The organism is Candidatus Cloacimonadota bacterium (genome assembly GCA_016932035.1).
In the GTDB taxonomy this organism is placed as follows: Bacteria; Cloacimonadota; Cloacimonadia; order JGIOTU-2; family JGIOTU-2; genus Celaenobacter.
Genome location: JAFGDR010000011.1, coordinates 1 through 57,671, shown reverse-complemented (window position 1 = coordinate 57,671; position 57,671 = coordinate 1). Strand labels below are relative to the sequence as shown.

Sequence of the window (57,671 nt, the reverse complement as noted above, 5' to 3'; positions counted from 1 at the left end):
GCGCAGGTGCAGTTAAAATCAGCACGTCTTAATCATTTACAAGCATTATATGACGCAATTATTTCCTATGAACAGCTCAAAAAGGCTATAGGGATCCAATTATAGATCAAGGAGAATACATGAAAAAAAACAAATCCATAATCATCTTTGCAATTATCCTGATTCTTGTATATTCAGGTTGCAGCAGAAAAGAACAAATAGCATCCAAAAATATTGAACAGATACATAAAGAGGAGGGTGTTCCAATAAAGATACTCATCCTTGAACCTTCGTCGTTCGAACTATGGCTTTCATACAATGCACCCCTTAAAGGTATACGTCAGACAAATGTTGCAAGTATGGTACAAGCTGAAGTTGAAAAAGTAAATGCTGTAGTTGGGTCACAGGTTACAGAAGGAGATGTGCTGGTGGAATTTCCAGAAGATACTCCTTCGGCACAATTTCTTCAAGCAAAATCCGCCTACGAAAATGCACAAACAACATATGATCGCTTGATAAATCTTTTTGAGATCGGTGGAATTTCTAAGCAGGATCTTGATGGTGCAGAAACTGCATACAAAGTGAGCAAAGCGAACTGGGATGCAGTACGCAAAATGATCAAAGCGGAAGCTCCCATATCAGGCATTGTAACGACAGTTGATGTGAAGGTTTCTGATAATGTGTTTCCCGGAGATATTTTGTTCATTGTATCTGATACAGAAAAGATGAAAGCACGGGTTTGGGTTACGGAGCAGGAGGTCTGTGATATTAAAAAAGGAATGAAAGCGGAAGCATCATGGCTGAGAAACACCCTTTCCGGTAGCGTAACTCAGATCGGTCTCGCTCTGGATAGTAACCTGCAGGCATTTCCTGTTGATATAGTGTTTGATAATCCTGATAATATACACGCCTGTGGGGTGACTGCGAGGATCAAAATTCTCGTATACAACAATGCCGAAGCACTCAAGGTAGCCCGGAAGAATATTCGCGAAGATGAAAACGGATATTATGTTTATATACTCAAAGATGGGCAGGCAGTGAAACGAGCAATTACTCTGGGACAACAAAACGGAACAGAAGTGGAAGTACTTACCGGTTTGAAATCAGGTGATAAGATCATTACCGAAGGCTTGAACATGATAAAAGACGGCGTCAAAGTCAAAGTGATACAATAAGGAAGCTGAGGTTATCATGATTTTATCAAAACTATCAATCAATCGTCCGGTTATGATCACAATGATTATACTTGTCTTCATCGTGTTCGGGCTTCTTGCTTATTTCAGCTTACCCTTGAATCTCATGCCAGATGTCGAATTTCCCTTTGTGACGGTTCAGGTGATATATCCTGGTGCAGGACCGCTTGAGATTGAATCTCAGGTAGTAAAAAAGATCGAAGATGCGATCTCGACCATCAGCAGGATTGATTATATTGAATCTTACGCGGTTGAGAACTTCGGATTTGTACTCATACGTTTCGAGCTTGGAAAAGATGTGAACATTGCTAGCCAGGAGGTGAAGGACAAGATTGAAGCAATAAAAAACAATCTGCCATCAGACGCAGAAAGTCCTGTGATTTCACGTTTTGATGTTAATGCATCACCCATCATGAACCTTGTGTTCACGGGGAATATACCTGGAACTGAATTATATGAAATCGCAGATAAGCTACTCAAAGACAGGTTGTCACAGATTGAAGGTGTTGCTCAGGTCGAATTAAGCGGGGGACGAGAACGGGAAATACACATAGAACTGGATGAGAAAGTAGTGTTTCAGAATGAAATATCATTACCACAACTCGCACAGATCCTCGCAGCTCATAATATTGATATGCCTGGTGGTTCATTTACAAAAGCAGATCAGGAATATTCCGTTCGTCTTAATGGGCGGTTTGAAGATATTAAAACTCTTGAGGAACTTGAAATACCAACACATTATGGGGTGAAACAACTTAGGCAGATCGCAGAGATCAAGGATACTGGATCTGATGTTCGTCAGCGTACAACTTATTTCAATAATCTTGAAAACTACAAGCAAGAAAATGTGATCAAGATCGATATTATAAAGAGTGTTGACGGTAATCCGGTTGAGATATCAGATCAGGTTCGGAAAGAGCTGCCAGGTATCCGAGCTTTGATTCCTGATAATACTGAGTTATCAATAATCGATGATGATGCAGACTTTATTCAAGCTGCAGTGGACGATACCCTTGGAAACATTATTCTAGGAATCGTTCTCACGGGTATTATACTTTTCTTCTTCCTGCATGATCTCCGTTCAACGATCATTGTTGCACTCGCAATGCCTACATCGATCATCTCAACATTCCTGCTGCTTCAGATCTCAGGTTTTACTATAAATGTGCTGACACTTATGGGGCTCTCAACAGCAGTGGGAATACTTGTGACGAACTCGGTTGTAGTAATCGAGAATATTTTCAGGCATATCAGAATGGGAAATCGAAGAAAAGAAGCTGCGAATAAAGGAACTTCAGAGATAGCAGTTGCAGTATTTGCTTCGACCCTGACGAATATTGTCGTATTTCTTCCTCTGGCAACAATGGGTTCGATCGCAGGTCAGTTCTTCAAAGAATTTGCTCTCACCGTTACATTTGCTACAGTTTTCTCACTTTTGATATCCTTTACTCTCACTCCAATGCTGGCATCATTGATACTTCCTGAGGATCATGATAAAAAGAAAGGCAAAGTTGCTCATTGTTTTGATCGCATGTTCGATCAGCTTGATAATTTCTATAAGAATGTTCTTAGAATATTACTTCGTAGAAAGCTTATAAGTGGTGGTGCAATAGTTATAGCATTTATTCTCTTTGTGTTGAGTTTCGGGGTCGCCAGCAGAATAGGATTTGAGTTTATGCCTAATCTTGATGAAGGAAATCTGTCAATTGATGTTGAGTTACCTCAGGGGTACAGTCTGCAGGAAACAGCAGAGGTCTTCCAGGCAATTGAAGAAAGAATAACTACTCATCCTGAAGTGAAACATATGATCGCGAATATTGGTTCTCAGGGATGGGTGGATAAAGCCACAAATCTCGGTAGTGCAGAAGTTAAACTCGTTGATGTAGATAAAAGAGATTTTTCTACAAATGATATGATAGCTCTTCTGATGCAGGATGTAGCGGATATTCCGAACGCAAAGATCAATGTACATGCGGAATCTGGAATTGGTGGAGGAGGTATAGAGTTCTTTCTGCAGGGTCAGGTTATCGAAATACTTGAAGAACTAAAGAATGAGATCGTCGAAAAATGTGCTGACGTATATGGACTGGAAAATTTTGATAACAGTTCTCGCGCTGGTAAACCTGAGATCACACTATATCCGAAGCGTGATAAATTTGCCCAGGTAGGTGCTACAATTTTTGACCTTGCCTTTACATTGAGAACAGCGATAGAAGGAACCGTTGCTTCGCAATACAAAACGGAAGGTGAAGAATATGATATTAAAGTGAAGCTGTCTGAAGAATCTGTTGATTCGCCAGAAGAGATTGGTAATATTCCTGTTGTAACACCTTATGGTACCTATAGGATTTCACAACTTGCTGATGTAGAATTTACTTCAGGATTGAATAAGATCATTCACCGGGATAAATATACTACTATAAGGTTTAGCGGTTCTTCTGCAAAAGATGTACCCGAAGGTACAGTGGCAGCTGGCATACGACAAAAACTTGCTGAAGTAAAGTTGCCGGAAGGTTACCGAATAAGCTGGGGTGGAAGTATTAGCGAACTTCAGGATACCACAATTGAAATGCTTCGTGTCTTCATCATTGCAGTACTCCTTACCTATATGCTTCTTGCTGCAATCCTTGAGAGCTTTGTACAGCCACTGTATATTCTGTTAACCTTACCATTGGCTTTGATCGGTGTGTTCCTAGCAGTTTATATCTCAGGACAGACCATGAATATCTTTTCGATGATGGCAATCATCATGCTGGTGGGTATTGTGGTGAACAATGCAATCCTGCTGCTGGATTATACAAACCAGCTTCGGAAAAAGGGCATGAAAGCGACAGAAGCACTTATCGAAGCATGTCCCACCAAGTTACGTCCAATCCTCATGGCGAGTTTTGCTATTATGCTGGGTATGCTTCCAATGGCGCTGGGAATCGGTTCGGCAGGTAAGGAATTCAGGCAAGCAATCGGAATTGTGAGTATCGGTGGTATCTTTGTCTCAATGTTTCTCACTCTAATTGTGATACCCTCAGTATATAACATCTTTACCCGTCGAAAACATGGATAAATACGAGCAAGATCTTAATTTAAAGGCAGGATTTCGGTCCTGTCTTTTTATTTATTCAAAAAATCAATAATATTCATTTGAAAATAAATAAATATAAAAAATATTCAAATTTACTTGACATAATTAATAAATATATTAAAATAATTGATATTGAAAGTGAGGTCATATGAATAATAGATTAAAACAGTGTCCGGTTTGCAATTCCACATTGGAGATTAAAGAATATCATTGCCCGAAATGTGATACCACGATCAGAGGAAACTTCGCAGTAGGTGATCTTGCGTCACTCTCTGCACCTCAGCAGGAATTCGTAAAAGTGTTCATCTGCGCACAGGGGAGTATTAAGGAAGTAGAAAAAGCACTCGGTATTTCGTATCCGACGGTGAAGAACCGGCTGGCAGAAGTCATTGGTGTACTCTGCCCATCGCAACAAAGTAAAACACAGAATTTGTCAGAGTCAATTTTAGATGAAATCGAACGAGGGGAGATTTCTGTGGATGATGCAATTAAAAAATTAAAAAAAAGGAGTTAACATGATTAAAAATTTTCTTGAAACACGAACAATCGATACAAAAAGCAATCTGCGGCTTAATCTGGAATCCGAGAATGTTGGTTTTAACATTCAAGGTTATGACAAAGAAGAAACAGCACTCGATGTGTCATTAGAACTAAAAGGAGACATTCCTGATAACCTTACACTTGAAGATCTGCTTAAAACAGATTACAATAGAAAGAAGAATGAACTGAGCATCACGCTTGAACTGCCAAATAATATTCACACAATAAAAGCTCATATTGAAATATTAGTTCCCAGGAAGACGACGCTTGTCTCAAAATTATCAAATGGTGGCTTGCGCCTGGAAGAACTTGTGGGAAACCATGATCTTGAATCAAGAAATGGCTCGATCAGAGTGGAAAACAATCAGGGAAGTCTGGCTTGCAAAACCCGGAATGGGGCTTTAAAGATCGAAAAGTGCAATGGCGATATCGAAGCATCTTCAAAAAATGGAAGTATCACAATTAGAATTAGTGAAGGAAGGATGAACATCGATGGGGAGAATGGTTCCTGCAAGATAAGCAGGTGCAAAGGTACGCTTGCCCTCAATCTTGAGAATGGTCCGATCCGTGTTATTGAAGGTGGTTTCGAAAGTGCTGATCTCAAAAATAATAATGGTAGTATGTATTATGAATTCCTTCCAACAGAAAAAGGAAAATATTCATTTATGAATAAGAATGGAAAAATACTTCTTATTATACCCGAGGAAATTGAATTTGCGATCAGGGCAGAGAATCATCTTGGCAATTTCCGAATAGGTTTGGATGGTGACTATGACCGACAGAAAACTACTGACGGACAGACAATCGAGATGGTGAATGGATCTGGAAATGTGAAGATCGATATTAAGAATAAACTCGGCAGTATTCAATTGATGAAAGAGCCAATACAAAAAGATACTCATATGGATTTTACGAGTTTTGGTGATTACATCTCTGACGTATTTGATAATATTCCATTCGAAGAAGGAATCGAGCAAGCAAAAAAAGCATTCAGTAAAGCAAAAGATCACATCAAAAATATGAATTATGATTTTTCTCAAACCTTTGAAAAAACGATGGAAACGCTCGAAAAGAATAAGGATAAGATCAAAGCAAAGATCGATGAAGAGATCAAAGATAAAAAACATGCTGAAGAGCTGAAAAAGAAGTTTAAAGAAACAATGGAATCGGTCAAAGAAGCATTTCATAAACATGGAGAACAAAAAGAATCTATGAGTGAGAGCAGAATGAAAATTCTTGATATGCTCGAAAAAGGTACGATCTCTTCTGATGAAGCTGAACGCCTACTCAAAGCTCTGGGAGAAGATGATGAGTGAGAAAAAAAAGATTATCGATATGCTTGCTGCCGGAACGATCAATGCTTCCCAGGCAGAAGAACTCATCAAAGCAATTTCATCAAAGAAAAAAAGACCCACTCAAAATGAATCAAAAAGAATGGTATTCGATGTCATTAAAAGGGATACTGAAAAAAGGATTATTCATATTTCTATTCCAGTTGCATTTATCAATGCCGGGCTGAAGATCATACCTAAAGAAGCAACCATCAAAACAAAGATAGGAGAATCATCCTTTGATATCTCATCGATCAATTGGGAAGATATATTTTCTCAAGCTGTTGGTGGTGAGATCGGAGATCTTTTCTACATGGAAATTGAAGACGAGAATAATCCTTTGATCATTCATATTTACATCGAATGATCCATTATACCATATTTCTTCTTAAGATGTGCATAATAAATTGACAGTATATTTCGTATTTGCATCTTCTTTCAATGAGATATTTTCATCATTCCATATTCGGGAGATCGCATGAAAAATAAGAATATAATTATCTGGTTATTACTAATGTTTGCAATGCTCTCATGCTCGAGAGTCTATGTGCCATACACACTACAACTACAGCAGGAATATAATCTGACCCAACAAGAGATCATGAAGCTACAGTTTTATGTGTCCGATGAAGTCATTCTGGAACGCGAGATTATCGATATTGATAAGCGTGTTTCAAAAAAGCATCGGCTGGAAAAGGTAGAGGATAAATTGCTTGATCAGGTTGTATTCAGAACTCTCACTCCCGGCATTGCGGTTGACGTACTTCCCAATATGCTGCAAGTAGCATTTGAACAACAGGGGTATCTTACGTTTAAAACCGAGGGAGAACCGGAGGATAATTATTACTTCAGAAGCGATCGTTACGGGGATGAGATCAAAGAAAAAGATATGAGCTATTGTTACTGGTTTCAGAGAGTAGAAAATGAAATGTTCAGCAATGGTCTTGTAACGTATAATGTGAATGAATACTGGGTATTTTTCCCAGAAAATCGACCTTATCTTCTTGTTGATGAAGAGAGTCTCGAAAAAATAAAAGAAGAGCGAAGAATCGTCAAAGGACTCAAGCAGAATAAGTAGTATTTCTTAATCGGGATTCTGAGCTACTAATGATAGGGATTTAATACTCTCTTATAACGCCTACTTTTTCTCCTTTATTTGTCTTACTCGAACCGGATTTCGTAAATACTCCTACCAAGAAACCTACCACAAAAAGCAGGGGGTAGAAGATGATTTTTGACATGCTGATGTTCCAGAATAGAATGGTCAGCGAAACCTGTTCTGAATTCTGGATAACAATAATAATGACTGCAATGATCAATACGATCATTAAGATGTGTTTAATCTTCATATTATAACCACTTTCGTTTTCTAAAGAATCTTAACATTCCTAACATAACAATAAGCATTACACCGAGTGTAACAAAATAACCCCATTTCCATTGAAGCTCGGGCATAAAAGCAAAGTTCATACCGTAGATACCTGCAATGAATGTCAGCGGAATAAAGATCGTCGCAATGATCGTTAAGACTTTCATAACTTCATTCATTTTGTTGCTGATGCTTGAAAGATAGATATCCAACAAACCTGAAACCATGTCACGGTAAGATTCAATCGTGTCGATCACCTGTATTGTATGATCATAAACGTCCCTTAAGTACACGTTGATACTTTCGTCGATAAGGTCGCTTTCTGAATGGTGCATAGCATTGATTACTTCACGTAGTGGCCATACAGATTTTCTCAAGTACATCATCATTCGCTTCATTCGGTGTATAAGTTGCAGCGTATTTGGGGTCGGAGTTTTAACCACTTCATCTTCAAGTTTTTCAATAGATTCACCAACAGTTTCAAGAATAATAAAATAATGATCTATGATTGAATCGATCAAAGCATACATCAGATAATCTGCATGAAAATTTCTTATACGTCCTTTTTTATTTCTGATGCGTTGACGTATTAGATCAAAAACATCACCAGTCCGCTCCTGAAATGAGATCACATAATCCTTGCCAAGAATGATGCTCACTTGCTCAGCACAGATGCTGTCATCGTCATTACGATAGAGCATTTTCAGTACGAAATACATGTATTCACCAAAATCTTCAACCTTTGGTCGCTGTTCAGTGTTCATAATATCTTCAAGTAAAAGAGGATGAAGATTAAAGACCTTACCGAAGTCTTCCATCACAGCAGGATCGTGAACTCCATCAACATTTATCCATGTAACAGATGATGTATTTACATATTTTTTACATTCTGATACGCTATTGAGAGTTTTCTCCGTATAATTGTCAGCATCATAATCCATGACAGTAATATGGACTTTTTCCATCTTTTTCTTACCAACATGAATGAGTGAACCTGAAGGAGTGCCGTGTTTTGAAATTATATTATTCATATTTCTCCTAATTAATCAATATCGCCGAGGAGATATCTATCTTCATACGTAACGAATCCAAGAATAATTTTTTGGTCAAGAACATTCGTGATTTCAAGTCCGTACCAAAGCACGTCATCTTCCTCGGTTCCAAGATAGGAAATACTGTAATTATGTGCCATTAAAAAACTGCTGATCTCCATTTGAATATCAAGTGCTTCCTCAAGATGATCATCAATTTGCGGGTCAAGGGGCTGAATGATGTTCTCGTCATAAGCCTTACGGAAATCCAGCACATGGTCACATAGCAGATCAATTCTGTTAAACACGCAAACATTTATTATTTCCTTTAGACATGGAAGTATTTTTTTCGCATCAGACTCAATTGGTTCTCTATTGTTTAACTGAGGTATGAGCGGACCATCCAGATGAACACTTCTCATGATAGCAGATACAAGAGCAGCTTCGGTTTCATCAGGCTCAATATGCAAATCCAGTGTGTCCAGCGTGATATCCAAAGAAACGGTGTAATAGAAATTTTGATAGTTATGCTCGGGATATCTGGTTTTTTCAAGCATGAGCATATAGGTGCGTTTTTCACCTTGAGCAACAGACTGAGAAATATAACCCTGGTTTGCATTGAAATGTGTTAGAATATCCTGATCCAGCCATCGATCCTTCTCAGGAATAAAATTTTCTTCTACGAAAATTGCTTCTTCCAAAAAAACATAGCTCTCAAAGGTGAAATTTCGGTCCTCATAAGCTTTTGAGATCAAAAGTGAAGCAGTTTTATCGGGACTGTCATATCCGGCAATGACATTTTCCTGTTTGATTGTTTCTTGCCATGCTGAAGGGATTTGAATCTGCATCTCAAGGAAATTATATGAAGTCAATTTATCTTCATATTGTATTGGTTCAAGCCATTTTGGTAGTTCCGATTTTGGAACTCGAAAAACTAAGATCTCTTCGATCTTATTTTGCTCATCGACAAAAAACCCGATACCCAGTGAATGATATACAATTCCATCAGTGTACTCGTTGTAATCATCTCCATATGCTTCTATTGCTTTGTCACGAGCGTCTCCCAGTTTGATGCCCTTTTCAGTCTGTAATAATCCTTCAGGATCATATGTGAGATTGACCATATCAAGACGGAAATCCATATCTTTTCTCGTGAATTCAGCAATGAAAGTGATATTAAAAGAACCGTCTTCATAAAAATAGTTAAATGGAAACTCAATATCTTCATAAGGTGTGCCGAGTAGATCGTACATATCAGCTGGAGTATCGAACACAGTAATAAGATCGACAAATCCCAATCCAGCTTGAAGTTTCTTACCCGAAAGCACTTGTTCATACTGTGGCTTTTCATCTTTATGCTGGGATTGTGATGGGTCAATGTTCTGTTTATTTTTCGAAGCACACATTGAGAGAGCGAGAATCATAAAGACGAAAATAATTATTTTAATTGACTTCATGTTTTTTTTCCTCTGCTAATCGAAATGGGACTTTACATTTTGGGCATTGTCTGTAATACAAGCCTCTTCCAAGATATGTATTGCAATTTGGACAACGCCAGCTTCTAAGCGTAATTATTAAACATCCAAGAATTATAAAAAATCCAAAAATTATGGAGATAGGATTGATGAGCATGATCAGGAAAAATCCTAAGATAGCAATAGGTATGACAAGAATCTGGATCTTCTGTCTTTTCTTGAAACTCCGAACGATCTCCTCATTGGTCATTGATTCTAAGTTTTATAGTCATATTGAGGTAGATCAGGATACACCGCACAACAATTTTTGAATGTCCATAAAGCACTGAAAATTCCGATATAAGCACCAAAAATGATATCACTCGGGTAATGAGCTGTTACGATGACCCTACTCAAACACACCAAAACAGCAATCGTAACAAAAACAACAACCCACTTTCTGAAAAGAAGAGAAAGAGCAGTAAGTATAGAAAAGATCCTGAGAGAATGTCCTGATGGTGTTGAGTTCATTTCCCATTGCTTGGTAAAAAAGTGAAGGCCATATTTTTCTTGTTCATAAAGCATGACAGGTCTGTGACGTCCAAGGAATATCTTCAAGCCTTCTCCAACAACAAGAGCAATGGCAGCACTCAGGGCAACGTAGAGAAGCATCCTCGTCCAATGATGCTTTATTGTTGGATCAAAGACCAAAATGACAATAAAACATAGCGCAACTGCTATTCGTATGAACGATCCATCAGCCAGGTAGGAAAGAAAAGTTCCTGCATCAAAGATCCATGTCGATTGGAGATGATTATTTATCCAAAGACTTATTGGTCTATCCAGTAAAAAAAAGAAGAGAAGATAAAGAACAAGAACAATGCTGCTGTAAAGCACTGTTTTCTTGGCTAAGTTATCCATAAACTATACTCCTCTTATTTTACTTATTCTGCAGGATGAGCAAAATCACCTTTGCAGCATCAATCTTAACATACCAGTCTTCGAGCTGAAGTAAGGGTTGAATTGCATATACACCATTTTTATCTCCAAGCTCGTTGAGCGAAAGTGCAGCTTCGATTTTGATATCTGGATTAGGATCATTCAGAAGGTTTATCAGTGCTTCTTTAACTTCTTTTTCATCATAGAATTGGAGAAAACGGGTTGCTGTTTCGCGTACTTCGTCATCGGGATCTTGAGTAGCTTTGAGGATTAATTGCCAAGCCCATTCTTCGTCAATTTCACTGACAAGCTCAACTACTGAACTCCTGATATCTACCTCCCAATAGTCCGAAAACTCACTAAACTTTTGAATCGCATTTTCATCTCCCCAACTTGCAAGGAAGAACGTAGCAGCCAAACTCGTTGGACTTGTTAGATCCACAGGCAGGTCATATAAATAGCTTATATACGTTGTATCTTGAAGTTCTAAGAGGAGTGTACTAGCAAGGAGGAGTTTATAAGCATCAAGCTGATACTCATTAAACTCGATTACATTATCAAGATTTCCATTTTCCATTTTTTCAATTTCCTGTTGTGTGATATCCAGAGCTTCTCTTAATTGTGCTTCATCTCCAAGCTTAGAGATCGCCACAATTGCATGAAGTCGAATAAGTAGGTATGGATCTGTCAAAGCTTCCATAAGATGAGGAACTGCTTGCTTTGCATTACGCAGAGAAATCGCATTGATGGCATCATCCCGCACAGAACCTACTGAATCGTTCAGCATATCAATATACATTGGAATGAAATCATCACTGCGAGCAAAAGTAAGCTCGTTGAGCATGATGTCTCGATTGTAACCAGATTCGTCAGCAAGCCCGGCTCTGATGAATTCCAATGCTTCTTCCTTCCTACCGAGTCTGTACAATGCAACTGCTGAAGCTTTCTGGGCGGTGAAGTTAGGATCAACTGCAAGGGTAAATTCAAGATCTGGTATAGCAGTAGTATCTCCAATAGTACCAAGTGCTCTTGCAGCTTTCATAACTACAATGTCATCTGGATCATACAATGCATCAATCAGAGCTGGTACAAATGATGGGTCTGCTATATCTCGCATTGCATCAATAGCTCTGCTTCGAACGAAATAGTCGCTATCCTGAATTGCTTCATCAAGTACGGAGAAGGCTTCTGTTTCAAGCATCTCCCGATCCTTTTTCGATATACTTGCAGATGAGCAACTAAGAATGATCAGAACAACACTCATAATCCCGAGTATGTTTCGGAATTTCATATCCAAACCTCCACGTGCTATTATTTTTTCATTACTTTATCATACAGCTTTTTCAGGAATAGAAGTCCCTTTTTTGAGATTTTTCGGGAATAAAGGTTTCTGTCGAACATATACACAATATGCTCACAACCAGGTTCGATACTGAACTTCATGCGTTCTTTGAGCACGCTCTGTGAATCCTGAATGAAAATCATCTCACCTGTATATCCACACTTATAGAACTCAGCTGGTTTCTTTGTTATGAATGAAAGCACTCTATCAAGATTTTCTCTGTCCATAAAGGTTTGAGCCAGAATCGGCTGCATACCTTTTGTGCCTTCAACCGTATAAAAAAGGATTTCGATCCGATCAATATTCTCCTTCATATACAGCTTCATTGCTTCATCGATAGAAGAACTGCATCCTATGAGAACAAGAAGCGCGAATCCCAAAATAATACTAACCCTTTTCATAGTGCCCCCTTTCATGGCATCCACATAATTTATCCTCTATTTATATGCTTATAGTTGATATATTCTGTCAACATTTAATCCCTCACTCGATAAAAATATGTTTGAAATCCTCTTTCATGCTGATTATAAGCCAATTATTCTTTCTGCACAGATCAAGAAGATCCTGATATGTGTATTCATACTCTTCTTGGGCATCGTCATGATTGATAACAAGTGCGATGGTTTGGTGCTTGGGGCTATCTGTAAAGCGAAGCATCTCGTAGTCGCCCATCGAATTTCCGGCTGCAAAAACAGGCGGTTTGCCAATATGCGTGTATATGCCCTCTGCTTTTCCATTTGCATTATTGTTATGAATTATATTTTCTTGTCGTATGAACGATGTTACAGAATCATCATACGAATACTTCAGCTCTATACGCGAACCAATAATATTGGAAGGTTCGAAAGGAAGTCGATCCTTTAAAGCACCTCGTAAAAAACCTGTCATTGAGCCAGATGTTATATAGACCTGGAAATCTTGTATAAGGAGATACTCAATAAGCTCAACCATAGGAATGTAATAGAGATATTTATATGGGATTCTCAATTCTGCATGAATGGTCGTATCCATAAAAGCAGAGACAGAACTGATATATTCTTCCTGTGATTTACCGAGATAATCAGTGGTGAGGAAAGTTACAAGATGGTGATTCATATAATTTTCATCATTTTCTACCGCAGCTTTGTATGGCTGAACTGTCCGTAATGCAGAATCTCTTTGTACAGCATGACGATAGTGGTCAATGCAGACCTGGAAATTTGCATAGGTTGGTTTTTCGCAAAAGATTGTGCCGTCGAAGTCAAATGTGGCAATCCTATCCTGAGGAGGAATATAATCATGGCTTTGAGGATCAGAAGCGTTGAGTACAAAAGAAATTATTCGTGATTTGTTTTCTCCATCATTCCACGAGGGAAGTGGATCAAAACTCCTGCTTGTCTTGTTTACTGCACAGCTTGCAACAATACTTACAGCTATGAATAATATTACAAATTTTCTCAGAGTGGTGTCCTCCTATTTTTTTCTTAAGACTTTACCTTCCGCCATGACCATAATAGGGAATGCACCAAGATGAAGCGGATTTTTATCCCATACCACAATACTTGCGAGTTTTCCTTGCTCAATAGTTCCAAGCTTATCGTCGATACCAAGGATTTTTGCATTTTTATACGTGATCAACGAGATGGCATCCTCCTCATTCATGCCCTGTATCATGAAGAATTTCAAGCTATCCCGAAGTGCGATCGTATGGATGACCGGATGATCGGTCATGAGTCCGAAAAATGCTCTTGAATCCATAAGAAGCTTTGTGTTTTGATAATAGGCATGCTTCAACTCGACTTTGTATCCTACTGAGCCAAGTGGACCATACACAACCGGGATATTGTTTTTTGCGAGTTCATTAAAGATATCTTTATGAAAGACATCCCCGGTATGATCTGCTGTGCATTTTATCTTATACTTATCTGCAAGATGGATGAGGTAGAGGACATCATCATCTTTGTGAACGTGCACTTTTGAGGTATATTGTCCGGACAACAAGGTAAGAAGAGCTTTATCTTCAGGTGAGAATCCGAGTTCATACTCACGTTCGAGGATTTTTTTATCGATCTCAAAATCCTCTTTGCTGATATCTTTCTTTTTGAATTTTGCCTTAAGTTCGTTTATTTTCTTATCCTTTGAAACGTCAGCTTTTTCTTTTTTGATAAGAACTTCGTCGAGTTTTTTCTCAAGTAGCGAATATACGCCCATACGCGTATTCGATCGTTCACCTTTCCAGTCTGTTGTTGAACGCGGATTGTATCCGAGTGCCATTTTGAAGCCGTATGCTTTCATAAAAGCATCATCACGGTTTTTGCCGAAATTTTTGATGATCATAGCCTGACCTCCGATGAGATTTCCGCTACCTGGCACAACACAGCTATACAGTACACCAAAATCCACGGCATCTTTAAAAGCTCTGTCATCAAAATAAATGCTATCGATCGGATTGTTCAAAGGAAGTATCTGGTTTATGATGTCATTGGTCTCAGATTCTGTCCATGGCTCACCTTCCCTATCCATACCAATATGAGAATGTGCATCGATAAGAGCTGGCGTGACCCAACCTTCGAAATCAGCTTTCAATTTTTTATCTGTGACATCAATAATTTTGCGACCTTCGACAACAATATATTTTTGCTCGTACTTTTTCTTCCCATCAAAAAGAACATTTGCTTTTATTACTTTCTGTTTAGCCATAGTACTCCTTCTTTTTTTTCCTATTTTGCTGAAACGCTAATATCATTACACAGAATGGCAGGCATTATACCACCCCAGCAGGAATGAAGTTTATTTTCGATTGCAATTACCTTCTTCAATGTATCATATACATTTCCAGCTACCATAACATCTTTGACCCGTCCGACGATCTCACCTTTTTCAACGTACAAACCGGGACTGACGCCGACTGAGTAATCACCATTTGGGATATTTCCGCTATGAGCTCCCATGACACCATCGAGAATGATGCCCGTGTCCATCATTGCAACGAGTTCTTCAAAGGATTTATTACCGAGTTCAAAACGGGGATGACCAAGATGGGGTGATGGAGTCATCGTAATGGGGTCACCTCCCCACATGGATGAGCGGTAACCGTGACCTGTCGATTGAACGCCGAGTTTCTTTCCATAGTTCAGATCATAGAAGAATGAGCGTAAGACCCCCTTCTCTATGATATTCATTCTTTTCGTTTGAACACCCTCATCGTCGAAGCTGCGAGCTCCTGTCACAGAATCATCGAGTGGATCATCATAGAAGGTGATTAATTCACTCACGATTTTTTTACCGATGTCTTTTTTGATCGGAGACACATCTTCAAAAATACTCTGTGCATTTGTCCCACTGCTCAAACGCCAGAGAAGCGTATACATACTTCCCGGCATGTAGAGCACCTTCATTTTACCACTTTGTATATTCACTTCTTTGGATGATTTATTATACAACTCGATAAGTTTCGATACTTCATCTTGAGAGAGCGAGAATGGTGTTTTTTCATCATACACCCTTTCGAGACCTGCACCACCGCCCGGATAGATAACATTTATCCAGTAGCCATTTGTTCCAGATTTACCTTGAAGATCTGTGCCGATGCTATTGAGAATTTTGATGTTGTTAATCTCTTTGTATCCCACAATTTCTAATTCAGCATTGGTTTTGGCGAGTATTGCATCAGCGATCTTCTGGCATTCATCAACCATTTTTGATGATGACACTTCTTCAATACGGGGATTATATGTGCTGAGTTTCGGGAGGTCTTTTGTCAGAGGGAATGAATATTCTGCTTTTACGCCACCCTTAAGAGAATCCAGGGCATTTTGCAGGAATTCTTCTCGGTCGATAAGATTCTTTGTATAGGAGAAACCGAGTTTCCCGTCCTTGATAATACGAAGTGCCATGCCCGACTGCAACTGACTTTCGATGTCATGAAGTTCACCTTTTTGGAATATTACTTCCGATGAATTCGGTTCGTTGTAATAAATCTCTGCCTGGTCGCAGACTTTTTTTGCCATTTCCAGTAACTTTTCCATTAGACACCTCCTATTACGACATTTTTTACAAGGATGTGCGGTGCTCCATGGCAGGATCGGATATTGGTCTGCCCTTTGCCGCATCCGCCAGTTTGTTTTAATTCAAGATCATTTCCGATCGACGTGATATCCTTGAGTGTTTGATAGAGATTGCCTGACATGTTGATGTCTCGGATCATCTTATCCTTTTTCCCATTTTTCACAAAGTAACCGTACTGAGCGCCAAAGGTGAAGTTCTCCCCTGAGGTCTGTCCACCTTTAGGATCGAGTATATACAGACCGTCACCAAGTTTTGCCATGAGTTGTTCGAATGTGTTCTCTTTTGGTTCGATGAAGATATTTCCCATTCTTATAATTGGAGCATAGCGATAATCCTCAGCAACGCAGTGTCCGGAAATTGGTTCTCCAAATTCTGCTGCAGTTCTTCGAGAATGCAGTCTGCCGGTCAGCACACCATTTGTAAGAAGGTTCACTTTTCGAACAGCGACTCCTTCATCATCATATTTATAAAAACCAAGCTGGTTCGGAAGGGTCGCATTATCAGTGATCGAGAGTACATCACTTCCAAGTTTATTCCCGATCTGCATTTTTTCTCTCATTGCAGGTAAAGACTCAACAATATCGGCTTCTGAGAAATGACCAAATGCTTCATGTGCAAAAACGCCTGCCAGTCCCTGGTTCAGAATACAATTATATGAACCTGCTTTGACCGGTTCAGCTTTGAGCAAGTCAACCACGATTTTCGTTCTATCTTCAAATTTGCTTTCAAGGTCTCGAAGTGTATAGAAACCGTCACTACCGCCGGCACCGATGCGCAAGTTTTGTACAAGATTTCCTTCTTTGCTTGTAATACCTCCCCCAATGCCGGTTGTTATGAGATCTTCGTGGATTTCAGCTCCTTCTGAAGACAAGAAATATTTCTCCCTTGTCACTTCAAAATAACGCATATTGGTCATTGCTACTTTTTCGTTAGATAAGGGAATGTCATTATAATGTCGCAGAAGTGAAAGCTTCTCTTCGATAGAAATGTCTCTTGGATCGTCTTTTAACTCAGGGATGAATGTGTCTTTGATGATTGGTACTTGGGCAAGTTTAACAGGTTTCTCAATTGTGTTGCCAATGAGTTCTGCGTTTTCTTCTGCTGTTTTGAGTGCTTTTTCCGCATCGGCTTCCCGTGTGAACGCAACAGATGTAAATCCGCCGTTTTTCAGAACACGAATGACATAACCATCCGTTGTTGTTGATCCGATATTTGAGAGTTCCTTCCCGTTGATCGTAATGAGAGTGTTCTTTTTGATCTCGTATCGAATGTCAGCATAATCTGCATCTGCTTTTTGTAAAATATGCTTTAACTTAGATAGCATAGGACCTCCTAACTTTGTCTGTATTGTAAGTATTTTTTGTAAATATAGTCAATTTTTTATCATAAAAAAACCCGGTAGCAGAAACCACCGGGTTGAAAATTTTACATTACTTGAATTATTTTGGTGAATGTGCAGATGAATTATCAGATTGCACAGGAGTATGATGTATTGAAGTACCTTTTACAGTTTCAGGTGCAGCTACAGAGTAGTACTGCCACCAGATTTCATTGTCTCCATCAACTGAATCCCAGGTGGTAAGTGTAACATAGCCAGTTGGGAATGTCGCATCAGAGAAGCTGTCAGTCCAGACATCATTGAAATAGATATCAAAGTTTGATCCATTTGCAACAATCTTAACCTTACTGAAAGCATTGAGACCATAGCCAAGATTTACTGTATATGTCCAAGGGATGATTTCTGTTTCAACACCACTTTCTATACGCCATACACTATATTCACCCCATGCATCAATACTGAGGAGATAACCGTCGGCGGATTTTGTATCATAACTCATAAATCCATTTGATCTAAAGAACAAACCAAAAGTATATCCTTGGGTTATAACGCTTTCAATTCTAGCAACACGGGTTTCGAACGTGTAATCTGAAAACTGCTGATTATAATAAGCGCTTGCCCAGGAATCATTTTCAGCTCCTTCCATAACCAAGTTGCCACCAAAGGTGTACCATCTTCCATCTTCGGCAACGAAGTTATAAGCAACATCGTTAAATTCTTCAGTAAAACCAGTTGTTGTGAATTCCCATATTGGTCCGGCTTGTGTGCTTTTTGAATCATCGTCAGCAACGATCTTCCAGAAATATTTTGTTACATAATTAAGCGCACCCGGGTCGAAAAGCGTTGCAGCTATATTCTGGGCAACAAGTTCAGCTGCACCGGGATTTGGGTCGATTCCAAGATACACATCATAGGTGAGTGGATCACCTTCGGGGTCTGTGCATTCCCATTCTAAATCAGTATTTACTGCGACATTTGTTGATCCATCTGCTGGAGTTGGATTTGAGGGAGGGTTTGGCTTGTCATTAGAATTGCTTGTTGTCTTACAAAAAGAAAGCAAAGCAACCATAATGACAATGAGCGCGATTTTAATAATCTTCATTTTTTTTTGCTCCTTGTGTTTTTTCACTTTAAAAAGTTATTTGGATTTTAAAACCTTGATGTGGTTGTCAACCTTTTAAAAAAATATAAAATAGTACTTTTTATGTTGGAATTAATCCGATTACTTATCAGTCATTAACTCCTTTTCTGCTTTTCTAATATGATCAACCGCAATAAAATGAGAGATAATTCCTGCAACACAATAAGAAACAGCAATGCCGATGAATGCTCCCTGAATGTTCATGATGAGTGAACCAACATAAGCAAGGGGAATATAAAGCACAAACATCTGTATGGTAACAAGCCCGGCAGCATGAAAGGGTTTTTGCAGAACATTAAGAGATACATTGGAAAGCAGAAGAACTCCCTGTAAGCCGTAACCAAGGGGAACGATCGAGAGATATTTCACGATCGTTTCAATGATCATTGGATCTTTGTTGAATATTCCTGCGATTGGTCTGGCAAATACAAAAAGTATGATAAAAGAACCAAATCCCCAGATGAGAGAAAATATCTCAGCCAGTCGAAGTCCCCTTTTTACACGATTAAACAAACGGGCGCCAAGATTCTGTCCGATAAAAGGTCCGAATACAGAAGAGAGAGCTCGTATAACTGCGAGTGCAAAGAATTCAATCCTCGATGCCACACCAAATCCTGCTACAGCTTTGGATCCGTATGAAGATATGATACGGGTCATTACACCAACAGAAAGAGGGAGGATCATACGGGCACCGGCTATAGGTATACCAATATAGAGAACTGATTTCCAAGATGCCAAGATTTCTTTAACGGATACTTTTTCAAAGGTTACCATTCGATCCCGGCGAACCAGAACCCATGTGGCAGCTACCGAAGCGCTGAAACGAGCGATTACAGTTGAGATTGCTGCACCACGGATTCCTAACTTAGGAAAGGGTCCTAAGCCAAAAATCAGCATCGGGTCCATGATAAAGTTCATGATCACTGCCACAACCATGATCGCACTGGGTGTTTTCGTGTCGCCAGTTGCTCTGATCGCATTATTGCCAACCATCGGGATCAGCACGAAGAACATACCGTAATACCAAATCCCCATGTATTGTTTGATATAGGGGAGTGTCTGCGCAGTGGCACCCAGAAGCCGGAAAAGCGGACCGATGGTCGAAAGACCGATACTGACAAAAATAAAAACGAGTACAACTGCAAGCAAAAGACTGTCTGTGGTAATCCTACGCACCTTATACGTATCTCCTTCACCAATGGCTCGTGAAATGATAGCTGATGCACCCATACCAATACCAAGGGCTATGCTGTTTACTATTAGTACTACGGGAAATGTAAAACTCAGCGCTGCGAGCTGTGTTGCACCCAATCTGCCAACAAAAAAGGTGTCAACCAGATTAAATGCAACCATACCGAGCATGCCGATTATCATAGGAGCTGTGAGTTTGATCAGCAGCTTACCAATTGGACCGTCAATGAGTTTTGCTTTCGTGTTCTTCATCAAATTCAACTTTCCACAGAGAGTGAAATGTGCTGATATTTTTCGTCAAGGTAATGAGAAAAACTTGAAAAGAATTTCATCGTAAAAATTTCTTATGCAAAGAAAGCAGGTATTATGCGAGAAATTTTAAATCCTTATAAAAAATATGATGGTTATAACTGTTTTGGATGTGCTCCCAATAATGAGTGCGGACTACAGTTGACTTTTTTTGAAGACGAGGATGAAATTGTTTCCTTCTGGGAACCAAAGGATTTTTTTCAGGGTTATTTAGATGTGCTCCATGGTGGCATCCAATCAGCCCTCATCGATGAGATCGGAAGCTGGGTGGTTTTGATCAAGGGAAGAACAGCCGGTGTTACATCAAAACTTGAAGTTAAGTACAAAAAAGCAGCATATGTGAATAGAGGAACCATCACCCTTCGTGCGAAAATGCATCAAATAAGAAGGAATCTCTATACAGTTTATGTCCGGTTACTCGATGCTGATGATACCCTTTGCGCAGAAGGATACGTAACCTATTTCACGTTCTCAAAGAAGCGAGCATCGAAGGATTTCTATTTTCCTGAATATGAAGAATTTTTCAAAGATTAATCTAACTCTTCTTCGCTGAACTTCTCTACCTGATAAATGTAAATTTCTGTACTCGGATCTTTGTATGCATCTCGGGGCAGACCGGCTTTATGAGCGCACAGATTTTCAAGGAATGTCACTCTGTCCCAACCGGTTTCAGTGGCAACCTGGGGCAGGAAAACACCGCTTTGCCATCCTTTTCTGATCCAAACCCCATCGATACCCATGCGTATCTGCTTCCAGTCCGTTATCTTTTCCATAGGTGACAGCACTGAAATTTCTATGGTAATATTTTGAAGTTCTTTTTCTTTTACTTTCGTAAAGCGAGGATCTTCGACAGCAGCAGAAACAGCCATTTTTGAAACAGCTTGATAAAGCGGCATCTGCGCATCCATGTGCCCGATGCAACCACGCAGGTCTCCAAATTCATTCAATGTGACAAATACTGCCCGATCTTCGGTCAATTTTGAATTATCTGGTTTTTCTGGCTGCATACGTTTCCCATTTTTAAGATAATATACAATGCTTTTTCGCGCAAGATCGAGGAGATATTTTTTTTCTTCAGTCGTATACACGTCACCTTCTTCTTCAGTTATTTTGTTCTGAATACCAGTCTCCGGTTCAGGAAAAATGATCGAGGAATATCCAACGATATGTCCCGAGTACTGATCACCAGTAATGTCAGCTGAGTTCTGGTAAGCGAGCATGATCGGTTTGTCAGCACCGAAGTATTTCATAACTTTCATAAATGGATAGATCGAGTGGAATCCGCAGATCTCACATTTTCCCCGAGCAACTTCTTTTTTCAGTTCTTCTTCATCCATGCTCAGGATCACATCGATCGTGTGACGATCCATATCTACAGTTTGCTTGTAAGGATGGAAATGTGCCATATCCGAACTTGCAACCAGCGCGATCTTCTTGTCGGAATATTCAATAATTGAAATGAGCGCATGTGCAAGATTATTGAGGAGCGAATAATCATTTGTCGCTGTCATAATAGGAACGATCTCAGCGTTTGGGAGCTGGTATTGTACAAAGGGAAGTTGTGTTTCGAAGCTGTTCTCGCCATCAGTAAAGACCTGCGGTATATATTCGAAATCAGTATGCGATGCAAGAATTTTTTGAGCGATCTCTTTATCTACTTTTGATGAACCGAGCGGTGATTTTACGTTATCTCCGCTGTATATACTGATCTTTCCTGCATTGTATCGATGGCTTGTTGCAATAATGATTACCGTATCGAAATTTCCATTTTTCAGGAGTGTGTATCCATACGCAGCGATCGGACCGGAATAAACAAGCCCGGCATGAGGTGATATGATTCCAAAAGGGATAATATTCTTGTTCTTACCCAACTCAACATTATCAAAGAACTTTGTAAGCATACTTTCTAGTTCTTTTTTTGAACCAGGATACCATGTGCCTGCAAGAGATGGTTCAAGCGTTTCAGCCCAGAGGTTTGTCGAAAAAAGCATAAGACATAAAAAAATTCCAATTTTTTCTAACATATAAACCGCCTTTGTATTCTCTTTCTATGTACACTAAAAAAATATGCAAGGAAAAAATGAAATCGTTCTGAATTTTTTAAGAAATTAGAGACTGAAATACCTAGTTTGGATAGATCATGATTTATAGTGAAATCTATGTAATAAATTAAGAAGTGTGTTCTTGATTATTTTTTCTTATTACTTTTTTCAATATAACAAAGAATTTCGCCCTTTTTCACGGATTCACCGGCTTTGAACCTGATCTCTTTGACAATACCGTCACAGGGAGCTGCAAGGTTGTTGAACATCTTCATTGCTTCGAGTACAACAACTGTCTCACCAGCTTTAACGACATCGCCAACTTTTTTCCTGTATTCGAATATCATGCTTGGAATCGGTGCGCGGAGTAAGCCGGATTCATCAACATGAAGAGGCTTTTTCTCGTTTCTTGGTTTTGGTTTTGGGGCTGGAGTGCTTGTTCTAACCTGAGGAGCTCTTGGATCTGCTACTTCAACGTTGAAATATTCCCCATCAACATACACGTCAAAGGAACGCAGATTTGCGGGTTTTTCTTTTTCGGTTTTATGTACCACTTCACCGGAAAGGGCTTTTTGAATGATCTCATTCTCTTTTTCAATGTCTTCGAGAGTCTTCGGTTTTACATTGTCAGGAACTTCTTCAAGTCCATATTTCCAGCGGAGGAAGCGTTTTCCTGTGACAGGATAGATCGCACAGAGGATTTCGTCATCGATGTCTTTCGCAAGCCATTTCACATCTTCTTTTACTTTTGGCAGTTCCGGCTCGAGTAAATCACCGGGACGTGTTGTAATCGGCTTTTTGCCACGGGGATATTTCTTGAGAGCTTTCTTCTGAACTTTTTTATCAATTGGAAGAGGAGTTTGTCCATACAGACCAAAGCAGAGGTCTTTGACCTGTTCAGTGATACGAGAGAATTTACCTTCTCGTTTGTCAAAAAGCACATTATTAACCGTTTGAATACCGATGATCTGGCTAGTTGGTGTCACAAGCGGAACCTGACCAAGTTTTTTTCTTACTTTTGGCAGCGCTTCAAACACATCCTCGAGTCTGTCCAGCGCATCCATTTCGCGGAGCTGGTTTACAAGGTTAGACAGCATACCGCCTGGGGTCTGATGTAAGATCACATTGATATCGATGATCGCATTTTTGGTATTGTCGAGTAGATGCTTGTATTTGGGAATATGTTTCTCCATCTCCCTGTCGATTTCGACCAGTTTATTGATGTCAAAACCGGTATCACGATTCGTTCCCCAGAGAGAGACAACCAGCGGTTCGATGGCAGGGTGTGAAGTTCTGTATGCATAGGGAGCCATGCATGTGTCGATGATATCAACCCCAGCTTCGATAGCTTTGAATAGTGAGAGGTCTCCCATACCAGAGGTGAAATGTGTGTGAAGATGGATAGGAATGTTCGTCTGTTTCTTCAATGCTTTTACAAGATTATATGCATCATATGGAGAAATAAGACCAGCCATATCTTTGATGCAGATCGTGTCTGCTCCAAATTCTTCAAGCTGACGGGCTTTTTCTGTATAATATTGGAGATTATATGTCTCTCCGCCAAGACGCGGTTCGGTCAGTGTGTAACAAATTGAACCCTCAAAATGCCGGTTGTTCCTTTTGATGACCCTGACTGCTGTTTCAAAGTTTCTGAAATCGTTCAGTGCATCGAAAACACGGAAAATATCGATCCCATTATCACATGCGCGCTGTACGAATGCTTCGACCACATCATCGGCATAGTTTCTATATCCAACGAGGTTTTGCCCCCGAAGAAGCATGGAGAAAGGAGTTTTCCTAATATATTTTTTCAGCGTCCTGATCCGTTCCCATGGATCTTCATTCAGGAATCTGTGCATGGTATCAAAGGTTGCTCCACCCCACACTTCCATGGAATAGAATCCAACCTCATCCATCATCTCTGCAACAGGGAGCATGTCTTCGGTCCTGCCGCGAGTTGCAAAAAGACTCTGGTGTCCGTCTCGAAAACTCAGATCCTGCACTTTAACCGGATTAGCAGCTTTGGAACGCTTTGCTGAATAATCCATCTTCGTCACTTCAAGTATGCCGTGTTTATCAAAGTCCATAGTATCTCCGTTATAAATAAAAGCGCAGAAGCGTTGAAGCGAAAATACGTTTATGCGCTATATCGTCTTAAGATTAAATTATTATTCTTTAAAAATTTGATGAAATTCAATAAGGAGCGATGAAGTTTTTCAACATCTTCAAACACCGAAGCTTCTTGCGTCTGAGATCTCAAACAAAATTGTTCAGATGTAGGGAATTGAGAAGTAACTTCATATATCTTTATAAGGAGTTCAATTCCTAACTTCCAAGCTTCAAGATCCTTATGCATCAGACATCCTTGAGCAATAGCTCAATTTACTCTTGAAGTTATTGTATCTTCTCTTTGCCGCTTTCACGCTTTTGCACATACGCACTGCTACCTTTTCACATTTCTACTTTGAAAACTTCTCCGCTGAACGTGCATCTGATTCTGCATGATCGTTTTTCTCCCGATGAGAGACCACGAACTTTTTTTAGTGACGACGGAGCTGCTCTCTTCTTCTTGTTTAAGAAATTGCAGGACACCAGCTATTGCAGCACGGAGCTTTTTTGATTTATCCACAGTTAGTTTCTTCAGGGAAGTTATAAAGGAATGTTGCCGTGTTTTCTGGGAGGAACGTTTTCCCGTTTTGTATGAAGGACTTCCAGGGCATCGATAAGGCGTGCGCGTGTTTCACTTGGTTGAATGACTGCATCGATATAGCCATGTTCTGCTGCTTTATATGGGTTATTGAAAAGTGTTTCGTATTCTTCAATTTTTTCCTGTTGGGTTTTTTCAGGATTTTTAGATTCCTTGATCTCTTTTTTGTAGCTGCCAACAATATTTACTGCTCCCGGTGCACCCATCACTGCTATCTCTGCTGTCGGCCATGCAAACAGACCATCCACACCAAGATGCTGGGAACTCATGGCAATGTACCCGCCGCCATAACTTTTACGCGTTGTAACAGTGAATTTGGGTACAGTTGCTTCGCAGTAACTCCATAAGATCTTTGCGCCATGACGGATGATGCCGCCCCATTCCTGGTCACTGCCGGGCAGATAACCTGGCACATCAACGAAGGTGATAAGCGGGATATTAAATGCATCGCAGAATCTAATAAACCGAGCGATCTTGTCTGAAGCATTGATATCTAGACATCCTGCAAGAACAAGCGGTTGATTTGCAATGATACCGACTGTCCTGTTGTTTAAGCGTCCAAATCCAATAACAGCATTTTCTGCATAATGTTCATGAATTTCAACAAATTCTCCGTGATCAACAATCGCATGGATGACATCTTTCATATCATAACTTGCCTTGGGATTATCAGGAATAATGGTATCAAGTTCAGGGCACATACGCTTGGGATCATCACCCATGAGAACGGATGGTGGATCTTCAAGATTATTATTCGGAATGTAGCTTAAGAGAATTTTCACCTGCTCAATTGCATCTTCATCACTTTCACAGGCAAAATGAGCATTGCCGCTCTTGGTTGAATTTGCAACAGCACCACCGAGGTCTTCGAAGTTTGTATCTTCTCCTGTTACCGATTTAATGACGCTCGGTCCGGTGATGAACATATAACTGCTGCCCTTGACCATGAATACAAAGTCTGTCATTGCGGGAGAATACACCGAGCCGCCTGCCGTTGGTCCCATGATTAAAGAAATCTGGGGGATAACACCTGATGCGCGTGAATTTCTAAAGAAGATATCTCCGTAACCTCGCAGGGAATCGATGCCTTCTTCCACTCGAGCACCACCTGAATCACTGATCCCGATGACCGGCACACCTGCTTTCATAGCGAGGTCCATGATTTTCACGATCTTATGGGCGTGCATCTCTCCTAATGAACCTCCACGACACGTGAAGTCCTGCGAATAGGCAAATACCGGGCGTCCATGAACGAGCCCATGACCCGTTATAACACCGTCTGCTGGAATATCTGTATCGAGCATATTAAAATTGGTGCATCGGTGTTTTACCATCATATCGATCTCACGGAATGTGCCTTCATCGAAGAGCAGGTTGATACGCTCACGGGCAGTCAACTTGTTTTTTTTATGTTGCGTTTCAATTCTTTCAGTTCCACCCATCTCTTTTATCTTAGCTTCTTTCAACTTTAATTCATCTATTTTTTCAGATACTTTCATGTCATCCTCAATACTTGAGATTAATTTTCTATGATAGAATGAGGAGAAAAAATTATAGGTCTATAAAATGTAAAGGTTTTCAAAAATTTAATTCTTCAATTGCTCAAAACAAAATCATTACATGATACCCATCACATAGCATCCGAAGATTGAACTTTTTTCAATTTCATCCTTTTAATAATCTTGATCATCTCATGCGTAAAGAGAAAGATCGCTGAAGTACAAAGGATCGTTAACCAGTCTCCAGTACTAAGAGGTGCGAAGGAGAGAAAGGAATTAAATCCCGGGGTGTAGATCGCAACAAGGCAAATACATATTGAAAAACCGATTGAAAAGAGCATTTTCTTATTGTTGAAGAAATTTTTCGAGAAGACTGATGTTAGATCGTAGCGCCGCGAAAGGATATTAATAAACTGAGTAAAAGCGATGGTCGTGTAGCAGACTGTAGTTGCTCTGGCATACAGAACATGATCGGTTGTCAGCTCCATGCCCATCCTCTTTATGAACAAGCCGAAATTTCCGAACGCAAGCAAGCCCATCAAAACACCCAGGAATATTATCTCAGTTGCTGTTCGCTTGTTGATGATATGCTCAGTTCTGCTTCGGGGCGGGGATGTCATTAGTTCTTTTGAACCCGGATCAAAGGTGAGTGCGGTAAGCGGGAGAATTTCAGCAAATAGATCGATTGCAAGGATCTGGATGGCAAGAATTGGTATAGGCCATTTAAAAAGCGAAACTCCAAGAAGTCCAAGAAGCACGACTGCAAGTTCAGCTCCGTTACTCGTAAGTGAAGCCAGCACGGTTTTTCTGAGGTTATTATAGATCGTTCGACCTTCTCTAATAGCTTTTACCAACGTGGGGAAGCTATCATCAAGCAAGATAAGCCCAGCCGCTTGTTTAGAAACATCTGTACCCATCTGACCCATTGCCACACCGATGTTCGCACTTTTGAGCGCAGGAGCATCATTGACCCCATCACCTGTAACAGCAACGATCTTGTGCTGTTTCTTGAGCAGTTTGACGATCCTCAGTTTATCCTCGGGAGAAACACGACTAAAGATGAGAGAATCATTATTATTCATGATTTGATCCAGCTCTTCATCGGAAAGTTCTATGAATTCCTGACCTGTGATAACCGGTACATCATCACCCGAATCAGAAAGATTGATCTCTTTACCGATAGCTTGAGCAGTGATGGCATGATCTCCGGTCATGATGAATGTGCTGATGTGTGCCAGATGCGCACTGTCGATTGCTTCTTTCACACCCTCTTTCGGTGGATCGCTCATGGCGATCAGTCCTAGAAATACTACATCCTTCTCAACATCTTCAAGAACATAATCCTTCAAATTATCATCGAGCTTCCTGAAAGCAATCGCGATAACCCGCATCGCCTCTCTGGAGTACTCTTCATTAACTGCTTTGATCTTTTGCTTGTCTTCATCGGTGATTGTAACTGCCTTACCGTTTCGCCAGATATGCTTGCTTACTGCAAGGATGCTGTCTGTGGCACCTTTCATCTGGAGGAACTGCTCATCGTCGAATTTCCGTATTGAACTCATGCGTTTCCGAATAGAATCAAAACTAAACTCATGTAACTCAGGATTTTCCTCATCTTCGGTTGGTGAATGTGTTCCCAGTTTGGTTGAAAGCGTTACCAGTGCAGCTTCTGTCGGATCACCAACAGGATACCAGTTATGATGATTTTCATCAGGGGGATGTATGTCTGCATTAGATGCCATTGTAGCAGCGTCCAGCATGATCTCAAGCTCATCGATCTCTTTAGGGCTCAGCTCTTTGCCATCTTTTTCCAGTATTTTTCCTTCAGGCTTATAGCCGAGTCCGGTAATCGTGTAATAACGATCTGAAAACCACAGCTCCTTAACGGTCATTTCATTCTTGGTCAAGGTGCCTGTTTTGTCTGTGCTGATTACATTGGTCGAACCAAGAGTCTCAACCGAAGAGAGTTTTTTAACGACTGCGTTTTCCTTTGCCAGCCTGTGTACGCCCTGGGTAAGAGCAACGGTGATCTGCATTGGCAATGCCTGCGGAACCACAGCCACGGCTATACCAAGAGCATAAATGAAGGCATAATTGATCCCAAGTCCTTGAATAGCGCTTCCGGCAAAGAGAAAGGCTGCGATGATAACTGCAAAGATCGTTAAACGACGGGCAACAACCTGCAGCTCTTTTTGTAAAGGTGATGACGATTTTTGTTCTTCCTGCGTAAGAGCAGCGATCCTTCCCATCTCTGTGTCCATGCCTGTTGCAACAACAATACCCCGGGCATTGCCGGACACGACGGTGGTTCCCAGATAGACCATATTATCCCGATCCGCAAGCTGGCACGTTTGAGCAATCGTATTACTCTGTTTCTCCTGGGGCATGGATTCGCCGGTCAAAGATACATCATTTGTGCGTAAGTTGAAAGACTCGATAACTCGAATATCTGCAGGGACTTTATCACCTTCATCGAGACTGACGATATCACCCGGAACGAGATTTGACTGATGTATTTCAGAGATCTTGCCATCGCGAATTACTTTGGAAGGAGACTGAACCATTTTTTTCAATGATTCCATTATCTTCTCTGCTTTGTACTCCTGTAAAAATCCGATCACTGCATTTATGACAACAATGACAAGCATGATGATACCATCGCGGTAGCTGTTGATGACAAAAGACAAACCGGCAGCAACCAGCAGAACGATCATAAAGACATCTTTGAATTGTGCGAGGAACTTGATGATCGGGGAGATCTTTTTGCCGGTTTTCAGCTCATTGGAACCATATTCAGATAATCGGGATTGTGCTTCAGACGAGGATAGTCCCTTATCTGATGTTTTCAGTATCCTAAAAATATCTTCTGCTGATTTCTGGTACCAGTTCTTATCTTTCAACTGCATTCTCCAATGATTTGAAAGCGATATTTAAGAAATCTAATTTTTGGTCAACCTTTTGGATTAAAACCTTTATAAGGTTATCACGATTTTATCCTTATTTGATTCAGAAATTAATTCAAAACACTTTTCTTGACATGATCTGCATACTATATTCACTCAAAATCAGCATAAAATATAAGGGAGATATCCATGAAAGAACAGCCTAAATTATTACCCTGTATTACCATTATTCTCTTAATTATCGTGTTAGGCGGATGTGCTGCAAGAGTAATGATGATTCCACCTCCTGCTCAGCCACCGGTCCTTAAATATGTCATGCCTGAAGGAAAGGTATTCAATTACAAAATGTCGACCGGTTTTCTCCAGACAATGAGCGTGAAGGGAATTCCGATCAAGACAACCGTTCTGAATGATTTCCAGTTATCTATTACCCAGCTTGCTTACGCTGAAAAAGCATACCAGCTTCAGATTCGTATTAATGATGGTTCCATGAAGATCACTGCACCGGGCACCAATCTTACTCCCAATTTGAATAATCTTGTTGGTAAAAGTTTCGAGATGACCATCACCGAACAGGGCAAAGAGATCGGCATTATGGGTGCCGATGACCTGACCTATTCGTTCGGGGATTCTGAAAAGCGATCTCTCGCTAATGAATTCAAAAATTTCTTCCCTAATTTGCCCGACTATCCTCTTGATGTTGGAACCGAATGGACTGATGTTGATACCATCGATATCAGCGAAGGCGGAACGAGTACCTTCTTGATCATATCAAGTGCAAATACTCTTACAGGATATGAACTTGTTAACAACCACGAATGTGCAAAGATCGAGGTTGATTACGCGAGTAGCATTACAAGCTCAGGGGTACAACAGGGAGCTGTATTTGATACAGCAATCCAGATGACAGGAAAAGAAACTATGTATTTCGATTATAAACAGGGGGTTCTTGTAAAGATGGTTTCTTCTGGAAGTGGTGATGGTGTGGCGAATGTTAAAGGAGAAAAAGCTATGAGTCTTCCCATGAGCCAGACCGTTACTATTGATGTTGAGTTGATGGAATAAACGGTTCTTTCGTTTACATATTTCTGAAGGCGATAGTGACGATTATCGCCTTCTTTTATTCCCTTACCTTCAAAAGGAAAAGGTTATGGTGAGGTCAGAATTAATGGTCAATTTGTGAATTGACCACCTGAATAATCCTTTTGGTGCTATAGTCATACATACAAAGGAAATATATGTTCATTTTCTCCTTGATGAGAAAACGAACCAAAAGAATCACCCGCTGATCAAGAAAAGCCTAAAATTTCTTTCATTCAGCTAAAAGAAAACAACTCGCACCAACGATTAATCGGGAGTACTCAAACAGTTTTCTTTCTGAACGTAGCATGCAAGAAATTTCTTAACACCTTTTCTTAATAGACGGGAAGTTAAATGCACAAATCGAAAGATGAATTGCCGCGACTTTCAAGTAGTGGATAGGGAAAGAACAAAATTAATTGGGACTTCAGTCCGAGAATTTATACTTCTTGGGTTAAAACCCTGATTTGTTTTTTCTCATTTACCCCCTAGCCGAAGCACGGGGCTATTCATGTTATATATTTTTAGAATGCGATAATGCGCAATGTCAACTTCTTTATTCTCTCTCCGACAAAAGGAGAGAGTTAGGGTGAGGTTCAAAAAAAGCCCGAACATTTCTGCTCGGGCTTAACAATAAATACGAGTTTGATTATCTCAACAGAAGCAGTTTATTCGAAACAACCTGATCACCGATATCGATCTTATACAAATAGATCCCATTTGGAACCAACGAACCATCAAAACCGGTTCCGTTCCACTCAACCGAAAGCTGATTTCCCGAAATCGGAAGTTCGTTCACCAGCTGACCTTTTGTATTGTAAATATGAACAGTCTTTCCGGCAGCCTGCATATTCGAAAACGAAATGGTCGTTGAACCCTTCATCGGATTGGGGAAGTTCTTTATCTGCGTCTTCTCCTGCGGATCATCCACACCAGCTCCGCCACCATCAGCAAAGTAGATAAATCGTCCGTTAACATCAGTTATTTTGGTGGATACAAGCTGGTTCGACCTGTTGATCTCATACACGCCTGAGCCATTGGTAACTAGTATATTCCCATTACTAAGCTCATACACACCGCGCAATCCGGTCACAACATCGTAATAACCTACATACACGCCTCCGTCGGTATATTCATAACAGCCGCTCGGATTGCTGAATCCTGCCACAAGTAAATTACCGGAAGCTGCCTCTGCTATTTGCTCAGGAAAGTGCATCGATGAAACAAGATCATCGATATATGTACCTGAAGCATTATACCGGTGCAGCGCATTACTTGAACTGGCAGAAACAAGGTAATCGTCTTTATGAGGTCGATACAAAACACAGAACGGACTGTCAAGCCCGCCGGATCCATTGGCTATGAAATTGCCAAGGTAATTACCATTCTCATCGAATTCAGCTACACAATCGATATTCGCAGAACTACCTGCATTACAAACGAGTATGTTGCCGTCAGCTTTTACGCCCCAGCCGCGCACATTATCCAGAATGGCAGTATTCGGACCCCCTGCAGGTGCAAACCAACCTAAAAAGTTACCATTCAAGTCATATTCTATCAATCCGTCTTTTATCTGGTCAGAGACCAGAATGCTGTGTCCGTCCGGATGCAGAGCTGCTGCAATGGGAGTAGAGAGATTTGTCGGATCTGAAGGGATAAAATCCGCATCATAAAGATTGCCTGTATCAGGATAAAAAGCCATGACCCGGTCAGAACCCGAATCCGGAATGAGTAAAAGACCGCCTGCAGGAATATCCCGCGTAGTGCGGACTTCCGAAGATGCGGTTTGAGAGCTTGTGTCTATTCCCATTTGTTCATTAAATTCCGCTGAAATATCTGCAAAGACAAACGCCGTGAAAGATACCATGAGTAAAAGCACTAAAATTTTTTTCATTAAGTTCTCCTTTAAAAAATGTTTCATTAAACGTAATAATAAGAAAACATACCTGTAAATCTTCTGCCTATCAAAGAAAGTAACATGACATTATAAAAAACGTTCCATGTGCAGCTTTAATGATATCAATCCGCCCAGTTCCAGCAAGAAATGATATTATACCGGATAGGTTTGAATGGGGGATTAGATTGTCAAGATAAAATGTATATGATTAATAAACTTGACTCTAGCCAACATATAAATAAATAGATATCCATCCCTTTATGATATGCAAAATATATTAGGAGGTTTCAATGAGTTTTATGCTTTTAAAGAAAAATGTTACTTATTCCTTTTTTAATCAAGGATTCACTATTCCTGTTGATAAACAAAATTTATTTTTCAATTCAGTAGCTCCTATTAAATCACAAGGTAATTCAGAATTTATTACAATTATAGTAGATAATCATTCATTTGATGTTGTTGCAAGAAATCAGAAGTTTGATAAAAATACTTATCCAGATCATAAAAATATTGTTCAAATAAGATATGATACTAATAAAGATTTTATAGAATATCTTAGAAATAAATTTTCAAAAAGTTATAATCAAATAATGTATAAAAGAAGTCAAATTGATAATCCAGGGAAAAAGTATATCTCTATCCCAAAAAAATATGAAGAGTATTTTGTGCTCTATACTACAGATTTACATAAAACTTTAGCAATGGATTGTATTACATCGGATGAATTAATAAATGTAGAAAAAATAATAAAAACAGAAGATTATCAGGAAGAAATGGTCGAAAATATACTTGATAGAAAAGATCAAAATGCAAATTTAGAAATTGTAAATAGATTAGCTAAAATTAGAAAATTAAATCAGAAAATTGGAAATGACCTTAAAAGCATTTATGATTACAAATGTCAGATTTGTGGTTATACAGCTTTGGATGTTTATTCCTGCAAAATAGCTGAATCACATCATATCAAACCCTTTATTAATAGTCTAAACAACAATGCAGATAACCTAATGATAGTATGCCCAAATCACCACAGAATAATTCATAAAGTATTACCTAGATTTATTAGAGGTAAATTAACTTTTAAATTTCCAAATGGCCTTGAAGAACGTTTAAAAATTAATTACCATCTTTAAACGATAATCCTTAGAAGAAATATCACCGCCAGAACCACGAATATTATAATAGCAGTCGTAATCCCGAATCGCGTTGCCTTTCGTTCTTGCTCCGCAAGTGGTCATATCATGCCTTGTTTTTCATACTTTTGTTCAATCGATTGACCGATCGCAAGTCCAATTGCCACACCAATTGAAGGACCAATACCGATCAAGCCATATTTATCTGAAACAATACTCAGCGGAATAGCAATGCATGAGAAAATTACCACACTAAGTGCCATCTATATTCCAATGATCCTACCTTTCGGATACTTCTTTTGCTGCTGTTTATTATGTGTGTTCATAATCATTCACGTTATGCGTTATTCTTTGCTGTTTCCTTAGCTGATTTGATGTCGGTTAAAGTAAATTAATACTATAAAGATTTCATCGTTTTATAATATTTTTTCCTCATTCCCCTTCTTCATAGCCGCAGCCATCGGTCCCCAGATCAATATAAAATGGGTTATCACACCACCCAAAAGAAGTTTGGTAATGCTGTCTTTATAGGGTGTTCCTCTGAGTATGGGTGCGGCACCGATGATCACCGCACCCCAGATAATTGCACTTCCAATAATTAAAGCACCAACACTTAGTAGATTATTTTTCTTCATGTTTGGTCTCCTTTTGCTGGGTTATGGTATAACCATTCGCTTCCAGACGTCTGATAAGTCCATCTTCTCCAACCATGTGGAATGCGCCCACAATAATGAAGTACGTATGGTCATCTTCATCATTCATGTATCCGTCGATCTTCTTGACCATCTCTTCCTCGCGCTGACAGAACATCCGGTCATAATACTCTGCCATTCCTGGCATCTCGTCTTCAAGCTCAAGCATTTTGAGCCGGGAGAGTTTGTTCGTGCGCTCAGTATCACCGGTCTGCCATGCATCGAGCATTTCGTAGAATGTTGAGTCTGCTTCTGTATATTTATCGAGCGAATACTGCAGATAGTCCACCTGGATATCTTGCGGAAAGGAAGCCAGCATTTCCAGTTGGGATGTGGAGGTTTCCAGTTCGAGGATATTCATTCCCCGTTCATGGGCTTTGTTGAGGAAGTAAACATCGATCCCAAGTCCGGCATCCACATCAAGTTGCTGCAGACTTGAAAGCCCAAGGTTCAAGCTGACGAACCATGGTTTCAACTTATTGAGTTGTGCTTCCGTGTATCCCATTTCAATAAATTTCTCTGCAATGCTTGCATAGAGTTCCGGAGGAAGCTCTTGCGAAAGCGTGAGTGTATCCTGATACACAGCATATTGCCCGATAAAGGCGTTTACGGCATTCTGGTCCATCACCGTTGCGTCCACTTCCACGACCAGTACATCGGATTTGTCGAATGATGACTCGATCTTTTCATCGAGCGGATAAACGCTTTTCGGCATAAGATGGAATGATCCAAGAAGGTATGCAGTGTTATCTCCTTTCTGAACTTCCCACAGGAAAAGCTCAGCATGTAGGATTGATGTGAATGAAAGGATCAGGCACACGAGCGCGAGTACTGAAATGATACGTTTACGTGTTGCATTTGTTTTTTTCATGAGTTACTCCTGAATATGTTTTTTTCTGCGATTGTAAAATAGGAAAAGATGCGCTGGTAACTTTGCACGATCTTCTTGATCGAGTCGATGGTCGCATTCGGATTGTCATATACTTTTGCAAGGATTTCGGAGAGGGCGCATTCGATGATCGAGCCGCTGAAGTGAACGAGTGAGATGAACGCATCCTGGATCCATACGCTGTGGATCATTTCTTCTCCGGATCGGTCAAAAAAAGCGATCAGTATTTCTGCTGCATCTTTTATGATGATCATCCACTGCCCCTGAAGTTCATCGAGTACAATGTCGGATTCGGTTTTTTTGATCGTATGTATGCCTTCGATGACCTCATCAGCATAATGTTTGAGGTAGATGTCTGTGCTGTCATTTTTTCTTTTGAGAATATGGGATTTGATCTTGGTAAGCGGCACGGGGAAGCAGTCGATCAGGAGATTGTGTTCAGCGGTTTTTATCATGTTGAGTGCTTTTTCATACACAAGCTCACCGGATTTCAATTCATAAATACCGACCGGCTCCTGCGTGACATCGAGTTTATCAACTTCCTGTATGATCCGTGTTCTCTTTTTTATAAATTCGTTTTCGATTGCGTTGAGAAACTGCTCCACAGGGATGGTGTCAAAATACAGTGTACCGGAGGTGTTATCACTGACAACCGCACCTTTACTTTCAAGACTTTTAAGTGCTTTGTAGGTATTGGCAACAGGTTTTCCGATCTTTGTAGCGATCTTGTATCCTGTACTGCGTTTATTTTCCAGCAGCCAGATATAGATCGTTGCTTCGAGATTAGACAAGCCCATTTCTCCAAGTAGGTCAGCAAGTTTATCTTGTGTTTTCATACATTACCTTTTTTAGTAGTAGTAATATACTACTACTTTTATGAGATTAAATTTTATTTGTCAAATTTTTATTGTATTGATATGACTTTTAAGTTGTGGATAGTGAGAATGCATAATCCTTTTGGGATTAGCGTCCTACATTCTTAGGAAATATATGTTCATTTTCTCCTTGATGAGAAAACGAACCAAAAGAATCACTCACTGATCAAGAAAAGTCTAAAATTTCTTTCATTCAGCTAAAAAGAAAAGAACTCGCCCACTCACACAGCTTTTCTTTTTTTCACGCTTCATTTCAGAAATTTATTAACGCCTTTTCTTAATAGGCGGGAAATTGTTTCAGAGGAGAAATGCGTAGCCACGACTTTTAAGTCGTGGACAGGAAGAGTAAAATAGATCAGGACTTTAGTCCGAAATTTATAACTGTTGGGTTAAAACCCGATTTGTTTTTTTATAATACAATTCCCGAGATAAATCTTGGATCTATTCATTTTATATATAATTAGAGTGCCATAATGGCCATTATCGCTTTCTGACCCTCTCGCTTTAGAAAGCAGAGAGGAGGATGTGCCTAGAAAAATGTCTTATACCTGAGATGACGTGCAAGGCTATTCATAAAAACTGGTTCTATGTATTTCAGGCTGAACATGTTCACTCTTAGCGTCATTATCGATAATTGGATATTGGACATTGATGATTGTTCCCAAACCTTATTCATTGACAATAAAATTCCTAAATATTTCAAAAATAAAAAACTCAACAGGATCTGATCATGATCATACTAAAATTTATTTCTAAGATCATTAAACTTCTGGAATCAGCAGCATCACCGGCGCAGCTTGCATGGGGATTCGTGCTCGGTATGTTCCTCGGCTTCATTCCGGGATTCAGTCTGTTTAAAATACTGATCATTCTCCTTATCATTCTTTTGAATGTGAATATTACCATGGCGATCGTATCTTTTGCCCTTTGCGGATTGCTGGGATATTTACTGGATGGTTTATTTCATTCGATCGGGTATTGGGTGCTCGTGCAGATAGCATTTCTTCAAAAATTATGGACCGGCGTCTATAATGCTCCGATACTGCCTTATACACGATTTAATAATACTGTGGTCATGGGTGGATTGATCTGTGCGATTTTGCTGATTGTTCCTGTATTTTTTTTGATAAAAGAACTCGTTTTGGTATACAGGAATAAACTTTCTGTCAGAGTTAAGAAATTCAAGATCGTCAAAGTACTCTCCTCATCCAAGCTTGTTGGTTTGTACAAGAAGATTAAAGTTGTAGGAGGGTAAGATGCGCGTAAAAGGAATTATATTCTTGCTCGTACTTGCGATCATTATTGTCGTTATTTCTCTCATATTCACGGATAGCTGGCTTGAGAAACAGATGGAGATGATTGGCAGCAAGATGGTTGGAGCAAAGGTTGAATTTGACGGACTGGATTTCTCACTTTTCAGCTTACGATTATCATGGGATAGACTGCGGGTAACGAATCCTGATAATGTGTGGGAGAACTCTTTTGAATCCGGATTCACGGAGTTCAATCTTGCATTTGCTCCGCTTCTTAAGAAGAAATTCGTGATTGAGAACCTGCAGATGAGTGATGTTGCCTTCAATACAGAGCGGACGACTGATGGATCGCTTCCTAAAAAGTGGCAACCAAAGAAGAAAGAAGAGGGAGAAAAGAAGGAATCTCCGAAATTTATTAAGGATATTGAGTTAGGGATCAAAGATGAAATGAAGCAAATGCCTGTCTTGAATTTGGATCAATTTAATAAGGACTTCAATGTGGACAGTCTGATGGCAATGGCTGATATGAAGACACCGCAGAAAGTAGATTCGCTCATACTGCTCTATGAGCAGAAGTATGATGAATGGGAAAAGCGTATCGAAGATCTTCCGGATCAGGAAGATGTTAAAGAACTTGAAGCACAGGTAAAGAGCTTAGATATCAACAATATCAAGACTGTACAGGATGCAGAACAAGCACTGGCAACCATCAAGACGATTATCGATAAGGCAAATGGGTACAAGAAACAATATGATGATATTCAGCTTGCCATCAATAATGACTCGCGGCTTGTGCAGAACCTTGGCGGCGAGGTAACGTACTGGATCGATCAGGATAAGAACAAGGTTCTGTCATATGCAAAACTCCCGGATCTTTCAACAGAGAATATGGGGAAGATCGTATTTGGCACACAGGTTATCGATAAGGTGAACAAAGTCATTGAGTATGTCGGCAAAGGGAAAGCAATTCTGGATAAACTGAAAAAAGACGGTAAGCCCAAGAAAGAAAAGAAGCCCAGATCGACAGGTCAAAATATCACGTATCCGCCTAAGCCGGGAACCATGTTTCCATCCTTCTGGATAAAGAAGATCGATTTTTCAAGTACAACAGAAACCGGATCTGCATTCTCCGGTGTAGTATCAAATATCACAAGCGACCAGAAATTGATCGATGCCCCAACAGTACTTGCTGCGAAGGCGATTCGTCAGGATAATGCACAGCTCGATATTGAACTGACTTTTGATTACCGTTTTGAGCAGAGTGAAGAGAAACTTACCATATTGATGAGCAATCTTCCGATGAAGAATATCCAGCTTAGCAATACTCCTCTGCTGCCGAGTAGACTTGAGAGTGGCTCTGGAAAAATCGATGCGAGAATGTTATTGCATCGTCCAGAGTTTGAAACAAGGATTGATTTTGTTGCAGATAAAGTGCAGTTTACTCCATCACCCAGGAATCAGGATATGGATAAGCGATTGGTGCGTATTAGTGAGAATCTGGCAGCTTCGATTACTACTATTGACTTCAAAGCTAAACTGTGGCAGGAAAGGGAACAACCTCTTCAGTTCACACTCACCAGCAATCTTGATAAAATGCTGACCAATGCTGCAAAGGATGTATTCCAACAGGAGCTTGATCTCGCAAAACAGGAACTCCGTGCAAAAGTGGATAAGGAATTACAGAAATATAAAGATCAACTGAACCAGGAAATTCAGAAGCAGCAGAGAAAACTGCAGGCGATGTTCGATGAACAGAAATCACGTTTCAATAAAGAGTTTGTTGTACTCGATGATCTCATTGGTGAGGACGAAGATATTCTTGGAAATGTGCTGCAAAATCAGGCGAAGGATCTGCTGGACGGTCTGTTCAAGTTCTAATTATTAAATACACGAATAAAAAAAGTGAAGGCGATAATGCGCATTATCGCTTTCATTATATTTACATATCAACGGCTTTTGAGTCGCGAGTTGTATGGCAAACAAAAAGATCAACTCCATAATTCCAGATTGAAAACATTTTATTGACAGATATACAGCAAATGGTCGAATCAATTTATGAAGAAATGTGCACTCATTACCGGCTTGGTTTTGCTTTCAATATTCCTGCTCGGATCATCGCGTGGTTTAGAGCTTTTAAGAGAAGCGCAATTCTATGCAAAGAATGATGACGGCTCTGTTCAGTGCACACTGTGTCCGAATAGATGCTACCTTCCAGAAGGTTTAACCGGTCTTTGTCGCGTCCGAAAAAACATAGATGGTAAACTTTACTCACTGGTATATAACAAACCTGTTTCCGTAAATATCGATCCTATCGAGAAGAAACCTCTCTATCATTTTTACCCGGGTTCGAATATCCTTTCTCTTGCAACAGTGGGGTGCAATCTCAGGTGCAATTTTTGCCAGAACTGGACGATCTCTCAATCAAATCCCGGTGAAGTGCAATCGTATAATGCAACTTCTGAAGAGATTGTCGAACTGGCTAAAGAATATAACTGCGAAAGCATTGCCTTTACGTATACAGAACCGACAGTTTTTTATGAGTATATGATAGATATTGCAAAGTGTGCACATGAAAACGGCATCAAAACCGTGTGGGTGACCTGCGGTTATATTAATGAAGAACCGCTCCGGCAGCTCATCCCATACCTCGATGCTGCCAATATAGACCTGAAGGGATATTCCGAAGATTTTTATTCAACTTATACGACAGGCACACTCGAGCCGGTTCTTAAAACGATTGAGATATGCAAAGAAGAAGATCTGTATTTTGAAATTACAAACTTGGTTATTCCTGATGCCAATGACGATCCTGACATGATACGAGAAATGTGCGTGTGGTTGAAAGATACGATAGGTACAGAATACCCGCTTCATTTCTCAAGATTTTCACCGCAATTCAAACTGACGAACCGACCACCGACCCCGGTCAAAACTCTTGAGATGGCGTATGAAATAGCAAAAGAAGTTGGATTGAAATATATCTACTTAGGAAATATTATCAGTGCATCCGAAGATACATACTGTCCGAACTGCGGAAAGAAGATCATCGATCGGTACGGTTTCAGTTTGCTGGACATGCATATTAAGGACGGTAAATGTGAATATTGCGGATATGACATCTTTGGTGAGTTTGAATAATATTACACATGCATAAGAAATTGCTGCTTTTCATAGGACTTGGCATTTCGTCACTCATCGGGCAGACAGTTTTGTTAAGAGAGTTGCTCATCGAAGTGCAGGGAAACGAGATCGTGTTTTCAATCTATCTTTCCTTGTGGCTGCTGATGATCGCAGTTGGTAGTTTACTCGGTAAGTATCTTCTCAACAAAAAAAATATTGAGAGATGGATATCAGCGGGATTTTTACTTCTTTCGGCTTTCCTGATCCTACAATTCTTCGGCATTCGGTTTTTCGGGAATGCGTTCACGATCATTTCGGGCGAGATGTTCAGCATTGGGAATATTTTTCTTATTGCTCTTATAATTCTGACTCCTGCATGCCTGGTCCTCGGAGCATTGTTTCCTTTACTTTGTTTATATATTCAAGATTTGAAAGAACCAGTGCATGAAGGGTATATTTATGAAAGTGTTGGGATTATATTCGGTGGGATTATCTTTGCAATCGGAATTCTCTTCCTACCTCATATCCGTTTGCTCCTTCTCGTTGGAATGATCAACTTCATCATACTGTTCATGATATCGAATAAGAGGTATCTCTTTGTTCCTATGGGGATTTTTGTGGTCGCTGCGTTCTTTGCAGAACCGTTTTTTATGAATTTTTATACTGGAAAATATTATCCCCAGGAACTACAGTTTTCACGGGATTCAAAATATGGAAGATTGGATGTCACAACTGAAAACCAGCAGATGAATTATTACTGGAACGGGGAACTTTTTGCACATACTGATAACCAAGAGTATGCAGCACAGATGGTGAATTTCGTGATGATGCAGAATCCTGATGCACAAAAAGTACTCCTTGTAGGAGGTATGCTCAACGGATTCATTTCTGAAATCACAAAGTACGAATCCTTAGAATATATCGACTATCTTGAACTGGATAATAACATGATCGCCTTTGCACCTCACCATCCGGATGTACAGTATATCCAGGATGATCCTGTCCATTATTTGCGGACCGCTTTAGAAAAATATGATGTGATTTTTGTGGATGTGCCTGACCCGACTTCACTGCTGCTGAACCGGTATTATACATTGGAGTTCTTCCGGCTTGCGCAGGAGCATTTCTTACATAAATCATCCCTGCTAGCGATCACACTAAATAGTGGAGCAAATTTTATGACTCCTGAACTTGAACAGCTCAATGCATCGGTGTGGGAGACTTTTTCCCGAATATTTCCTTATACACTCGTGATCCCATCTATTAAAAATATCTTCATAGGAAGCGATGCAGATGTACTCACAAATAATGTTCTGGAACTCCAGTTCCGTGCGCAGGAGCATCAGTCTGAATGGTTCAATGCCGCAGTCATATTTGAGCGATGCAATCCATTGCGTTTACAGCAGTTTTTCAGATCGGTTGAAGGGAAAGGGGAGTTGAACACAATCTCCGATCCTGTTGCGTATCTCTCTGCAGTATCGGTTTGGACGAGTATTCTTGATATGAATATAAGTTCTGTTCTCTCATGGATGAAAGCACATAGTGGATTACTCTTTGTGGTAAGTTTGCTGATTATTCTTCTGCTTTCTTTCAGCGCTTCTAAGCTGAATATTCAATCTCAAACCAGGATAGATATGCAGGTCTTTTTGATCAGCTTAGTGAATTTTGTCATGCAGCTTGTACTCCTCAATCTCTTCCAGATGCAGTTTGGAAATGTCTATTTCATGATATTTTTGTTCACCTCAATTTTCATGATCGGGCTGACTGCAGGATTTATATTTCGTAAGAAAATTCGAATGAATATTTTGTGGCTGTATATCATAAATATCGTTTTAGCCGGATTGATCTGGCTCCTTTTTGATGCATTGATACCCGGAGTGATATATTTATTTTTCAATCTATTATTTGCATTTCTGGAAGGGAGTATTCTGTCCAGGCTACTGGATGTAAAGTATCAGAAAGAGAGCATTCGAAGTGGAAGTTCATTCTACTTTTTAGACAGTCTTGGTTCCATGGCGGGAGGATTGATCGTCGGAGTATTGCTGTTTCCGGTTCTTGGGTTCAAAACAAGTATTCTTGTGCTGGGTTGTTTATTGATAGTAAATTTAGTGATGCAGATCAAACCACCTGTCTCTGTTTCACGACGACGCGGCACGCAGAGCACACAGAGAAAAATAAGAATAAAATAATTAAGAAATGAATAAACCCCATTTCAAAAGAGGGGTGTCCGCAAATTAGTGGACGGAGTGTGTCATTACTTGCAATATATAGGGAATTTGGAGTCAAGAATATTTATTTGTTCATTTTCTCCATGATGAGAAAACGAACCAAAAGAGTCACCAGCTGATCAAGAAAATACTGAAAGTTTATTCATTCAGCTAAAAGAAAATAACTCGCACCGATCAGTCGGCACTCAAACAGATTTTCATTCTTCACGCTTCATTCAAAAATTTCTTAACGTATTTTCTTATTATGCGGGAAAAATATTTTCTAAATGATGAAATATTAGAAGCTTTAAAACTGTTTCAATTAGTCGAAAGTTACTCTTGAGAACACAATTAACGAAAAGGTTGACAAAAGGCACACGCGTAATACATTTTTGTCATGAAATATTTCTCGTGGAATGAAAAAAAGAATGAGCAATTGAAAGCGGAAAGGAAAATCTCATTCGAAGAAATAGTTGTCCAAATTGAGAATGATAAAATCTTGGATATAGTTGAACATCCTAATAGGGAAAAATATCCTGATCAGAAGGTCATGATTATCGAGTGTAACCGCTATGCCTATCTTGTTCCTTATGTGGAGAAAGAAGAAGAAATATTTCTTAAAACGATAATACCAAGCCGCAAGGCAACGAAACTATATTTAGATACATAAGAAGGTTAGATATGGATAAATATGAAAGAGAAGTCTTAGATTCCTTTGAAAAGGGTGAATGGCTCCCAGTCGATGATATACAGAATAAGAAAAAAGCACTCACGGAAGCTGCAAGAAATACATTCCTGAAAAATAAGCGTATTAATATCCGTCTTTCAGAAAAAGTAGTTAATGAGTTAAAAGCGAAATCTCTCGCAGAAGGAATACCTTATCAAACTTTGATCGCAAGTGTGCTTCATAAGTATGTAAAAGGTCGATTAGTCGAGAAATAGTTATATTCCCCTCTAATAAGAGTGGTGGATCCCGATTTGTCGTGAAACGGGGTGTGTTGCGAACCGAGTCTCATCGGGAACCCATTTTCATATCTATCTACTCAACAGCTTATGGGCTTCTTTCAATGATTTGATGATTGGAACTTTCTGAGGACATTTTTTCTCACATTCACCACATTCTATGCATTTATCTGCACGATTCTCCTCTTTAATGAAGTTATTATACATCATAACCGAACGCTCCATATCATCATAGATCTTACTCTGCATATATGCACCAAGGCATGATGAGATAGCGACTCCCTGCGGACACGGTTCGCAATATTTACATGATGTACAACGTATAGGGGATCTCTTGTGATATGTTCTCCTGATCTTCTGGAATAAATGCATTTCTTCATCTGAAAAGAAATCAAATTGTGCTTTATCCGCACTTTGAACGTTTTCTTGGACCTGCTTCAAGGTCGTCATACCACTTAATACAAGAGGAATTTCTTTATGATGCCAGACCCATTGTAGTGCACCGTCTGCATAGGTCATCTCGTTGGTGAATTTTTGCCAGAGTTTCTGTATTTCAAGCGGAGGTTCTTTTGCAAGCAATCCACCCCGGATTGGTTCCATGACGATCACATCAATCTTCTTTTTTCGTGCAAGTTTGAGACCTTTGCGACCTGCCTGGTATTTCGTATCCATGTAATTGTACATAATCTGGCAAAATTCCCATTTATCATAATCCTGTATGATTTGTTTGAATACATGAAAGTGATCATGAAAAGAAAAACCAATATGCTTAATACGACCTTCGTGCTTTTTCTTTTCGCACCATTCCAGCGTTCCCATTTCTTTTAGCTTTTCCCATGATTTTCCATTCAAAGCATGTAATAAGTAAAAATCGAAGTAATCAGTTTGAAGTCTTTCAATCTGTTCATTGAAAACCTTATCCATATCACTTTGTTCGTTAACAAACCACGCAGGAAGTTTTGTGGCGAGAAAAATATCCTTTCGGTTTCCACGCTTTTGTAGGTATTTCCCGATGAATTTCTCGCTTTCACCACCATGATAGGGATAAGCAGTGTCGATGTAGTTTACTCCATGCTCGAGAGCATAATTCAGCATTTTTTCTGCTTCCTCGGTATCGATTTTTTTGGAATCTCCATCGATGACGGGCAGACGCATAGCTCCGAATCCCAGTACTGAAACTGTATGACCGCATAGTTTTCGATATTGCATAATTTATGAAACCTTAATTTTTTTTTTACATTTCAAAAATATAGCGAATGTTTGTTAAGTTTTTCTTTATAACGTTTTACATTCATTCGAAATAAAGAACCAAATAAAAGACCAAGATTGCATGAAAATTATAATTTACTGATATGTCTGAAATTCATAATAACATTATAAAAATTTTGGTTATGTATTGGATTATCCTTGAAATACAAAAGATGCGATCGTTCCTTTGAATCACTCGCACCAAAGCTTTTGATGAATCCATCTGCGATATTACTGATACACTTTACAATTTCCTGCTCCAACGGAACCGACGAACGAATGGGATATGACTTGATTATTTTCATCGGTTTTGGTGTCACATAGTCCAGATGCCAGTGCACCTTTTTCCTTGAACGATAGTGCCGACTGATCCTTGCGTCCAATATATTCATCGCAGAACCGACATACACATAATATCCCTTTTTAAAAAACACTTCACCAAGCAATCCAATCTGTTTAGAAAAATCTGTATCGTTCTGCAATACAAGTACATACGATCCTTTGTCAACAGCATTCCTCTTTGTTGATTTCAAATCGATCTCGACAGGTTTGGTCTTTGAAATATTGAGTGTGATCGGATCATCAAATCCAATCTTGTACGCAAGAAATGCGATATTCTTTGCTGCCAGCATTTTCTGTGCATACGCCAGATCCACATGATAATTTGTAAGGAATACCTGCGCCTGCATTGTGGTGATCAAAAAGAGATTGTACACATTACATTTTTCCGCAGCAAGTTGTTCCAGATGGGCAAGATGTTTTCTTCCCCGATCTGTCGGTGCATCAGGAAACATTGCCATACCGTTGTGACACAGTGTGCAAGATTTGACTTCAATCAGACTCTGGTTTCCATCACCATGCGTCATTTCAAAATCAAAACGAGAATTACCGTATGTTGCTTCTCTTCGCAATGCAACAAAATCAGATAATTCGGGAATCGCATGATTCTCAATAAGCAACTGCACCACATGATTCACCCGGATCGTATCGAGAAAAACCAATTCTGCCTGATATTCAGTACCGATAATCTTGTACTGGAACTTCGGCATTGGCACTTTTGTCACATAAAAAGGATGTCCCTCAAAACAGAATTCAGCCATCCTTCCTGTATTAGGTACCCACGCACGGATCGGCTTTCCGTCGAGGATCAACTCCACAACAAACCGATTCGGACGCTTTACAAAGTATGCTTTATGCCAATTCTTATAGAGCGGGATTAGGTGTGATGACATGAACTATTCTGTCTGTAGCTCCTTGAGTGTCTCGAGCACTTTTTCCGCGTGTCCTTTGGCTTTGACTTTATACCATACGTGTGCGATCTCACCCTCAGGGCTTATCAAAAACGTACTGCGAACTACTCCCATGAACATTCGTCCATACAGCTTCTTGATCTGCCAAACACCGTATTTTTCCATGACCTCATGTTCGGGATCACTCAACAATTCGAAACCGAGATCGTGTTTCTCGATGAAATTATTATGACTCTTTATTGAGTCCTTACTCACGCCGATCACCATTGCATTAAGGTCGCTGAAGTCATCCACCAGGCAGGTGAACTCCTTTGCTTCCAGCGTACAGCCGGATGTATTATCTTTAGGATAGAAATAAAGCACCAACCATGATCCGGCATACTCACTAAGAGATACGTCCTCTTCGCTCTGATTTTTTAGCGTAAAATCGGGAGCACGGTCACCGATCTGCAGTTCTTTTGTTTTCATGGTATCCTCCATATCAGGAAATTGAATCGATCACATTTTGCATTTTGTCGCGATATTTTTTAAGGGCATTTTTTCCTTTGGTGGTTATACGAATAAGGGTGCGTGGGATCTTGTCCACAAATTCCTTGCTGACCTTCACGTAACCGGCTTCTTCCAGCTTGCTGATGTGGCTCGAAAGATTGCCACGCGTCAGTTCTGTCTGCTTCATCAAAAAAGTGAAGTCCGCACTATTGATCACCGAGAGATAGGAGAGAATCATGAGCCGGGCAGGTTCGTGGACCAGCTTGTCGATGTCTGAAAGCGCATGAAAGGAATTATCTGATGTTGTATCTGCCATGTAAACTCCTTTCCTACTTCAGCTTCTTTGCGTATTCATCTTTGCCGGACCACCCAGTGAGTAACAATGTCAGCGCCAGAACAGCAGAACCGATAATAAAGGTCGAAGTCGGTACAAGGTCGAACATATATAGCAGGTTGCAGATGAACGCAATGGCACTGGCGAAAAAGAAACGCTTTGTCTTGTACATCGTGGCAATAATAAGATAGTACAGCCCGAGACAGATGAACATGACCGCAGGTATGAGACCGAATTCTTTGGCTGCCGATTCTGCAATTCCACGAACAGAAAACACAGCAAGACCTGCAAGGTTGACCAAAAACATGACCATGAAATTCCGCAAAAAACTCCTGCCCTTAACTAGACTATTGATCTCAGTATCTTCCATTTTAGTGAACGTTGATCTTTTACGCGCGGAAAAGGTGAGAAGCGCAAAAATGACCGGTGGAACGATGAGCAGTACATACAAAGAAACTGTCCCGAACTGCTTAAATATAAGATATGCGATAACCCACACGAGGAAATTCAGTCCAAGGTAAATCTCGTCCCAGCCATCCTGGTACACAAAAGAAAAGCTTTTGCGCTGTGCTTCACTGTCTTTGAATTCTTCGGACTGTTCAGTGAGTATCGGATTGGTTGCGATGAATTTTGCGAGCGTATAAATACCAACAGGTATCATGATTGCTGCGATGAGGAACAGGGAATAGATGAAATTGACCAGCATGGGCTGCTTGAGTAAAAATACCAGTGCGATTCCTGCAATTACTGCAAGCCCATAAAAATAATACCTTTTAAATTGATAACGATTGGCGAAATAGAAGAAAAATAGACCAATTCCTGCAAGGATGATAACCGGCAATGCTCTGAAGAATCCGGAAGGAATGGTGATAATATTCCGTGCAAACAGAAAGAACACACCTGCTCCAAACAAAGTCGCTCCTGCAAGAAGAAACATTGCCATACGCTGGCTTGTGCGGATGTCCACATACCCGATGCGGGGATAGGTGAACCGCTTGCGCAGATTCGTTCCAATGGGACCGACAAGCACTGATGGCAGTATAACCAGCATGATAAGATTTACATCGCGCATAACATTAAAATACAGGTATAGTCCGACAACCAGGCAGATAAAACCCCACATGATATCCACCACACCATCCTGATGCAGGGAACGTACTGCTTTTCTTCGAGCTTCGTTTACATCAAAGTTTTGTGTCATTATGACCTCCGTGAAATTATTAAAACAAGTTTGCGTTGCAAACTAATATGCAACTAAAACAAGTTGGCGGATTGTTTGTCAAGAAAAATAACAACATTCAATATCCAACAAGGAATATCCAATGATGAAGTAGGTACTGAACAGATAAATCGGAAATCAGAATTCAGAAGTCAGAAATCAGGAGTCAGTAGACAGGAATCAGAATTCATGAGTTGTTAATCTATATTCAACAATTTATTTTATTTATCAGCGTCAAACAGCGTGTTTTTTCTCTTACCCCTAAACCCTAGTTTCTATATCCTATTTAAGCAGTTCTTTTACTCTTTCCAGGTTGTCTTGGAAAATAGTATAATTAGGATCATCTTCTGATGCCAATGCACAGGCTTCTAAATAATTTGCTTTTGCCATCTCGAGCTGTTCGTTTTTCTCGTATGCTTCACCCAGGCTGTCATACACATTTGCGGATTTCGGATATCGTTTTACATTTTCCTGGAAAACAGCGATAGCTTTTTCAAAGTCGTTTTCAGCTAAATATCCATATCCCAACATATTGAGTGTGGCTTCCGGTGCCATGATCGTATATCCATATGTTTCGGAAAGCTGCTGATAATGCTGATCTATTGCTGCAAGTCCCTGCACATATGTTTCTTGAGACAGCCCCCAGCCGTCAAACAATGTTTCCAAGCCATTGTAGATCGAGCGATGTGGAGCAGTACCGTGATTCTCTTCTATCATATGCGTGAAGCTGAAATCAAGATTCTCTGGTGATGTGGAATCTATGAGTGCGACAAATTTATCGATCGTGGGAATGTACGGCGGCTCATCACCAAGGGTCATATAGAAAAATGTATTGTTATCATACTTGTTCAGCAATGCAGTTTCCGCTTTCGTTAACAGGAAGTCATTATCCCAGTGAAGATACGGGAAAGGCATTAAAGAGTGCGGGTTTTTCCAGGAATGCATACATTGCAAAGGTCCCGCCGAACGAGTGACCTACCAATATGCGATAGGGTGCTGTTCGATAATTTGCCTCAATATACGGGAGCAGTTCAGTTTGGATAAATTCCAGAAATGCTTCTCCACCACCAGATGTAGGAGGGTTTTCAATGTGCGTGGGTAGAAAGTCTTTATTACGGTCAATATTCTGGATTGCAACCACGATGGTTTGAGGTATTTTTCCCAAACCTGAGAGGAATTGAGTTATCCCTGTGGTATGATGAAAGTGATACCCTCCATCCAGAAGATAGAGTACAGGATATTCTGCGGAGGTTACGTCATATCCGACCGGTAGATGGACAATGAGTTGCCTGTCCTGATCGAGTATTTCAGAATGAATGGTAAGCTGTTTGCCGATAACATACTTGCCGTCTTCGATCTGGGCGGCGGCAGGAGTCGTGCAAACAAAAATAAATAGTAAAAAAAGCAAAACATTCTTTTTCATCTTTTCCTCAATATTGTGTTATTTAAAGACTTTGCCTATCGCGGCTTAGCCTTTGTGAATATCCGCACATAAGATTTTGCTGAGGTAATTGTCAATGAAACGATTTTTTTATTCACTACAAGGCGACAAAAAAATTTATATGATATTAATTGAGTTGACAGAAAACAAGTTGCTTTATTGCTTTGCATACATGATTTTTGGAAAAATGAAAAATCTGAAGCATTGATATCTTTCGAAGATATAAGAGAACTGATTTAAAAAAAATGCTGTTAGTAATTATTTCTGAGAAAACCATATGCATTATTTAAAATACACTACATCGTCATTTAATTCGATTAATAATAATCCAAAGCATCGTTTTGCACAAAACCATGCTTTAAACATATATAGACACAATGCTATATACAGTTATATTCCCAAGAATGCTTGTTCAACTATGCGATTGAGTATAGCAATGGCTAATGGTGCAATTAAAGACAAGAAAGATTTTAACTGGATTCACAATAATAATGGCGCATTTAGTGCTGACATGCGTGACCTTGTACAGTGCAAGTATGCTTTTACGATACTTAGAGATCCTTTTTCTAGACTAGTTAGTGTATTTCTAGACAAGTTTATAAACAGAGATGTTGTGGCTTGGAAATATATTGCTCTTCACAATAGAGCAATCAATCTTGACGATGTGACTTTCGAATTTTTCATAAAAAGTTTGGAGAATCCAACAATACGAAACGGCAATATTCACTGGAAACCACAGGAGGATTTTCTTGTATTTGAAGACTATGATGATTACTTCGCTTTTGAGGAGTTCCAAAAGATTCGCGTAAAACTCAAAAACAAAATTGATTTAGACATCGTTGATGCCCGACCATTAGTCGACCATCATACTAGTGGATATAAAGTATTAGAGGGAGATAGTTTGTTTAAAGTGAATCCAATCGAGCTACTAAATAAGAAATTATCTGGTTATCTTCCATCTCCTGAATCAATGTTTAGCAAAGAAATGATAGAAATAGTAAATAAAGTATATATCAATGACATAGAATTATATAACAGTAAAATATCTAATAGTCTGATCACACTTAAAGATAAGTTGTAAACAATTGCAAAAACTCAGACTTCAAAAGCTGTGATGCGCATGTTTTTGTCACCTTTTATGTTTTACATAAAGTCCATACACAAGAAAATATGATCTCTCACAAACACCAATGTATATTTATCCATATACCAAGATGTGGTGGGACAAGTATTGAATATATAATTTGGCCGAATGAAGAAGATAGGAATGTAAATAATTTGTGGATGGGATTTATTTCAAAATATAAAAATAAATATCAGACAGGTGGACTCCAGCATCTATTAGCAACTCAAATCCAGGTAGAAGTTGGCAATACTGTATTTAAAAAATACTTTAAGTTTGCATTTGTAAGAAATCCTTGGGACAAAGCAGTATCCCAATTTTTATATATGAAGCAGAGAATGGATCTTAGATCGTTTATTGGAATGGATAAAAATGATGATTTTAAAAAATATCTGTACTTGATACAGAAAAAATCTCACGTGCAATGGAAACCTCAGTATACCTTTTTGGAAAATAAAGACGGGAAGGTGTTAGTTGATTTTATTGGTAGATTTGAGTGCTTTGAAAATGATGTTCTTAGGATATTAAAAAAAATACGTTTTGATAAAATTGTTAAAATTCCGCATATAATGAAATCGAAAAGGATCCATTATCGGTTCTATTACGACTCCGAGTCTGAAGAAATAGTAAGAAATATATACAAAATAGATATTTCAAAATTTGGCTATTCATTTTAGATGGAGAATAACACAGCGTTACAGTAGATGCTGATAGTCCCGGCATTTCCTCGCAGGATATTGGGGGGCGTTTTCGGCGTCGTCGCTTTGCAAAATTTATTTTTAAAAAATCTATTTGACTAAAACATTTGTAATAACGAAAAAGTTCGTGGATACAGCAAATTTTGAGTCTGTATACGATAATCATTATTTTCAATAGTAATATTAAATCAACTCATTTCAACAGAGTCATCATTTTATGCTGAGTCTTGTCTTAAAATTAATTTCTGGTTACCAAGTTGACTTTGTAACCGACTGGATATTCTTCGTTCCCAAGTGCAACTTAGGAACGAGAGGAAAAAATTAAATCACAAATCGTTATTCAACTTAATATTTTTATTAGCGGCAATCAGCTCAATCTGTGGTGATCAGCGTTCAATTTCTTTCAAAAAAAACAGGCACTGAACCACATTCATGACCCAATGCCTGACATTCTATTATGAATTAATCAAATGCGTTTTCTGTTTTCCACACTTCCCAGATCTTTCCTACAAGGTCAGGACCTGGCTTGAGAACCATTTTTCCGGGTTTCCATCCGGATGGCGTTGCCTGGGTTCCTTTGCTTGCACGCACAAGCTGGAATGCCTGTATCTGCCTGATAGTTTCGCTGACATTTCTACCCACAGGCGGGGTCAGCACTTCGTAACCCTGAACAATACCGTCAGGATCGATGAGGAATCGACCGCGCGTTTCCACACCTGCGTTCTCATCATAGATGCCATACACTGTTCCGACCTTACCACCCGCATCGGTCAGCATAGGGAAGGGGATTCCGCCTTTTACCATCTTAGACAGCTCATTTTCATCCCACATTTTGTGGACGAACACACTATCCACACTCATTGATAAAACTTCGACTCCAAGTTCCTGGAATACGGGATATTTCTCTGCGACCGCAGAGACTTCAGTAGCTCACACGAATGTGAAGTCACCCGGATAACAGCACAGCACAACCCATTTTCCGAGATAGTCCGACAGTTTGATACTGACGAATTTTCCCTTGTAATAGGCAGGCGCAGTGAAATCGGGTGCTTTTCTTCCGACCATGATCATTTTTTTTGCCTCCGTCTTTTCTTCGACTTGTTCTTTTTTTGTTTCTTTAACTTCCTCACCAACCGGACCGCCAGTTGGTCGGGCACAGCCCACGGTCATTTCTTCCGGCTTTTCCGACATAGGCATGCTCCTTTCTTGGTCGTTGTGATTAATTTTTGATTTTCCATTTTTTTTTCTTTCATTTCGACTTGTTGTATATTTATATTTTGTTTAGCTGTCAAGAAAAACAAAATATCCAATAACAAATTTACAACTTCCAATATCCAAGGAGGGGCTGAACATGTTCAGGCTAGAGATACATTTATTTATTTTTCTGGATTTCTTTGAGTGCAGCTTCCATGAACACATCTCTACCGACTGCAATGTCATCAGCTGTTTCATGAACAAGAATATCCGGTTTGATGGGTGCTGCTTTATCCATATTCTCGACTGCTGCTCTGTATGTTGTTCTCCCGATCGTGATGATCATCTGGGTATTGGGCAGTAGGAGTTCCGTGTTTTTTCCTGCATTACATTTATAGGTTGCACCACTCGGAGTACCGATAAATGTGCCAATGTTATTATAGTCCAGGAGCGCGCAGAAATGCCCGTTCGTAGAACCGCAAATCCCGTCGATCAACGTGTAGAGATTCCCTGTAAAGTGGTTTTCTGCAAGAGGGATCGGGTCTGCAAAGTCGGAATATTTTCCGTAGCGTTCCGCAAAATAGGGGACTGGTTCGCTTTCCAGATAGGACAGTAGGATGGTTGAACAGAAAGGATCACCACCGCTGTTACCCCTGAGATCTAGTATCAGATTTTCAATTTTCTTTTCTTTAATCTTGCTGAAGCATGAGTCCATAAAACTTTGGAAGTATTCGACACGAGTATAATATGCAAAAGTATAGACTGTTAATATTGCAGTGTTCTCATCTTCAAGGATTTCAAATTCAAGAGGTGGATTACTGAAATGACGAAATACGATTTCCCTAACTGATGGATCATCGGTGGGGGTAAGGTTTTTAGTGGTAGGATCACTTGTGCCAGGTTTGATGTAAGTTACTTCGTATCCATCGGGTAGACCGTACATGCTGGTATAGAATTGAGAGAAACGGTGGGAGAGTTGAGAATCGATGAAATATGGATTCATCGCATCAGCAGGGGTTATCAATTGGAGATCGGCAATGATCGAATCTACAGGTGTACCGTTTATATGAAGGAGAATACTCCCAATTGGTACTTCAAGGGAATCGTTGTAGCTTCCTAATACTACAAGTTTTTCGTCGATGAGTTTCACGGTGAGCGGAAACATATTCCTGGGTTTTGTCCTGAAGTATCGAACAGGCAACCAGGTAGAAGTATGCATACAACCAATCTTTGCAGTAATAGGTGCAAGAAGTTGGAAGAATTCATAAATGGTCTTATCATGATCGATCAAGTCATAGTGTGTATCAAAAAGACTATCCATTTCTGCCTTTGAGGTATATTCATACGTGCAGCAGTGCTCCTGTTCAAGGATTTCTCGGAATCTTTGGAAATCCTGCTGAAGTTCATCGACAGGAAATGTTCGTGGTGATTGCTGGCTATCATTTGCTTGGAGCAGGTTCATAATAATTAAGTAAAATAAGATAATCAGTATGTATCTTTTTCTTATCATTGAGTTACCCCTTTTTGTGGTTAGGATTGGTTCAGTATTTGGGAGTAGAAAATTATAATATCCATTCTATATTCAAAAATTTGTAATTGTTAATTGTCATTATTTTCCAATAATTGCACCAATTATCAATCCGAGCCCGATACCACCGAGGATCGATCCGATGAGATAAAACACTGATAATGGCAGAAGAAAAAATCCAACGCCGATACCGATCATCGTACCTCCACCAACAGCCCATCCGCTTCGATCCATCTTTTTTCCGTTTGCATCCATGTCTTCTCCTGTATTTTATTAAGTTCTTGAATCGTGGAGGAAATAATTATACCCGGTTATCCACGTCAAGTAATCTGTCCGGATAATTTTCACTTCAATTTTCTTTACACAACATACTTCGAATTGAGAGTTAATGCATGAAATTCGATATCTATGAAGACTATTCTGAAAAGGTTATTACATTTGTCAGGGAGCTGTTTGCTGAATATGAGCAATCACTTGGTTTTCCTTTAGATTTTCAGAATTTTGATAAGGAGCTGGAAAATCTGCCTGGAGAATATACACCACCTGAGGGATGTATATTTCTCTGTAAAGTAATAGAAGATATAGCAGGATGCATCGCTTTGAGAAAGCTCGAACCTGGAATTTGTGAATTAAAAAGAATGTATGTGAGAAAAGGATATAGGGGGAAGGGAATGGGGAAACAGCTAGCGGATAAAATCATTGAAAGAGCAAAGGAGATAGGATATCGCATAATGAGGTTAGATACACTTCGTTCCATGACAACACCAATCAAAATTTATGAAGAGTTAGGATTTAGGGAGATCAAGGCATATCGGTACAATCCATTTAAAAATGCGGTGTACATGGAGAAAGAGCTGTAGAATATCCAATATACCATATTCAATGGCCAATGTCCAAGTAGGGGCTGAACATGTTCAGCCCAAATCATAAATCTTAAATCTGAAATCCTAAATCATTCTTGAAAAAACTTTACTGCTTTAATCCACCTATCACTCAGATCTTCGGGTATATCGTGCCCCATTTCTGGAATGAGGATATATTTGGATGGGACGTTTTGATCTACAAAAACATTTTCCATTTCTTCCTGTCGTGGTCGGTAATGGTCGTTTTCGCCTGCTACCATCATGACCTTAAGACCAGATAATTTTGCTTTTTCAACTCTTTCTTCATCAAACTCTTGTGGTATGCCTGGGCATACTCCAAATACTCCTTTGATCGGAATGATCTGATTGATCGCAAAATCCATAGCAGCAGTTCCGCCAGCTGACATACCCCCAATATATACGACACTTGTATCAAGAGGAAATTCAGATGTGATCTCATCATAAATTCGAGATATATCCTCTCGAGCTCGTTCATCATAGGATCTCCAGCCAAATGTATTCGAATCATAATAAATATAAGATTGAACATAAGCAATTATGAATTTAGTTTTTATTTCACTAGGAATGATCCAGTGTTCTTTTGATTTTTTTAGCGAGCTTCCTCCTCCATGCAGGATGAAAAAGAGGGGGTAGATTTTCGTCTTATCATAATTTTCCGGAAGTACGATCTCGAAGATCGTCTCAGCAGAATCAATTGCTGTTCCTCTGAGGTTGGTGTCTTGATCCACGATATCATTAAAACGAGAATATTCCACATACGGTTCACACTTCGGAAGATTTGGATGTAGCAGGAAGAAATATCCTTTCTCATGACCTAACTCAAAGAGACTGAGAGATCTTTCATACTGCTCAGTTTTTCGATACAGATATTCCAGCTCTTTCATGAGTTCGAATTCCTGTTCAGGATAGTTTTGCCAGTTTTCTTCAACGAGAATAAGGGCTGTATCGTAACATTCTTGCTTTTCAAGTTCGAGGACTTCATTATAAAAATCTTCATAAAAAATCTGTTTAAAAACTGCTTTTTCTCTTAAGTCCTTTATGATCTGAGTATCGATCCAGTAAGAATCAACTGTTCCATTTCTGTTACTTGCAAAAAACAAATACTTACCGTCAGGTGAAATAATCGGCCACATTTCATTACTTTCTGAGTTAACTCCCGCACCGATATTTTTTACTTCTTCCCATATAACATCATCATTTTTAAATGCCACATAAAGGTCGAATCCCCCAAAGCCGTCTGGACGATTTGAAGAAAAAACAAGATATTCAGCGTTCTTTTCGATAAATGGATCGCCATCAATGTGTTCTGTGTTTATTGGGCCTTCCAGCTTCTCTGACTCAGAATAATCCCCATTCAGATATCTCGATACATATATATCGCTTAATCCTCTTATGGAGAAATAAATATTGCTTTTGCTATCCAAAGAGACCTGCCATCCTGGAGCGAAATCGCTTACGTAAGAAGTAATTTGGCTAGGATTTGACCACGTTTTATCGTTCCGTTCAACATACCAGATACCAAAGCCAGGTTTACCATTTTGTTCGATAGGTCTTTCTGAATGAAAAAAAAGCTTACTCCCATCCGGAGATAAAACCGGATTTGAGCAAAAGTATCCTGATGAAAAAGCAGCTATTTTGGGTATTATCCATTTACCATTCTCTATTTTAGTAAAATATATACCTCCATTCCTGGAATCCATTGGCGTCCAATACACTTCAGTTCCATTGGGCATAAAAGCAGGGCTTGAATGAACACCAAACTCAGATGATACGATACCGGGTGCAAATATTTCAGCAGTATCTCCTGGAGCTTGTTGATTAAAATATTTGCCTTCGAAATCTGTTAGAGATCTTATATTATCATCCGCACCTCGTGTAACTAAGAAATCAACAATTTCATCATATTCTAATTCTTTTGCATAATCCAATGGAGTCTTTCCAATTTTAGTTTTTGAATTAATATCATCCCCGTTTTTCAATAACAATTCAATCACATTCTTATTCCCTTCGATTGTTGCATAATGTATCGGTTTCAATCCATATCTGCATTCTTCGTTGATATTCATCCCGCTCTTTAATAATTTATTCATACTTTCAACCAGTCCACCGGACGCAGCACTATGCAGGATTGTTCCCCCGTAATAGCTTTTAGAATTTATGTTGATCCCATTATCAATCATATAATCAAATAGTTCTTTATGACCACCAATAGCTGCTTTGTGTAACAGGTCATCAGCTTCTTCTCCCTTCATTGGCACCTCGACTCCATTTTCCAACAGGAATTTGACGAATTCTTTATAACCCCTGAAAGCAGAAAATGCAAGGGGAGTCCTTTCATTATTGTCTCTCGAATTTATATCAGCACCGTTTTTAATGAGTAATTTCCCAATCGCTACATTGCCGTTTTCTCTTGAGACGACATGTAACGGAGTCCTGCCACGGATACATTTGATATCGACTTGGGCTCCATTTTGCAGCAACAGGCTAACAATCTCCAATTTTTCATTACGAGCTGCATAATGAAGAGGTGTTTCCCCTTCATCGGTTTTTGCATCAAGGTCAACTCCTTTTTGGATGAAATATTCTGTAATATCCTTATAGCCCAAATAGGAAGAAAAGTGTAGCAAATTACAGTCATTCTGATTTTTCTCATATAACAAGTCTTCATTATCTTCTATGAGTCCTTGAACTTCCTCCAGATTTCCTTTAATTATGACTG

At 39.6% G+C, this 57,671-nt stretch carries 54 protein-coding genes (1 of these 54 running past the window's edge); 19 read left to right on the top strand and 35 right to left on the bottom strand.

Annotated features, from left to right (window positions below):
* From JW794_01900 to JW794_01870, 7 genes are all read left to right on the top strand, one after another.
* A protein-coding gene (locus JW794_01900; GenBank protein ID MBN2016880.1) for a TolC family protein crosses the window boundary here: on the top strand, nucleotides 1–105 show its 3' portion. The gene continues 1,329 nt to the left of window position 1, outside the view; only the last 105 of its 1,434 coding nucleotides appear in the window; its start codon lies off the left edge, out of view; its stop codon occupies nucleotides 103–105.
* 14 nt (nucleotides 106–119) lie between these two features.
* Nucleotides 120–1,154, top strand: a complete 1,035-nt coding sequence (locus JW794_01895; protein MBN2016879.1) for an efflux RND transporter periplasmic adaptor subunit — start codon at nucleotides 120–122, stop codon at nucleotides 1,152–1,154.
* A gap of 16 nt (nucleotides 1,155–1,170) precedes the next feature.
* Nucleotides 1,171–4,233, top strand: coding sequence for an efflux RND transporter permease subunit (locus JW794_01890; GenBank protein MBN2016878.1), 3,063 nt, complete (start codon nucleotides 1,171–1,173; stop codon nucleotides 4,231–4,233).
* Nucleotides 4,234–4,399: 166 nt separating this feature from the next.
* On the top strand, nucleotides 4,400–4,765 hold the full coding sequence (locus JW794_01885; GenBank protein MBN2016877.1) for a DUF2089 domain-containing protein: 366 nt from the start codon (nucleotides 4,400–4,402) through the stop codon (nucleotides 4,763–4,765).
* Between the two features lies 1 nt (nucleotide 4,766).
* On the top strand, nucleotides 4,767–6,107 hold the full coding sequence (locus JW794_01880; protein ID MBN2016876.1) for a DUF4097 family beta strand repeat protein: 1,341 nt from the start codon (nucleotides 4,767–4,769) through the stop codon (nucleotides 6,105–6,107).
* The gene (locus JW794_01875; GenBank protein MBN2016875.1) at nucleotides 6,100–6,489 is read left to right on the top strand and encodes a hypothetical protein; all 390 of its coding nucleotides are present in this window, start codon (nucleotides 6,100–6,102) and stop codon (nucleotides 6,487–6,489) included. The genes JW794_01880 and JW794_01875 overlap by 8 nt, the downstream gene beginning before the upstream one ends.
* A gap of 111 nt (nucleotides 6,490–6,600) precedes the next feature.
* Entirely contained in the window at nucleotides 6,601–7,200 is a 600-nt protein-coding gene (locus JW794_01870; protein ID MBN2016874.1) for a hypothetical protein, read from the top strand.
* Between the two features lie 40 nt (nucleotides 7,201–7,240).
* On the opposite strand, the gene JW794_01865 is transcribed toward JW794_01870, so the two are convergent.
* From JW794_01865 to JW794_01810, 12 genes are all read right to left on the bottom strand, one after another.
* Nucleotides 7,241–7,471 carry a DUF1049 domain-containing protein gene (locus JW794_01865; protein MBN2016873.1) on the bottom strand — a complete coding sequence of 77 codons (231 nt, stop codon included), beginning with the start codon at nucleotides 7,469–7,471 and terminating at the stop codon, nucleotides 7,241–7,243.
* A 1-nt stretch (nucleotide 7,472) separates the two neighbouring features.
* Nucleotides 7,473–8,522, bottom strand: coding sequence for a magnesium/cobalt transporter CorA (gene corA, locus JW794_01860; protein ID MBN2016872.1), 1,050 nt, complete (start codon nucleotides 8,520–8,522; stop codon nucleotides 7,473–7,475).
* An 11-nt stretch (nucleotides 8,523–8,533) separates the two neighbouring features.
* On the bottom strand, nucleotides 8,534–9,979 hold the full coding sequence (locus JW794_01855) for a hypothetical protein (protein MBN2016871.1): 1,446 nt from the start codon (nucleotides 9,977–9,979) through the stop codon (nucleotides 8,534–8,536).
* A gap of 273 nt (nucleotides 9,980–10,252) precedes the next feature.
* A complete protein-coding gene (locus JW794_01850) occupies nucleotides 10,253–10,897 on the bottom strand; it encodes a phosphatase PAP2 family protein (GenBank protein MBN2016870.1) in 645 nt (214 codons plus the stop codon).
* A gap of 19 nt (nucleotides 10,898–10,916) precedes the next feature.
* Nucleotides 10,917–12,206, bottom strand: coding sequence for a HEAT repeat domain-containing protein (locus JW794_01845; GenBank protein ID MBN2016869.1), 1,290 nt, complete (start codon nucleotides 12,204–12,206; stop codon nucleotides 10,917–10,919).
* A 20-nt stretch (nucleotides 12,207–12,226) separates the two neighbouring features.
* Nucleotides 12,227–12,658 (bottom strand): hypothetical protein, encoded by a 432-nt coding sequence (locus tag JW794_01840; GenBank protein ID MBN2016868.1) that lies wholly within the window; start codon nucleotides 12,656–12,658, stop codon nucleotides 12,227–12,229.
* Nucleotides 12,659–12,740: 82 nt separating this feature from the next.
* Nucleotides 12,741–13,697 carry a haloacid dehalogenase-like hydrolase gene (locus JW794_01835; protein ID MBN2016867.1) on the bottom strand — a complete coding sequence of 319 codons (957 nt, stop codon included), beginning with the start codon at nucleotides 13,695–13,697 and terminating at the stop codon, nucleotides 12,741–12,743.
* Nucleotides 13,698–13,709: 12 nt separating this feature from the next.
* The gene (locus JW794_01830) at nucleotides 13,710–14,936 is read right to left on the bottom strand and encodes an amidohydrolase family protein (GenBank protein ID MBN2016866.1); all 1,227 of its coding nucleotides are present in this window, start codon (nucleotides 14,934–14,936) and stop codon (nucleotides 13,710–13,712) included.
* 20 nt (nucleotides 14,937–14,956) lie between these two features.
* Nucleotides 14,957–16,264, bottom strand: a complete 1,308-nt coding sequence (locus JW794_01825; GenBank protein ID MBN2016865.1) for a TldD/PmbA family protein — start codon at nucleotides 16,262–16,264, stop codon at nucleotides 14,957–14,959.
* On the bottom strand, nucleotides 16,264–17,628 hold the full coding sequence (locus JW794_01820; protein ID MBN2016864.1) for a TldD/PmbA family protein: 1,365 nt from the start codon (nucleotides 17,626–17,628) through the stop codon (nucleotides 16,264–16,266). The genes JW794_01825 and JW794_01820 overlap by 1 nt, the downstream gene beginning before the upstream one ends.
* Nucleotides 17,629–17,743: 115 nt before the next feature.
* The gene (locus JW794_01815) at nucleotides 17,744–18,745 is read right to left on the bottom strand and encodes a hypothetical protein (protein MBN2016863.1); all 1,002 of its coding nucleotides are present in this window, start codon (nucleotides 18,743–18,745) and stop codon (nucleotides 17,744–17,746) included.
* A 120-nt stretch (nucleotides 18,746–18,865) separates the two neighbouring features.
* Entirely contained in the window at nucleotides 18,866–20,227 is a 1,362-nt protein-coding gene (locus JW794_01810; protein MBN2016862.1) for an MATE family efflux transporter, read from the bottom strand.
* A gap of 114 nt (nucleotides 20,228–20,341) precedes the next feature.
* Between JW794_01810 and JW794_01805 the strand changes: the two genes are divergently transcribed.
* Entirely contained in the window at nucleotides 20,342–20,818 is a 477-nt protein-coding gene (locus JW794_01805; protein ID MBN2016861.1) for a PaaI family thioesterase, read from the top strand.
* Here the strand turns inward: JW794_01805 and amrB are convergent.
* The 6 genes from amrB to JW794_01775 all read right to left on the bottom strand — a co-directional run bounded on the left by amrB (nucleotide 20,815) and on the right by JW794_01775 (nucleotide 29,438).
* Nucleotides 20,815–22,308, bottom strand: a complete 1,494-nt coding sequence (gene amrB / locus JW794_01800) for an AmmeMemoRadiSam system protein B (GenBank protein MBN2016860.1) — start codon at nucleotides 22,306–22,308, stop codon at nucleotides 20,815–20,817. The genes JW794_01805 and amrB overlap by 4 nt on opposite strands.
* Before the next feature lie 164 nt (nucleotides 22,309–22,472).
* Nucleotides 22,473–24,413 (bottom strand): pyruvate carboxylase subunit B, encoded by a 1,941-nt coding sequence (locus JW794_01795; protein MBN2016859.1) that lies wholly within the window; start codon nucleotides 24,411–24,413, stop codon nucleotides 22,473–22,475.
* A 50-nt stretch (nucleotides 24,414–24,463) separates the two neighbouring features.
* Nucleotides 24,464–24,682: a four helix bundle protein gene (locus JW794_01790; GenBank protein MBN2016858.1), complete on the bottom strand. Its 219-nt coding sequence runs from the start codon at nucleotides 24,680–24,682 to the stop codon at nucleotides 24,464–24,466.
* Nucleotides 24,683–24,769: 87 nt separating this feature from the next.
* A complete protein-coding gene (locus tag JW794_01785) occupies nucleotides 24,770–24,955 on the bottom strand; it encodes a hypothetical protein (GenBank protein MBN2016857.1) in 186 nt (61 codons plus the stop codon).
* Between the two features lie 20 nt (nucleotides 24,956–24,975).
* Complete coding sequence (locus JW794_01780; GenBank protein ID MBN2016856.1) at nucleotides 24,976–26,532, bottom strand: methylmalonyl-CoA carboxyltransferase; 1,557 nt, start codon at nucleotides 26,530–26,532, stop codon at nucleotides 24,976–24,978.
* Between the two features lie 131 nt (nucleotides 26,533–26,663).
* Nucleotides 26,664–29,438 carry a cation-transporting P-type ATPase gene (locus JW794_01775; protein ID MBN2016855.1) on the bottom strand — a complete coding sequence of 925 codons (2,775 nt, stop codon included), beginning with the start codon at nucleotides 29,436–29,438 and terminating at the stop codon, nucleotides 26,664–26,666.
* 186 nt (nucleotides 29,439–29,624) lie between these two features.
* Between JW794_01775 and JW794_01770 the strand changes: the two genes are divergently transcribed.
* On the top strand, nucleotides 29,625–30,500 hold the full coding sequence (locus JW794_01770; protein ID MBN2016854.1) for a hypothetical protein: 876 nt from the start codon (nucleotides 29,625–29,627) through the stop codon (nucleotides 30,498–30,500).
* A 664-nt stretch (nucleotides 30,501–31,164) separates the two neighbouring features.
* Here the strand turns inward: JW794_01770 and JW794_01765 are convergent.
* A complete protein-coding gene (locus tag JW794_01765; GenBank protein MBN2016853.1) occupies nucleotides 31,165–32,409 on the bottom strand; it encodes a T9SS type A sorting domain-containing protein in 1,245 nt (414 codons plus the stop codon).
* Between the two features lie 293 nt (nucleotides 32,410–32,702).
* On the opposite strand from JW794_01765, the gene JW794_01760 reads away from it, so the two are divergent.
* Nucleotides 32,703–33,545 carry an HNH endonuclease gene (locus JW794_01760; GenBank protein MBN2016852.1) on the top strand — a complete coding sequence of 281 codons (843 nt, stop codon included), beginning with the start codon at nucleotides 32,703–32,705 and terminating at the stop codon, nucleotides 33,543–33,545.
* A 101-nt stretch (nucleotides 33,546–33,646) separates the two neighbouring features.
* Here the strand turns inward: JW794_01760 and JW794_01755 are convergent, their stop codons facing one another.
* From JW794_01755 to JW794_01740, 4 genes are all read right to left on the bottom strand, one after another.
* Nucleotides 33,647–33,808: a hypothetical protein gene (locus JW794_01755; GenBank protein ID MBN2016851.1), complete on the bottom strand. Its 162-nt coding sequence runs from the start codon at nucleotides 33,806–33,808 to the stop codon at nucleotides 33,647–33,649.
* Nucleotides 33,809–33,961: 153 nt separating this feature from the next.
* Nucleotides 33,962–34,180, bottom strand: coding sequence for a hypothetical protein (locus JW794_01750; protein ID MBN2016850.1), 219 nt, complete (start codon nucleotides 34,178–34,180; stop codon nucleotides 33,962–33,964).
* Nucleotides 34,167–35,108 carry a TraB/GumN family protein gene (locus JW794_01745; GenBank protein MBN2016849.1) on the bottom strand — a complete coding sequence of 314 codons (942 nt, stop codon included), beginning with the start codon at nucleotides 35,106–35,108 and terminating at the stop codon, nucleotides 34,167–34,169. The genes JW794_01750 and JW794_01745 overlap by 14 nt, the downstream gene beginning before the upstream one ends.
* On the bottom strand, nucleotides 35,105–35,962 hold the full coding sequence (locus tag JW794_01740; GenBank protein ID MBN2016848.1) for a hypothetical protein: 858 nt from the start codon (nucleotides 35,960–35,962) through the stop codon (nucleotides 35,105–35,107). Before JW794_01740 ends, JW794_01745 begins: the two co-directional genes overlap by 4 nt.
* A 769-nt stretch (nucleotides 35,963–36,731) precedes the next feature.
* Between JW794_01740 and JW794_01735 the strand changes: the two genes are divergently transcribed.
* The 6 genes from JW794_01735 (at nucleotide 36,732) to JW794_01710 (ending at nucleotide 43,523) form a co-directional block, all read left to right on the top strand.
* A complete protein-coding gene (locus JW794_01735; protein ID MBN2016847.1) occupies nucleotides 36,732–37,256 on the top strand; it encodes a TIGR03546 family protein in 525 nt (174 codons plus the stop codon).
* Between the two features lies 1 nt (nucleotide 37,257).
* Nucleotides 37,258–39,132, top strand: coding sequence for a TIGR03545 family protein (locus tag JW794_01730; protein MBN2016846.1), 1,875 nt, complete (start codon nucleotides 37,258–37,260; stop codon nucleotides 39,130–39,132).
* A gap of 177 nt (nucleotides 39,133–39,309) precedes the next feature.
* A complete protein-coding gene (gene amrS / locus JW794_01725; protein ID MBN2016845.1) occupies nucleotides 39,310–40,392 on the top strand; it encodes an AmmeMemoRadiSam system radical SAM enzyme in 1,083 nt (360 codons plus the stop codon).
* An 8-nt stretch (nucleotides 40,393–40,400) separates the two neighbouring features.
* Nucleotides 40,401–42,563 (top strand): hypothetical protein, encoded by a 2,163-nt coding sequence (locus tag JW794_01720; GenBank protein MBN2016844.1) that lies wholly within the window; start codon nucleotides 40,401–40,403, stop codon nucleotides 42,561–42,563.
* Nucleotides 42,564–42,978: 415 nt separating this feature from the next.
* Nucleotides 42,979–43,251, top strand: a complete 273-nt coding sequence (locus JW794_01715) for a BrnT family toxin (GenBank protein ID MBN2016843.1) — start codon at nucleotides 42,979–42,981, stop codon at nucleotides 43,249–43,251.
* A gap of 11 nt (nucleotides 43,252–43,262) precedes the next feature.
* On the top strand, nucleotides 43,263–43,523 hold the full coding sequence (locus JW794_01710; GenBank protein ID MBN2016842.1) for an antitoxin: 261 nt from the start codon (nucleotides 43,263–43,265) through the stop codon (nucleotides 43,521–43,523).
* A 93-nt stretch (nucleotides 43,524–43,616) separates the two neighbouring features.
* Here JW794_01710 and JW794_01705 read toward each other — a convergent pair whose 3' ends face one another.
* From JW794_01705 to JW794_01675, 7 genes are all read right to left on the bottom strand, one after another.
* Nucleotides 43,617–44,753 (bottom strand): aldo/keto reductase, encoded by a 1,137-nt coding sequence (locus JW794_01705; protein MBN2016841.1) that lies wholly within the window; start codon nucleotides 44,751–44,753, stop codon nucleotides 43,617–43,619.
* 128 nt (nucleotides 44,754–44,881) lie between these two features.
* Entirely contained in the window at nucleotides 44,882–46,024 is a 1,143-nt protein-coding gene (gene sfsA, locus JW794_01700; GenBank protein ID MBN2016840.1) for a DNA/RNA nuclease SfsA, read from the bottom strand.
* 3 nt (nucleotides 46,025–46,027) lie between these two features.
* Nucleotides 46,028–46,510: a thioredoxin-dependent thiol peroxidase gene (gene bcp, locus JW794_01695; protein ID MBN2016839.1), complete on the bottom strand. Its 483-nt coding sequence runs from the start codon at nucleotides 46,508–46,510 to the stop codon at nucleotides 46,028–46,030.
* A 13-nt stretch (nucleotides 46,511–46,523) separates the two neighbouring features.
* A complete protein-coding gene (locus tag JW794_01690) occupies nucleotides 46,524–46,847 on the bottom strand; it encodes a transcriptional regulator (GenBank protein ID MBN2016838.1) in 324 nt (107 codons plus the stop codon).
* A gap of 13 nt (nucleotides 46,848–46,860) precedes the next feature.
* Nucleotides 46,861–48,066, bottom strand: coding sequence for a hypothetical protein (locus JW794_01685; protein MBN2016837.1), 1,206 nt, complete (start codon nucleotides 48,064–48,066; stop codon nucleotides 46,861–46,863).
* Between the two features lie 300 nt (nucleotides 48,067–48,366).
* Complete coding sequence (locus tag JW794_01680) at nucleotides 48,367–48,999, bottom strand: hypothetical protein (GenBank protein ID MBN2016836.1); 633 nt, start codon at nucleotides 48,997–48,999, stop codon at nucleotides 48,367–48,369.
* Nucleotides 48,971–49,507 carry a hypothetical protein gene (locus tag JW794_01675; GenBank protein ID MBN2016835.1) on the bottom strand — a complete coding sequence of 179 codons (537 nt, stop codon included), beginning with the start codon at nucleotides 49,505–49,507 and terminating at the stop codon, nucleotides 48,971–48,973. The genes JW794_01680 and JW794_01675 overlap by 29 nt, the downstream gene beginning before the upstream one ends.
* A 295-nt stretch (nucleotides 49,508–49,802) precedes the next feature.
* On the opposite strand from JW794_01675, the gene JW794_01670 reads away from it, so the two are divergent.
* Together JW794_01670 and JW794_01665 are read left to right on the top strand one after the other, a co-directional pair.
* Nucleotides 49,803–50,606 carry a sulfotransferase family 2 domain-containing protein gene (locus tag JW794_01670; protein ID MBN2016834.1) on the top strand — a complete coding sequence of 268 codons (804 nt, stop codon included), beginning with the start codon at nucleotides 49,803–49,805 and terminating at the stop codon, nucleotides 50,604–50,606.
* Nucleotides 50,607–50,695: 89 nt separating this feature from the next.
* Entirely contained in the window at nucleotides 50,696–51,325 is a 630-nt protein-coding gene (locus JW794_01665; GenBank protein MBN2016833.1) for a sulfotransferase family 2 domain-containing protein, read from the top strand.
* Between the two features lie 483 nt (nucleotides 51,326–51,808).
* On the opposite strand, the gene JW794_01660 is transcribed toward JW794_01665, so the two are convergent.
* The 4 genes from JW794_01660 to JW794_01645 form a co-directional block, all read right to left on the bottom strand.
* Nucleotides 51,809–52,207, bottom strand: a complete 399-nt coding sequence (locus JW794_01660; protein MBN2016832.1) for a redoxin domain-containing protein — start codon at nucleotides 52,205–52,207, stop codon at nucleotides 51,809–51,811.
* 69 nt (nucleotides 52,208–52,276) lie between these two features.
* A complete protein-coding gene (locus JW794_01655; protein MBN2016831.1) occupies nucleotides 52,277–52,537 on the bottom strand; it encodes a redoxin domain-containing protein in 261 nt (86 codons plus the stop codon).
* 181 nt (nucleotides 52,538–52,718) lie between these two features.
* The gene (locus tag JW794_01650; GenBank protein MBN2016830.1) at nucleotides 52,719–54,050 is read right to left on the bottom strand and encodes a hypothetical protein; all 1,332 of its coding nucleotides are present in this window, start codon (nucleotides 54,048–54,050) and stop codon (nucleotides 52,719–52,721) included.
* Nucleotides 54,051–54,149: 99 nt separating this feature from the next.
* Nucleotides 54,150–54,323 carry a hypothetical protein gene (locus tag JW794_01645; protein ID MBN2016829.1) on the bottom strand — a complete coding sequence of 58 codons (174 nt, stop codon included), beginning with the start codon at nucleotides 54,321–54,323 and terminating at the stop codon, nucleotides 54,150–54,152.
* A gap of 137 nt (nucleotides 54,324–54,460) precedes the next feature.
* Between JW794_01645 and JW794_01640 the strand changes: the two genes are divergently transcribed.
* Nucleotides 54,461–54,928 carry a GNAT family N-acetyltransferase gene (locus JW794_01640; protein MBN2016828.1) on the top strand — a complete coding sequence of 156 codons (468 nt, stop codon included), beginning with the start codon at nucleotides 54,461–54,463 and terminating at the stop codon, nucleotides 54,926–54,928.
* 92 nt (nucleotides 54,929–55,020) lie between these two features.
* On the opposite strand, the gene JW794_01635 is transcribed toward JW794_01640, so the two are convergent.
* Nucleotides 55,021–57,671 (bottom strand): ankyrin repeat domain-containing protein (locus JW794_01635; protein ID MBN2016827.1); only part of this gene is annotated, 2,651 nt, incomplete at its 5' end.

What these genes read in the sequence shown, in the direction of transcription:
- JW794_01895 (MBN2016879.1), top strand. Translation starts at nt 120, where the DNA reads ATGAAAAAAAACAAATCCATAATCATCTTTGCAATTATCCTGATTCTT.
- JW794_01890 (MBN2016878.1), top strand. Translation starts at nt 1,171, where the DNA reads ATGATTTTATCAAAACTATCAATCAATCGTCCGGTTATGATCACAATG.
- JW794_01885 (MBN2016877.1), top strand. Translation starts at nt 4,400, where the DNA reads ATGAATAATAGATTAAAACAGTGTCCGGTTTGCAATTCCACATTGGAG.
- JW794_01880 (MBN2016876.1), top strand. Translation starts at nt 4,767, where the DNA reads ATGATTAAAAATTTTCTTGAAACACGAACAATCGATACAAAAAGCAAT.
- JW794_01875 (MBN2016875.1), top strand. Translation starts at nt 6,100, where the DNA reads ATGAGTGAGAAAAAAAAGATTATCGATATGCTTGCTGCCGGAACGATC.
- JW794_01870 (MBN2016874.1), top strand. Translation starts at nt 6,601, where the DNA reads ATGAAAAATAAGAATATAATTATCTGGTTATTACTAATGTTTGCAATG.
- JW794_01865 (MBN2016873.1), bottom strand. Translation starts at nt 7,471, where the DNA reads ATGAAGATTAAACACATCTTAATGATCGTATTGATCATTGCAGTCATT.
- corA (MBN2016872.1), bottom strand. Translation starts at nt 8,522, where the DNA reads ATGAATAATATAATTTCAAAACACGGCACTCCTTCAGGTTCACTCATT.
- JW794_01855 (MBN2016871.1), bottom strand. Translation starts at nt 9,979, where the DNA reads ATGAAGTCAATTAAAATAATTATTTTCGTCTTTATGATTCTCGCTCTC.
- JW794_01850 (MBN2016870.1), bottom strand. Translation starts at nt 10,897, where the DNA reads ATGGATAACTTAGCCAAGAAAACAGTGCTTTACAGCAGCATTGTTCTT.
- JW794_01845 (MBN2016869.1), bottom strand. Translation starts at nt 12,206, where the DNA reads ATGAAATTCCGAAACATACTCGGGATTATGAGTGTTGTTCTGATCATT.
- JW794_01840 (MBN2016868.1), bottom strand. Translation starts at nt 12,658, where the DNA reads ATGAAAAGGGTTAGTATTATTTTGGGATTCGCGCTTCTTGTTCTCATA.
- JW794_01830 (MBN2016866.1), bottom strand. Translation starts at nt 14,936, where the DNA reads ATGGCTAAACAGAAAGTAATAAAAGCAAATGTTCTTTTTGATGGGAAG.
- JW794_01825 (MBN2016865.1), bottom strand. Translation starts at nt 16,264, where the DNA reads ATGGAAAAGTTACTGGAAATGGCAAAAAAAGTCTGCGACCAGGCAGAG.
- JW794_01820 (MBN2016864.1), bottom strand. Translation starts at nt 17,628, where the DNA reads ATGCTATCTAAGTTAAAGCATATTTTACAAAAAGCAGATGCAGATTAT.
- JW794_01815 (MBN2016863.1), bottom strand. Translation starts at nt 18,745, where the DNA reads ATGAAGATTATTAAAATCGCGCTCATTGTCATTATGGTTGCTTTGCTT.
- JW794_01810 (MBN2016862.1), bottom strand. Translation starts at nt 20,227, where the DNA reads ATGAAGAACACGAAAGCAAAACTCATTGACGGTCCAATTGGTAAGCTG.
- JW794_01805 (MBN2016861.1), top strand. Translation starts at nt 20,342, where the DNA reads ATGCGAGAAATTTTAAATCCTTATAAAAAATATGATGGTTATAACTGT.
- amrB (MBN2016860.1), bottom strand. Translation starts at nt 22,308, where the DNA reads ATGTTAGAAAAAATTGGAATTTTTTTATGTCTTATGCTTTTTTCGACA.
- JW794_01795 (MBN2016859.1), bottom strand. Translation starts at nt 24,413, where the DNA reads ATGGACTTTGATAAACACGGCATACTTGAAGTGACGAAGATGGATTAT.
- JW794_01790 (MBN2016858.1), bottom strand. Translation starts at nt 24,682, where the DNA reads ATGCATAAGGATCTTGAAGCTTGGAAGTTAGGAATTGAACTCCTTATA.
- JW794_01780 (MBN2016856.1), bottom strand. Translation starts at nt 26,532, where the DNA reads ATGAAAGTATCTGAAAAAATAGATGAATTAAAGTTGAAAGAAGCTAAG.
- JW794_01775 (MBN2016855.1), bottom strand. Translation starts at nt 29,438, where the DNA reads ATGCAGTTGAAAGATAAGAACTGGTACCAGAAATCAGCAGAAGATATT.
- JW794_01770 (MBN2016854.1), top strand. Translation starts at nt 29,625, where the DNA reads ATGAAAGAACAGCCTAAATTATTACCCTGTATTACCATTATTCTCTTA.
- JW794_01765 (MBN2016853.1), bottom strand. Translation starts at nt 32,409, where the DNA reads ATGAAAAAAATTTTAGTGCTTTTACTCATGGTATCTTTCACGGCGTTT.
- JW794_01760 (MBN2016852.1), top strand. Translation starts at nt 32,703, where the DNA reads ATGAGTTTTATGCTTTTAAAGAAAAATGTTACTTATTCCTTTTTTAAT.
- JW794_01755 (MBN2016851.1), bottom strand. Translation starts at nt 33,808, where the DNA reads ATGGCACTTAGTGTGGTAATTTTCTCATGCATTGCTATTCCGCTGAGT.
- JW794_01750 (MBN2016850.1), bottom strand. Translation starts at nt 34,180, where the DNA reads ATGAAGAAAAATAATCTACTAAGTGTTGGTGCTTTAATTATTGGAAGT.
- JW794_01745 (MBN2016849.1), bottom strand. Translation starts at nt 35,108, where the DNA reads ATGAAAAAAACAAATGCAACACGTAAACGTATCATTTCAGTACTCGCG.
- JW794_01740 (MBN2016848.1), bottom strand. Translation starts at nt 35,962, where the DNA reads ATGAAAACACAAGATAAACTTGCTGACCTACTTGGAGAAATGGGCTTG.
- JW794_01735 (MBN2016847.1), top strand. Translation starts at nt 36,732, where the DNA reads ATGATCATACTAAAATTTATTTCTAAGATCATTAAACTTCTGGAATCA.
- JW794_01730 (MBN2016846.1), top strand. Translation starts at nt 37,258, where the DNA reads ATGCGCGTAAAAGGAATTATATTCTTGCTCGTACTTGCGATCATTATT.
- amrS (MBN2016845.1), top strand. Translation starts at nt 39,310, where the DNA reads ATGAAGAAATGTGCACTCATTACCGGCTTGGTTTTGCTTTCAATATTC.
- JW794_01720 (MBN2016844.1), top strand. Translation starts at nt 40,401, where the DNA reads ATGCATAAGAAATTGCTGCTTTTCATAGGACTTGGCATTTCGTCACTC.
- JW794_01715 (MBN2016843.1), top strand. Translation starts at nt 42,979, where the DNA reads ATGAAATATTTCTCGTGGAATGAAAAAAAGAATGAGCAATTGAAAGCG.
- JW794_01710 (MBN2016842.1), top strand. Translation starts at nt 43,263, where the DNA reads ATGGATAAATATGAAAGAGAAGTCTTAGATTCCTTTGAAAAGGGTGAA.
- JW794_01705 (MBN2016841.1), bottom strand. Translation starts at nt 44,753, where the DNA reads ATGCAATATCGAAAACTATGCGGTCATACAGTTTCAGTACTGGGATTC.
- sfsA (MBN2016840.1), bottom strand. Translation starts at nt 46,024, where the DNA reads ATGTCATCACACCTAATCCCGCTCTATAAGAATTGGCATAAAGCATAC.
- bcp (MBN2016839.1), bottom strand. Translation starts at nt 46,510, where the DNA reads ATGAAAACAAAAGAACTGCAGATCGGTGACCGTGCTCCCGATTTTACG.
- JW794_01690 (MBN2016838.1), bottom strand. Translation starts at nt 46,847, where the DNA reads ATGGCAGATACAACATCAGATAATTCCTTTCATGCGCTTTCAGACATC.
- JW794_01685 (MBN2016837.1), bottom strand. Translation starts at nt 48,066, where the DNA reads ATGACACAAAACTTTGATGTAAACGAAGCTCGAAGAAAAGCAGTACGT.
- JW794_01680 (MBN2016836.1), bottom strand. Translation starts at nt 48,999, where the DNA reads ATGCCTTTCCCGTATCTTCACTGGGATAATGACTTCCTGTTAACGAAA.
- JW794_01675 (MBN2016835.1), bottom strand. Translation starts at nt 49,507, where the DNA reads ATGAAAAAGAATGTTTTGCTTTTTTTACTATTTATTTTTGTTTGCACG.
- JW794_01670 (MBN2016834.1), top strand. Translation starts at nt 49,803, where the DNA reads ATGCATTATTTAAAATACACTACATCGTCATTTAATTCGATTAATAAT.
- JW794_01665 (MBN2016833.1), top strand. Translation starts at nt 50,696, where the DNA reads ATGATCTCTCACAAACACCAATGTATATTTATCCATATACCAAGATGT.
- JW794_01660 (MBN2016832.1), bottom strand. Translation starts at nt 52,207, where the DNA reads ATGAGTGTGGATAGTGTGTTCGTCCACAAAATGTGGGATGAAAATGAG.
- JW794_01655 (MBN2016831.1), bottom strand. Translation starts at nt 52,537, where the DNA reads ATGTCGGAAAAGCCGGAAGAAATGACCGTGGGCTGTGCCCGACCAACT.
- JW794_01650 (MBN2016830.1), bottom strand. Translation starts at nt 54,050, where the DNA reads ATGATAAGAAAAAGATACATACTGATTATCTTATTTTACTTAATTATT.
- JW794_01645 (MBN2016829.1), bottom strand. Translation starts at nt 54,323, where the DNA reads ATGGATGCAAACGGAAAAAAGATGGATCGAAGCGGATGGGCTGTTGGT.
- JW794_01640 (MBN2016828.1), top strand. Translation starts at nt 54,461, where the DNA reads ATGAAATTCGATATCTATGAAGACTATTCTGAAAAGGTTATTACATTT.